General features: G+C 68.8%; 28 protein-coding genes, 1 other RNA gene and 1 pseudogene (1 of these 30 only partly in view). 21 read left to right on the top strand and 9 right to left on the bottom strand.

Annotated features, from left to right (window positions below; all coding sequences use genetic code 11):
* The first annotated feature begins 439 nt into the window (after positions 1-439).
* The 3 genes from QFZ64_RS11010 to QFZ64_RS11000 are packed head-to-tail and all read left to right on the top strand — an operon-like array spanning position 440 to position 2861.
* On the top strand, positions 440-1339 hold the full coding sequence (locus QFZ64_RS11010; RefSeq protein WP_307064699.1) for a Nif3-like dinuclear metal center hexameric protein: 900 nt from the start codon (positions 440-442) through the stop codon (positions 1337-1339).
* Complete coding sequence (locus QFZ64_RS11005) at positions 1336-2079, top strand: zinc ribbon domain-containing protein (protein ID WP_307071650.1); 744 nt, start codon at positions 1336-1338, stop codon at positions 2077-2079. The genes QFZ64_RS11010 and QFZ64_RS11005 overlap by 4 nt, the downstream gene beginning before the upstream one ends.
* Positions 2080-2129: 50 nt before the next feature.
* On the top strand, positions 2130-2861 hold the full coding sequence (locus tag QFZ64_RS11000; RefSeq protein ID WP_373430585.1) for a histidine phosphatase family protein: 732 nt from the start codon (positions 2130-2132) through the stop codon (positions 2859-2861).
* A 16-nt stretch (positions 2862-2877) separates the two neighbouring features.
* Here QFZ64_RS11000 and eda read toward each other — a convergent pair whose 3' ends face one another.
* Positions 2878-3534, bottom strand: a complete 657-nt coding sequence (gene eda / locus QFZ64_RS10995; protein ID WP_307064698.1) for a bifunctional 4-hydroxy-2-oxoglutarate aldolase/2-dehydro-3-deoxy-phosphogluconate aldolase — start codon at positions 3532-3534, stop codon at positions 2878-2880.
* A gap of 142 nt (positions 3535-3676) precedes the next feature.
* The gene (yaaA, locus tag QFZ64_RS10990; RefSeq protein ID WP_307071649.1) at positions 3677-4468 is read right to left on the bottom strand and encodes a peroxide stress protein YaaA; all 792 of its coding nucleotides are present in this window, start codon (positions 4466-4468) and stop codon (positions 3677-3679) included.
* Between the two features lie 354 nt (positions 4469-4822).
* On the opposite strand from yaaA, the gene QFZ64_RS10985 reads away from it, so the two are divergent.
* The gene (locus tag QFZ64_RS10985; RefSeq protein ID WP_307064697.1) at positions 4823-5677 is read left to right on the top strand and encodes an AraC family transcriptional regulator; all 855 of its coding nucleotides are present in this window, start codon (positions 4823-4825) and stop codon (positions 5675-5677) included.
* Positions 5678-5682: 5 nt separating this feature from the next.
* Positions 5683-6630, top strand: coding sequence for a DMT family transporter (locus QFZ64_RS10980; protein WP_307064696.1), 948 nt, complete (start codon positions 5683-5685; stop codon positions 6628-6630).
* On the opposite strand, the gene QFZ64_RS10975 is transcribed toward QFZ64_RS10980, so the two are convergent.
* The 4 genes from QFZ64_RS10975 to QFZ64_RS10960 form a co-directional block, all read right to left on the bottom strand.
* Positions 6627-7055, bottom strand: a complete 429-nt coding sequence (locus QFZ64_RS10975) for an XdhC family protein (RefSeq protein ID WP_307064695.1) — start codon at positions 7053-7055, stop codon at positions 6627-6629. The genes QFZ64_RS10980 and QFZ64_RS10975 overlap by 4 nt on opposite strands.
* An 85-nt stretch (positions 7056-7140) precedes the next feature.
* The gene (locus QFZ64_RS10970) at positions 7141-9321 is read right to left on the bottom strand and encodes a xanthine dehydrogenase family protein molybdopterin-binding subunit (RefSeq protein WP_307064694.1); all 2181 of its coding nucleotides are present in this window, start codon (positions 9319-9321) and stop codon (positions 7141-7143) included.
* 38 nt (positions 9322-9359) lie between these two features.
* Positions 9360-10349, bottom strand: coding sequence for a xanthine dehydrogenase family protein subunit M (locus tag QFZ64_RS10965; RefSeq protein ID WP_307064693.1), 990 nt, complete (start codon positions 10347-10349; stop codon positions 9360-9362).
* Complete coding sequence (locus QFZ64_RS10960; protein WP_307064692.1) at positions 10346-10888, bottom strand: (2Fe-2S)-binding protein; 543 nt, start codon at positions 10886-10888, stop codon at positions 10346-10348. The genes QFZ64_RS10965 and QFZ64_RS10960 overlap by 4 nt, the downstream gene beginning before the upstream one ends.
* Positions 10889-11084: 196 nt before the next feature.
* On the opposite strand from QFZ64_RS10960, the gene QFZ64_RS10955 reads away from it, so the two are divergent.
* From QFZ64_RS10955 to QFZ64_RS10920, 7 genes and pseudogenes are all read left to right on the top strand, one after another.
* Positions 11085-11981, top strand: a complete 897-nt coding sequence (locus tag QFZ64_RS10955; RefSeq protein ID WP_307064691.1) for an AraC family transcriptional regulator — start codon at positions 11085-11087, stop codon at positions 11979-11981.
* Between the two features lie 435 nt (positions 11982-12416).
* Positions 12417-12708 (top strand): annotated as a pseudogene (locus tag QFZ64_RS10950) (hypothetical protein).
* On the top strand, positions 12705-14027 hold the full coding sequence (locus tag QFZ64_RS10945; RefSeq protein ID WP_307064690.1) for a metallophosphoesterase: 1323 nt from the start codon (positions 12705-12707) through the stop codon (positions 14025-14027). Before QFZ64_RS10950 ends, QFZ64_RS10945 begins: the two are co-directional and overlap by 4 nt.
* Positions 14028-14134: 107 nt before the next feature.
* Complete coding sequence (locus tag QFZ64_RS10940; protein ID WP_307064689.1) at positions 14135-14497, top strand: hypothetical protein; 363 nt, start codon at positions 14135-14137, stop codon at positions 14495-14497.
* 830 nt (positions 14498-15327) lie between these two features.
* An RNA gene (gene rnpB / locus QFZ64_RS10930) (RNase P RNA component class A) lies at positions 15328-15731 on the top strand.
* A 997-nt stretch (positions 15732-16728) separates the two neighbouring features.
* Positions 16729-19731, top strand: coding sequence for a BTAD domain-containing putative transcriptional regulator (locus QFZ64_RS10925; RefSeq protein WP_307064688.1), 3003 nt, complete (start codon positions 16729-16731; stop codon positions 19729-19731).
* Positions 19732-20117: 386 nt separating this feature from the next.
* Positions 20118-20636: a sigma-70 family RNA polymerase sigma factor gene (locus QFZ64_RS10920; RefSeq protein WP_307064687.1), complete on the top strand. Its 519-nt coding sequence runs from the start codon at positions 20118-20120 to the stop codon at positions 20634-20636.
* A 334-nt stretch (positions 20637-20970) separates the two neighbouring features.
* Here the strand turns inward: QFZ64_RS10920 and QFZ64_RS10915 are convergent, their stop codons facing one another.
* Positions 20971-21174, bottom strand: coding sequence for a transposase (locus QFZ64_RS10915; protein WP_307064686.1), 204 nt, complete (start codon positions 21172-21174; stop codon positions 20971-20973).
* A 546-nt stretch (positions 21175-21720) separates the two neighbouring features.
* Here QFZ64_RS10915 and QFZ64_RS10910 point away from each other — a divergent pair.
* The gene (locus QFZ64_RS10910) at positions 21721-22842 is read left to right on the top strand and encodes an acyl-CoA dehydrogenase family protein (RefSeq protein WP_307064685.1); all 1122 of its coding nucleotides are present in this window, start codon (positions 21721-21723) and stop codon (positions 22840-22842) included.
* Between the two features lie 107 nt (positions 22843-22949).
* On the opposite strand, the gene QFZ64_RS10905 is transcribed toward QFZ64_RS10910, so the two are convergent.
* On the bottom strand, positions 22950-23699 hold the full coding sequence (locus QFZ64_RS10905; protein ID WP_307064684.1) for an SDR family oxidoreductase: 750 nt from the start codon (positions 23697-23699) through the stop codon (positions 22950-22952).
* Positions 23700-24698: 999 nt separating this feature from the next.
* On the opposite strand from QFZ64_RS10905, the gene QFZ64_RS10900 reads away from it, so the two are divergent.
* The 4 genes from QFZ64_RS10900 (at position 24699) to QFZ64_RS10885 (ending at position 29566) form a co-directional block, all read left to right on the top strand.
* Complete coding sequence (locus QFZ64_RS10900; protein WP_307064683.1) at positions 24699-25055, top strand: WXG100 family type VII secretion target; 357 nt, start codon at positions 24699-24701, stop codon at positions 25053-25055.
* Positions 25056-25159: 104 nt separating this feature from the next.
* On the top strand, positions 25160-25450 hold the full coding sequence (locus QFZ64_RS10895) for a WXG100 family type VII secretion target (protein WP_307064682.1): 291 nt from the start codon (positions 25160-25162) through the stop codon (positions 25448-25450).
* Between the two features lie 40 nt (positions 25451-25490).
* Positions 25491-26843, top strand: coding sequence for a type VII secretion integral membrane protein EccD (gene eccD, locus QFZ64_RS10890; RefSeq protein ID WP_307064681.1), 1353 nt, complete (start codon positions 25491-25493; stop codon positions 26841-26843).
* Positions 26844-26992: 149 nt separating this feature from the next.
* The gene (locus QFZ64_RS10885) at positions 26993-29566 is read left to right on the top strand and encodes a right-handed parallel beta-helix repeat-containing protein (RefSeq protein WP_307064680.1); all 2574 of its coding nucleotides are present in this window, start codon (positions 26993-26995) and stop codon (positions 29564-29566) included.
* Positions 29567-29628: 62 nt separating this feature from the next.
* Here QFZ64_RS10885 and QFZ64_RS10880 read toward each other — a convergent pair whose 3' ends face one another.
* The gene (locus QFZ64_RS10880; protein ID WP_307064679.1) at positions 29629-30327 is read right to left on the bottom strand and encodes a hypothetical protein; all 699 of its coding nucleotides are present in this window, start codon (positions 30325-30327) and stop codon (positions 29629-29631) included.
* A 260-nt stretch (positions 30328-30587) separates the two neighbouring features.
* On the opposite strand from QFZ64_RS10880, the gene QFZ64_RS10875 reads away from it, so the two are divergent.
* The 4 genes from QFZ64_RS10875 to QFZ64_RS10860 form a co-directional block, all read left to right on the top strand.
* Positions 30588-30890, top strand: a complete 303-nt coding sequence (locus QFZ64_RS10875; RefSeq protein WP_307064678.1) for a WXG100 family type VII secretion target — start codon at positions 30588-30590, stop codon at positions 30888-30890.
* A gap of 71 nt (positions 30891-30961) precedes the next feature.
* Positions 30962-31393, top strand: a complete 432-nt coding sequence (locus QFZ64_RS10870) for a WXG100 family type VII secretion target (RefSeq protein ID WP_307064677.1) — start codon at positions 30962-30964, stop codon at positions 31391-31393.
* Positions 31394-31451: 58 nt separating this feature from the next.
* Positions 31452-35540 carry a type VII secretion protein EccCa gene (eccCa, locus tag QFZ64_RS10865; RefSeq protein ID WP_307064676.1) on the top strand — a complete coding sequence of 1363 codons (4089 nt, stop codon included), beginning with the start codon at positions 31452-31454 and terminating at the stop codon, positions 35538-35540.
* 480 nt (positions 35541-36020) lie between these two features.
* Positions 36021-57671, top strand: partial view of a hypothetical protein gene (locus tag QFZ64_RS10860; RefSeq protein ID WP_307064675.1) — the 5' portion only. Its footprint extends 132 nt past the window's final position; the window shows 21651 of its 21783 coding nt (coding positions 1-21651); the start codon lies at positions 36021-36023; the stop codon falls past the right edge of the window.

The raw sequence follows: 57671 nt of genomic DNA, 5'->3' as shown, positions 1-57671 counted from the left end.
GGTCACCTCCGGCGACGACGCTAGTTTTCCCATCCACCCCGAGCACCCGACGAACCTCCGCTTTCACACATACGGGTACTGAAGAACGGTTTCTCCAGGTAACGGCTCCCCAATGTGCTGAGACCAACCCCCACCCCCCCAGGGGCGCGGGGAACTGCGCAACGCGAGCCACGGCCACCCCGCACGGCCCGGCTAGGGGGACCCTCGGCCTACTTCAGGGGCGCGGGGAACTGCGCAACGCCAGCTACGGCCACCCCGCACGGCCCGGCCAGGGGGCAGCCCCACCCTCCCCAGGGGCGCGGGGAACTGCGCGACGTGCACTGCGGCCACCCCGCACCGTCCCCCGGGGGCAACCACCGCCGGCCCAGGGGCGCAGCCCCACCCCGGGCGACCCCGATCCCCACCAGCCCCAGCGGCAGCGCCCAGGTAGCCTTGCCCCGTGCCCCGTCTCTCACAAGTCATCGAAGCGCTGGAAGCGCTCTGGCCCGCCACCCGCGCGGAGTCCTGGGACGCGGTCGGCACGGTCGTGGGCGACCCGGACCGCGAGGTCACCCGCGTCCTGTTCGCCGTGGACCCGGTCCAGGAGATCGCCGACGAGGCCGTCCGCCTCGGCGCGGACCTCCTCGTCACCCACCACCCCCTCTACCTGCGCGGCACGACCACCGTCGCGGCGTCCACCTTCAAGGGCCGCGTCGTGCACACCCTCATCAAGAACGACGTCGCCCTGCACGTCGCCCACACCAACGCCGACACCGCCGACCCCGGCGTGAGCGACGCCCTCGCCGGCGCGCTCGACCTCCGCGTCGTACGCCCCCTCGTGCCGGACCCGTCCGACCCCGGCGGCCGCCGCGGACTGGGCCGCGTCTGCGCGCTCGACCACCCGCTCACCCTCCGCGAGTTCGCCGCCCACGCCGCCGCGAGGCTGCCCGCGACCGCGCAGGGCATCCGCGTGGCCGGCGACCCGGACGCGACCCTCCGTACGGTCGCCGTCAGCGGCGGTTCGGGCGACAGCCTGTTCGACGCCGTACGGGCGGCCGACGTCGACGCGTTCCTCACCGCGGACCTGCGCCACCACCCGGTGAGCGAGGCCCGCGCCCACAGTCCCCTCGCGCTGCTCGACGCGGCGCACTGGGCCACCGAGTGGCCCTGGTGCGAGCTGGCCGCCGGCCAGCTCGACGAGGTCTCCGACCGGCACGGCTGGGACCTCCGCGTCCACGTGTCCAAGACGGTCACCGACCCCTGGACCGCCCACGCGGCATCCACGCCGTCGAACACCTCGAACACCCCAAGCACCCCGAACACTCCGAACACTCCGACCATCGCAGGAGCCCCCAACTGAACGCCGCGCCCGCCGACCAGATCCGCCTCCTCGACGTCCAGGGCCTGGACGTCCGTCTCCAGCAACTGGCGCACCGGCGGAAGTCGCTGCCCGAACACGCCGAGATCGAGACGCTGACGAAGGACCTCGCCCAGCTCCGCGACCTGCTCGTCGCCGCGCAGACCGAGGAGAGCGACTGCGCCCGCGAGCAGACCAAGGCCGAGCAGGACGTGGACCAGGTGCGCACCCGCGCCACCCGCGACCAGCAGCGCCTGGACTCCGGCGCCGTCACCTCGCCCAAGGACCTGGAGAACCTCCAGCGCGAGATCACCTCCCTCGCCAAGCGCCAGGGCGACCTGGAGGACGTCGTCCTGGAGGTCATGGAGCGCCGCGAGTCCGCGCAGGAGCGGGTCGGCGAGCTGACCGGGCGGGTCACCTCCGTCCAGTCGAAGATCGACGACGCGACCGCGCGCCGTGACGCCGCGTTCGAGGAGATCGACGCCGAGGCCGCCTCGGTGACCAAGGAGCGCGAGGTCGTCGCGGGCGCGGTCCCGGCCGACCTGCTCAAGCTGTACGACAAGCTGCGCGCACAGCAGGGCGGCATCGGCGCGGCCAAGCTGTACCAGCGCTCCTGCCAGGGCTGCCGGCAGGAGCTGGCGATCACCGAGCTGAGCGAGATCCGCTCGGCGGCGCCGGACACGGTCGTACGCTGCGAGAACTGCCGCCGCATCCTGGTGCGCACGGCGGAGTCGGGCCTGTAGGGACGACGGGGGTGGGGGGAACCACGGCGGCAGCGGACGCGGACACAGCCGTGAACGCGGACGCGACCGCGGACGACGCACCGCGCAGCGGCAGCGACCGCACCCCCTCACTCCCGCCCCCCGACCTCGGCGCCCCCTGCACCCTCCTCCTGCTCCGGCACGGGGAGACGCCGCTCACCCCGCTCAAACGGTTCTCCGGCAGCGGCGGGGACGACCCCGCGCTCTCCGCGGCGGGCCGCCGCCAGGCCGAACGGACCGCCGCCGCACTGGCCGCCGGCCCTGACGCGGTGCGGACCGCCGGTCACGCCGCCGCACCGGAGGCCGTGGTCTCCTCCCCGCTGGCCCGCTGCCGTGAGACCGCCGGTGCCGTGGCCGCGCGGCTCGGTGTGGACGTCGCCGTCGAACCCGGCCTGCGCGAGACCGACTTCGGTGCCTGGGAGGGGCTGACGTTCGGCGAGGTGCGCGCGCGGTACCCCGAGGACATGGCGGCCTGGCTCGCCGACCCCGGGGCCCGGCCCTCCGGCGGCGGCGAGAGCTTCGCGGAGGTCGCCCGCCGGGTGGACGCGGCCCGGCACCGGCTCGTCACCGCGTACGCGGGCCGCAGGGTGCTGCTGGTCAGTCACGTCACGCCGATCAAGACCCTCGTACGGCTGGCCCTGGGCGCCCCGCCCGAGGCGTTGTTCCGCATGGAACTGTCGGCGGCCTCGCTGTCGGAGGTGGCGTACTACGCGGACGGCAACGCGAGCGTCCGCGTCCTGAACGACACCTCGCACCTGCGCTGAGTGCCGTCGGCCGGGATCACGGGCGCAGGGCCGCCGCCTCCCGGGCCAGCCGCTCGACGCGGGCCCAGTCGCCCGCCGCCACCGCGTCCGCCGGAATCATCCAACTGCCGCCCACACAACCGACGTTGGGCAGCGCGAGATACTCGGGCGCGGTGCCGGGACCGATGCCACCGGTGGGGCAGAACCGGGCCCCGGAGAGCGGCCCGGCGAGCGACTTGAGGTAGGCGGTGCCGCCCGCGGCCTCGGCGGGGAAGAACTTCATCTCCCTCACCCCCCGCTCCAGCAGTGCCACGACCTCCGAGGCGGTCGACACCCCCGGCAGGAACGGCACCCCGGCGGCGGACATGGCCGCCAGCAGGGTCTCCGTCCAGCCCGGGCTGACCAGGAACCGCGCCCCGGCCTCGACGCAGGCCGTCACCTGCGCGGGGGTCAGCACGGTGCCGGCGCCGACCACCGCGTCCGGTACCGCGTCGGCCACCGCGCGGATCGCCTCGAGCGCGGCCGGGGTCCGCAGGGTCACCTCGATCGCGGGCAGCCCCCCGGCGACGAGCGCCCGCGCGAGCGGTACGGCGTCGGCGGCGTCGTCGACGACGACCACGGGCAGCACGGGCGCGAGGTCGAGAACGGAGGCGGGCAGGGCGGCGGCGGGCGACGGGGGCACGGCGGAGGACATGCCCTCATCCTGCCGAGCGAACGCACCCTGCGCAAAGCCCGTTGCGCGGAATGCAACGCGCACACTGCGCGCACCGTGCGCATCCGCCGCACCCGCACACCCCACCCCGTCCCGCACACCCCACCCCGTCCCGCACGCCCCCTCAGTGCACCTGCTCCACCAGCACGTCCAACGACCAGCCCCGCCCCTTCCCGCCCGGCGCCTCCGCCTCGACCACGTACCCCAGGTCCCGCAGCGCCGTGACCAGCTCGGCGGGGTCCTTCGGCGCGGCCCCGTCGGCCAGCAGACTCCGTACGATGCGGCCCTTGGTCGCCTTGTTGAAGTGGCTGACCACCTTCCGGGTCGGCGCGTGCAGCACCCGCACGGACGCCGTCCGCTCCGCGACCGCACCCGTCGGCTTCCACGCCGCCGCGTACGCCGACGACCGAAGGTCGAGCACCAGCCCGTCCCCGGCCGCTTCGGGCAGCACCGAGGCCATCGCGGCCCGCCAGTGCGCGCCCAGCGCCCCGACCCCCGGCAGCCGTACGCCCATGGAGCAGCGGTAGGACGGAATCCGGTCGGTCACCCGCACCGCGCCCCACAACCCCGAGAAGACCAGCAGCGACCGGCCCGCGCGCCGCCTGGCCGCCGGGTCGAGGGAGCCGAGGCCGAGGGCGTCGTAGAGCACGCCCGTGTAGATGTCCCCGGCGGGCCGCGCTCCCGCCGTGCGCAGCCCGGCGTTCCTGGCGACCTCGCCCCGCAGCCCCTCGCTCAGCCCGAGCACCTCGCGCGCCTTTTCTCCGTCCCCGGCGGCCCCGGCGCACAGCTCGACCAACGCGTCGAGCACGGCAGCCCGCGCCTCGGCGAGCCCCGGCAGTGACAGCGACTCCGGCTTCAACGGAGCGCCACGCCCCGAATCGGCCTTGCCCTCGGAGGGCGGCAACAGGACGAGCACGGCTTCTTTCTCCTTCACACGAGCATTGGGGCTCCGCGCCAGCGTACGGGGGCCGCGCCGCCGTGCCACGCTCGAGGGAACGGTTCCCGATCCCGTGGACAGGTGATCTTCCGATGCCCGAGCCCGACGAGCGGCAGAAGGAGGGGCGCGACATGGCGAACACGCGGCCGACCGGGCCCCGCCACGACCGCCCGCCGTCCCGCCGCCGACAGTGACAACCCGCACGACGGATCTCGTGGCACGCGCCCGGGCCGGCGAGACCGAAGCCTTCGAGTGCCCGCCCCACCCCCGGGATGAACACCGCCCGGTCCCGCGTTGCATGCTGATGGACGACGAGAACGGGGCACGGGGGCGATGGCCGCACGGGAACAGGCACTGTGGACGCGGGCGCGGCTCGGACGCGACGGTCCCGTGCTCGATCTGCTGACGGCCCGGTTCGACCGGCACGTCTACGCCCCGCACGCGCACGCCGAGTTCACCATCGGCGTCAGCATCGGTGGCTCGGAGAGCATCGACTACCGCGGCGGCCGCCTCCGCACCGGCCCCGGTTCTGTCATCGTCCTCGCCCCCGGTGAGATGCACACCGGCGGCCCCTCCGCCCCGACCGGCGGCTTCGCCTACCGCGCCGTGTACGCCACGCCCGACCTCCTCGCCGACGGCAGCGCGGGCGCCGGCCCGCCGCACTTCCGCGAGGGACTGCTCGACGACCCCGAGCTCGCCGAGGCGCTGCGCACCGCGCACGCCGAGCTGAGCGCCTGCCCCGACCCGCTGGAGGTAGAGTCCCGGCTGCCCTGGCTGCTCACCGCCCTGGCCCGCCGCCACTCCACGGCCCGCCCGGCCGCCGACGCCCTCCCCGGCACCGGCGCCGAGCGGATCGCCCGCGCCGTACGGGACCGGCTCGCCGACGAGCTCACCGCCCCGCCCACCCTGGCCGGTCTCGCCGCCGAACTGGACCTCTCCCGTTACCAGTTGCTGCGCGCCTTCCGCACCGCCACCGGCATCCCGCCCTACGCCTGGCTCGCCCAGTACCGGGTGACCCGGGCGCGGGGCCTGCTGGAGGCCGGGCTGCGCCCCGCCGAGGTGGCCCCGCTGGTGGGCTTCGCCGACCAGGCGCACCTCACCCGCTGGTTCCGCCGGGTGCTCGGGGTGACCCCGGCGGTGTACCGCAACAGCGTTCAAGACGAGGGGCGCGGGGCCGGGCCACAGTAGGCCGCATGACTGCACGTGGCTGGTTCCTGTTCTCCCTGATGGGAGTGGTCTGGGGCATCCCCTACCTGATGATCAAGGTGGCGGTGGATGCCCTGTCCCCGTCCTTCGTGGTGTGCGCGCGGTGTGCGCTCGGCGCGGCGCTCCTGCTCCCGTTCGCGATACGCGGGGGCGGCCTGCCCCGGGTCGTCCGCACCCACTGGCGTCCGATGCTCGCCTTCGCGTGCATCGAGATCATCGGCCCCTGGTGGACCCTGACCGACGCCGAGCGCCACCTCACCAGCTCCACCGCCGGGCTGCTGATCGCGGGCGTGCCGATCGTCGGCATCGCCCTGGCCAGGTTCTTCGGCAGCGCGGAGCACCTCGGCCCGCGGCGGCTGGCGGGACTGCTGCTGGGCCTGGCGGGTGTCACCGTCCTCACGCTCCCGCACCTGACCGGCGGTGACGCCCGCTCGCTGGCCGAGGTGCTGGTGACGGTCGTCGGCTATGCGACGGCTCCGCTGATCGTCTCCCGCCACCTCAAGGACGTGCCGACGCTGCAGCTCACCGCCCCCTGCCTGGCGCTGGCCGCCCTGGTGTACGCCCCGGCGGCGGTGGCCGGCCGGCCCGACGCGATGCCGTCCGCCCAGGTCCTGACCGCCCTCGCCGGGCTCGGCGCGATCTGCACGGCGCTGGCGTTCGTCGTCTTCCTGGAGCTGATCAAGGAGGCCGGCCCCACCCGCTCCACGGTCTTCACCTACGTCAACCCGGCGGTCGCGGTCGCCGCGGGCGCCCTCTTCCTGGACGAACACCTGACGGCCGGCGTCGTGGCCGCGTTCGCCCTGATCCTCACGGGCTCGGTCCTGGCGACAGCGGGCCCGAGAGTGGCCCCGCCGACGACGCCCGAATCGCTGCCGGCGCCGGTATTCGCACCGGGGGAGGAACGCGGTCCGCGCCGGTGTTCTGAGGCGTCCTAAGTGGTGGCCCGTACAGGCAGATCACCGTCGCGCAGGCGCCGCCCCTCCCGGCCGTTGTCCACTGCGACGAGTTCGGCGAGGATCGACAGGGCGCTCTCGGCGAGCGAAGCTCCGCCGAGGTCAAGACCGGCCGGGCCGGTCAGCTGGTCCAGTTCGGAGGCGTCGGCCAGGCGCCGCAGACGTTGTGCGTGGGTGGCCCGGCCGCCGAGCGCGGCGACGTAGCCGACGGGGCCCGCCAGAGCGGCGCGAAGAGCGCGGTCGTCGATACGCGGGTCATGGCTGAGTGTGACGACGGCGTCGCGTGCACCGAGCGGATGGTGCGCGATCCACTCGTCGGGCCAGGCACGGACGACGCCGGCGGCGCCGGGGAAGCCCCCGCGCTCGACGGTGGGCGTCGGCGAAGGGCCACACTTCGCGCAGCACACGTGCCTCTCCTCTGTCAGGTCCAGGACCAGCGTGGCAACGGCATCGGTCCGAGAGCCCCTTCGCCTGGTCGGCTCATCGCTCGGATCATTCCTCCAGCACTCGGTCCGGACGGATGGGCAGGATCCGCTGGCGGCGGCCAGTGGCGTGCCAGACGGCGTTCGCGACCGCGGCGGCCGTGCCGACGGTTCCGATCTCACCGACGCCCTTGATCCCCGAGGGGTCCCCAGGTTCGTAGTCGGGCACGAAGTCGGCCTCGATCTCGGGTACGTCGGCGTGTGCGGCGATGTGGTAGCCGGCGAAGTCCCCGTTGACGTGACGGCCGGTGGCCGGGTCACGGACGCCTTCTTCGTGCAGGGCCATCGACAGTCCCATGATCATGCCCCCGACGAGCTGACTGCGCGCGAGCAACGGGTTGACCACACGACCCACGGCGAACATCCCCAGAAGCCGCCGCACACGTACCTCGCCGGTCATCGGATCCACGGTCACTTCGCAGAAGACGGCACTGTAGGAGTGTCGTTCCATGAGGGACAGCTCAGCGAGCGACTCGGTGGTGTCGAACGAGACGGTCAGTGGCAGCGTGGCGCTGCCCAGCTGGGAGCGCAGCTTCGCCGCGGCCTCAGTGATCGCCCAGGACCAGGACGTCGTCCCCCGGGATCCACCAGCGCTCCACGCGGGACCGAGGTCGCTGTCCGCGATCAGCAGCCGGATTCTTCGAGGATCGGCGCGCAGTGCCTCGGCCGCCACTGCGGTCAAGGCGGTGCGCGCGCCGGTGCCGATGTCGCTGGCGCCGACGGCCACGGTGAAGTCCCCGTCGGCCTCGGCGGTGATCGACGCCGTCGAGGGCAACGCCCCCACGCCGAAGGAGGTGGCCGCCATCCCGGTGCCGACGAGTAGACGTCCCTCCCTCCGTGTGCGTGGGTGGTGGTCGCGTGTGGCCCAGCCGAACCGGCGAGCACCCTCCCTCAGACAGGCGACGAGGTTACGGCGGCTGAAGGGCAGGCCGGACACGGGGCCGACGGAGGGCTCGTTGCGCAGCCGGAGCTCGAGGGGGTCCATGTGCAACCGTTCCGCCACCTCGTCCATGGCGGACTCCAGCGCGAACGAACCGGGGGTCGCGCCGGGACCGCGCACCGAGTAGGGCGGCAGGATGTCGATCGGGACCGCAGTGCGCCGTGTGCGGATCGCCAGTGCGGCATAGAGCGTGTGGGAGAGTTCGGTGCAGTTCTCGAGGTAATCCGCGAGCCGGGAAACCTCGAAGGCCGCTGTGTGGTCGATGGCTCGCAACCGGCCGTCGGCATCTGCCCCGATCCGTATTCGCTGGTCGGTCGCCGGCCGCATCGAGACCGTCTGGAAGACCTGACTCCGGGTCAGGGTGACTCGTATGGGATGCTCGAACATCGTCGTGGCCATCACCGCCAGGACCAGGTGGGGGCCGCAGCCTCCTGATTTGGACCCGAAGCCGCCACCGACGTGCGGAGACTGGACGCGCACCTGTTCGGGGCCGAGGTGGAACAGTGAGGCCACGGTCATGGCGACCAGGAACGGGCCCTGGTTGGAGTCGATGATTTGCAGGCGCCCGCCTTCCCACCAGGCGGTCGCGGAGTGAGGTTCCATGGCGGCGCCGTGCACCTCGGGGGTGACGTAGTGCTCGTCGACCACCACCGCGCTCGCCGCCAGATCCATGTCTACGTCACCTACGGTTGCGTCCTCTCCGAAGAACGACGTCGCCGGACGGGCGGCCGGGTGGTCGAGTGAGAAGGTCACGTCGTGCGGTTCCTCGTCGTAAGTCACCCGCAGCGCCATGGCCGCCGACCGGGCCTGCTCCATCGTCGTCGCCACCACCAGCGCAATCGGCCGACCGGAGTGGGGGACTTCATCGCTCTGCAGCAGGTGCATGCCACCGTCCGGCCCGAAGAACGATCCTGCGTCCAGGTTCAGCCGGGGCGCGTTGCGGTGATCGATCACACCCAGCACACCGGGCATGGCCAGTGCGACGGAGGTGTCGATCTCACGGATGCGTCCGCGGGTCACCGTGGAGGTGACGACCCAGCCGTGCCACAGGTCACCCCTCGGCTCGTCCGCGGCGTAGCGCACCGCCCCGGTGACCTTGGCCGGCCCCTCGATACGGGGCCGCGCTGTGCCGACGGTTCCCAGTGGCGGTTCTCCCGTGCCGGCCGATGGGACGGAGATTCCGGCGGCACCCGGCCCGATGGTCGGGTGTCCGGCTGGTGCCGAAGACGGAGTGGTCGAGGACGCGTTCATGTACTGGTCTCCTCAGGGCGTATGACGGGGCCGGTTCGTCACACGGCCGGGTGGGCAAGCTCGGTCAGGACGGCCTCGATGAGATTGCTGGCGAGCGTGACCTTGTACGCGTTGTCGCGCAGTGGCCGCGCGGCGCGCAGTTCCGCTTCCGCGGCGGCCCGGAAGCGGTCGGCCGTGGCTGGGGCGTCTCGCAGGGCGGCCTCAGCGACGTGGGCGCGCCAGGGCCGTGAGGCCAGACCGCCGAGCGCGATCCGGACCCCCTGGACGATGCCCTCGTGGACGTCCATCGCGGCAGCGACGGACACGGTGGCGAAGGCGTAGGACGCGCGCTCGCGGACCTTGCGGTAGCGCGACTGCGGGTTCGCCGCGGCGGCCGGCAGGGTGACCGCGGTGATCAGGGCCTCCGGGGGCAGCGCCGTTTCCCGCTGCGGACTTTCCCCGACCGGCAGGTAGAACTCGGACAGCGGGATTTCGTGAGTCCCGTCCAGGGTCTCGTAGTGCACGACCGCGTCGAACGCGGCCAGGGCCACGCTCATGTCCGAGGGATGGGTTGCCACGCAGTGGTCGGACCAGCCGAGGATCGCGTGGTTGTGGTGCTCTCCGGCGATCGCGGAACAGCCGCTGCCCGGGCTGCGCTTGTTGCATGGCTGGGAGAGGTCTGTGAAGTAGCCACACCGGGTCCGCTGCAGCAGGTTGCCGCCCACCGTGGCCATATTGCGCAGTTGTCCCGACGCGCCCGCCAGCACGGCCTGACTGAGCGCCGCGTACCGGCGGCGCACCTCGGGATGGGCCGCCAGATCGCTGTTGGTCGTCGTCGCGCCGACGACGAGTCCTCCCCCGGGCGCCTCGAGGACACCGTCCAGTGGCAATCGACGCACGTCCACCAGACGGGTGGGCGTCTCGATTCCGTCCTTCATCAGGTCGACGAGATTCGTTCCGCCGCCGAGGAATCGGGCGCCGTCGTTCCCGGCGACCGCGGCAAGGGCCTCACGGACCTGCCTCGGCCGCTGGTAGCTGAACTCCTTCATCCCTTCGCCTCCTCACGGGACGCCGTCTCCAGCACGGCGCGGACGATTGACGGATACGCGCCGCACCGGCACAGGTTGCCGCTCAGACGCTCGCGCACCTCTGCGGCGTCCAACTCCGGAACCGGTCCCTCGGGGGAGATGTCGGCGGTGACCGCGCTGGGCCAGCCCGCCGCGTGCTCGGCCAGCATCCCGACCGCGGAGCAGAGCTGTCCGGGCGTGCAGTAGCCGCACTGGAAACCGTCGAGCTGTACGAAGGCCTGCTGCAACGGCCCCAGTTCACCGTCGTGCGCAAGGCCCTCGACCGTCGTGACGTTCGAGCCGTCGGCGGCCACCGCCAGTGTGAGACAGGAAACCACGCGCCGTCCGTCCAGAAGCACCGTGCAAGCTCCGCACTGCCCGCGGTCGCAACCCTTTTTCGGCCCTGTGTGACCTGTGTCCTCACGGAGCGCATCGAGCAATGTCCTTCGGTGGTCAACGGTCAGACGGTGTGTCTGATCGTTGACGCGAATATGTATCTCGCTGTGGGTCCCGCCCGTCATATCGCTTGTCCTTCCTCAGTGCAGCGAATCTCCGAACGGCACAGTCTCAGAGACTCCAGTCATTCAACCAGTTCACCGGAGAGTTGCTTTGCCTGAAAGTGGCGGAGTCTTGCATGATCCTCTCTTAGTTTTTTTGTGTGATTCGACGAAAATTTTCCACTGGCCCGCTCTTCGCCTGTGGTGATTCAATCGGCGTATGTCGCTGGACGAACTCCGAACTCTGCTGGCCCGTCATGCCCGAGCCGACGGAACGACCGCCATTGAGGACGTGCTGATCGGCCGCGAGGAGTCGCAGGCACCTCATGCGTCCATGACGGGTACGGTCATGGCGCTGATCGCTCAGGGCGCCAAACGCCTCGCACTGGGCGAGCGCGTGTACGAGTACAGCGCCGGCCAGTACCTGGTGGCCTCCGTCGACCTGCCTGTCACCGGCCACTTCGTCGGGGCCACACCGGAGCGGCCGGCACTAGGTCTCGGCTTGCTCCTGCAAGCCTCGGACATCGCCGAGATGATGCTGCAGACCGCTCACTCCTTCGCGCAGAACGGCACCGCGCCACCCGCTCTCGCCGTCAGCGACGCCCCCGACGAGTTCCTCGACGCCGCCGTCCGACTGCTACGCCTGCTCGACCAGCCCCGAGACAGGGACATGCTCGCCCCCCTCATCAAGCGGGAGATCCTGTGGCGTCTGATCACCGGCGAGCAGGGCGCGACGGTTCGGCAGATCGGCCTCGCGGACAGCAATCTCTCCCATATCGCCCGAGCCGTGCAATGGATTCGGGACAATTACAAAGAGCCGTTCCGGGTGGACGACGTGGCGGCTTCGGTCGGAATGAGCACTTCCGTGTTCTATCGGAATTTTCAGGCCGTCACCGGAATGAGTCCCATCCAGTTCCAGAAGAAGATGAGGCTTCATGGGGCCCGGCTTCTTCTGGCTGCGCATCCCAAAGACATCGCATACATCGGGTACCATGTGGGGTACGACAGCCCGTCCCAGTTCAGCCGAGAGTACCGGCGCCTTTTCGGCGTTCCTCCCAGTCGGGACGCGATCAAATTCACGGTGCGCATCACCGGCGAAGAGAACCACGATGTGTAGGCCTCGGGCCATCGACAATCCTTCTCTGGATCGAGTCACGAGGAGATCGCGCATGCCTCATTCCCCGAGCCCGGGTGGCGGCTCGGAGTTCTCCCGGCCGCGTTCCGCCGGCGGCGCACCCACAGTGTCTGCGGCTCGGCCGGTCTGCTCGTGGGGGCGGTCGCGCCTTGTTGCCGGAGCCTGGTTCGAAGCTGATACCGGGCCGGCCTCGGATGCCGGACCGGCATACGCTGCGCGGGATCCCATTCGCGCATTACGTGTTGCTGAGCCGTGACCAGCAGGAAGTGCCTGGCGGCCTCTTTTGCGCGGGCACAACCGAGAAGGCGCATGCCATGGGAGTTACGCTTCCGCCCCCGCCGGGAACGCCGGACACTTCAGTCGGGGAACCGGACGCGCCGGTCCGGGAGGCGGGCACGCGCCGGTGATATCGCACGCATGAGGCTCAACCCTCCCGCCTCCTGGCCCCTACCAGCTGTTCGGGGTGTTGTGCCGGGTCATTCGGATCGCTCTCGTCAAGAGCCTGATTGAGGACAGCAGCGGCCTGGCGTTCGGCAACGGTCACCCGACGCTGTATTTCCGGGTGCACCTGCTGCTTGCCGTCATCTCCTTAGCAAGGAGGACGGTCATCGGTTTGCGCGGGGTGCGTGCAATGTGCGTCGCGCGTCATAGAAACTCAGCCGGCCCGGGACATCGGCTCGGCCGCAACGAATGTGGGAGGACCGAGTGATCGTCGTCTTCGTGCTGGTCGCACTGCTCGGGTTGTCCGCTCTAGTGGCGGCCAACTGGCTGGTGTGGCGTCGGCTGTTCCGCGACACAACCCGAGGTCCTGGGATCGTGCGCCGCGCGGGCGTGGTGGTGATCTGCGGTGGCTGGGCACTGACGGTCGGCACCTTCGTCAGTGTGTGGACGGATGCTCCCTTCCGGCTCCTACAGGTCCTGGCCTGGCCGGGCTACCTGTGGCTCGTGCTGTCGATATACCTGCTGCTGTGGGTGCTGGCGGGTGAAGCCGTGCGCCCGTTGCTGCTGCGGCGGTCCGAACAGCGGGCGGTTCCCAAGGACGCTGTATCAGCGCGGGAACCGGTACCGACGGAAGCGACTCCGGCCGCGTCACCGGCCACTACGTCGGACCGCGTGACGTCCACGTCCCCTGCGTCCGTGATCGACCCGGAGCCGGGGGCCCGCACCGCGGGGCCCGTCGAGCCGTCCGGCCGCCTCTCCGTTCCCACCCGTCGTCTGTTCGTCTCCCGGGTGATCGCCGGTGCCGCTGCCACAGCCGCCGTGGGAACCGTCGGTTACGGCACATACGGCGTTCTGCGTGGCCCGAAGGTGAAGCGGGTCACCGTCCCGGTGGCCAAGCTCCCGCGTGCGGCGGACGGTTACCGGATCGCGGTCGTCAGTGACATCCACCTGGGCCCCGTTCTGGGGCGCGGCTTCGCCCAGAAGGTCGTCGACACGATCAACGGCACGCAGCCCGACCTCATCGCCGTGGTCGGAGACCTGGTGGACGGCAGTGTGCCGGACCTCGGCCCCGCGGTGGCACCGCTCGCCGGGCTCCGTGCCCGGCATGGGGCGTTCTTCGTCACCGGCAACCACGAGTACTACTCGGGAGCCGAGCAGTGGGTGGAAGAGGTACGCCGCCTGGGCCTGCGCCCCTTGGAGAACGCCCGCACCGAACTGCCACAGTTCGACCTCGCCGGTGTCAACGACATCGAGGGCGAAAGCACGGGCCAGGGCCCCGACTTCGCCCGGGCACTCGGTGACCGGGACAGAGCACGCGCGTGCGTGCTCCTCGCCCACCAGCCGGTAATGATCCACGATGCCGTCGAACACGGCGTCGACCTCCAACTCTCCGGCCACACTCACGGCGGCCAGCTCTGGCCCGCCAACATCCTCGCGAACCTGACGAGCCCGACCGTGGCCGGCCTGGAGCGCTACGGCGACACCCAGCTCTATGTCAGCCGGGGAGCGGGCGCCGCTGGTCCGCCGACACGCGTCGGCGCCCCCTCGGACATCACAGTGATCGAGCTGGCGTCCCTCCGGGCGTGAGCAGGCTCCACCGGCGCGACCGGGGACAGCGTCAGGTGGACGGCCGGCGACGGTATAGCAGCCTCAGGGCAGCAGGGGCGCCGCCGGCCTCCGCTGCGGCGGCGCGCGTGCGGGGACGTGGGTGGCAGCGTGGCCAGGCCGACCGGCTCGCCGCGGGAGCCGACCGTGCCGGACGCCACGATCGGGCTCGGTCCGCGTACGTCGGTGACGCCCGACGTCTGCTGGATCTCGTCGTACATGGGGGCGATGGTGACCTGGGCGTCCTCGACGTCGGCGGCGTTGGAGACGACGCGATCTCGGCGCCGTCGCCGGCCTGTTCGCTGCCGTGCTTCTCGCACAGCCCGGTCGCGACCTGGGAGTCGGGCCCCGGCAGGGTGAAGTCGTTCTCGCAGGCGGAGCCGGCGGCCCCGGAATCCGGGGTGGTCGCGGCGGGCACAGTCACCCAGAGCACGCTGGTGGCCCAGCGGTGACGCTGTGCCCAGCCAGCCAGAGTGCCGAACCGGCCGATACGCGCACTGTCGGCCGGCCATGGCAGGGGTGCGGAGCGAGGAGCGCGGCTGAGCCGCAGAGAGAAGACGCGTTGCCGCCTCCAGTCTGAGCGAGTGGGACCGGGACGTCACTGTCGCGCCCACCAGGCGCCGACCCGCGCCGGCGCAGTGACGGCCAGGGAGGTGAACAGAGCTGCAAACCGGACGATCACGCCCCCGGCCCATCCCGAGGCGCACTGGTCACCAAGATCCACTCAGCTTGCGACAGCAGGGCCGTCCGGTCACGAACGGGGATCAACGTAACGGATCGGCGGCATGTCCTGCGCCAACGGGATCAATGTCTGGCTGTCGTGCGGGGTCGCCCTCGGGATGCCGACGGACAGGGGCTGACCGGTTCGCTCGGTGATCCTCACTCACACCCCTGGCCCTCGATCACTCCGTGAACCGCCGGTGAGCTGTCGCTCCCGACGGCCCGAACGAAACCGAAGGCAGCTGCTGCCACGCGCAGCCCGGTGTCGCGACGAACGATCGCCACGAGCACCACTTCCCAGCACTACTTCCCGATCATTCCTGTGCCGGCGTCGGCCGCCACTCTGCGGGCGAGTCGGCTCCTCCGGCACCACCCGCTGGAACGACACCCACAACGCGTCCGGCGCCGGCCGGGGATTGCGGGACAGCCTTAGCCTTCACAGCCATCGCCTGCAGCCTGATCTGCTACCGCAGACTCACCGCATGAGACAACGTCTAGGGACGGAGCCGTTCGGCATGGACGAGGCTCCCGAATCGCCCGGTACCATGGTCCACACGGCAGACGAGCCGGGTGGGCGGCCGCGTGAAGACCCTTCGGGGGCTTCCCGAGGAACGTCCGGGCTCCACAGGGCAGGGTGATGGCCAACAGCCACCCGGGGTGACCCGCGGGACAGTGCCACAGAAAACAGACCGCCCGGCACTTCGGTGCCGGGTAAGGGTGAAACGGTGGTGTAAGAGACCACCAGTGCCTAGGGTGACCTGGGCAGCTAGGTAAACCCCACCCGGAGCAAGGTCAAAAGGAGCGCCGTGAAAGGTGCTCTGCGCGGACGTTCGAGGGCTGCCCGCCCGAGTCCGCGGGTGGACCGCACGAGGCCGGCGGCAACGCCGGTCCTAGATGGATGGCCGTCGCCGGCGGACCCGCGAGGATCCGCCGGAACAGAACCCGGCGTACAGCCCGACTCGTCTGCCGCTGCTCGCTTTCGCAGGTCAGAAACCATCTTCAGCTCCCGCACGTACCCTTCGGGTCGAACTCGGGTCCGGATCCACACCTCGCGTAGCGTCAGACGAGTTCAACCTGCGCAAGCGCATGTGGGTCATTTCGGGCGCACTGTGAGTGGGGCGGGGTTCGGAAGGTGGCGGACGGCGGGACGGGGAGTGTCGGGCCGCATGGGCGATATTGTCTGGCGTGTCCCTGTCGGGGCGCGTAGGTGGCATGGTCGCATGCGAGGCGCCGCTGTTCTGGTGGAAACGTTTCAGACGTCTCGTGGCGAGGAGTGCGTGGGCGAATCCGCGGCAGACGGCTGAAGCGGGACAGAGATCACAGTAACGCAACACTCGCCGTATTTCGTTCCTTCTCGGAGATGGAACCTGCTCGCCTTCCGGTTGCCTGGGCGGATAACCGTAACCATAGTGCCCTCCATCGGTCTTCTTTTATGCAGACCGGTGATCCCGCGCAGGGGCGACCGCCATTGACGGGCTGTTGCTCGATCCCCCGGCGGTTTCGGTGTTGCCGCAGTAACTGGGGGTGGCAATGTCGGAGCGGATCCCTGAATGCGGAGATCGCACATGACGGGCGACGGAGAGCCCAGGGTCGAAGAGAGGTCTCGACATTTGGCCGGTGCCCATGGTGACAATTGGACGCTCGGTCGGCCTGTCCTTCCTCCGGCGGCTGTTTGCGGTATCCCGCAGTGGACGATCGCGGGTGAGAGTGTGGGACCAGTGGTTCCGGAAGTCCGCTGAATGTGCTGAGATATGGTGCGTAATATGCGAATTCACCCCACTGTGGACCTGACTTCAGGGAGCCTCACTGTTCGATTCTCGGTCGAGCACTGCCGTTCGTCCACCGGATTTCGGGCAGGGGTGCAGAGGGCTCGTCGGCACCGTATGCTCGTCTTTCCCCCGGCCAAGCCCGGGTGGGACGCATATACGCGTAGTAGTGGGTTCTTGCAATGCGGTGGTGTTCGATGCGATTGAAGTTCGCTGTGCTTGGCCCAGTCAGGGCGTGGCGCGATGACGCGGAGCTGACACTCGGATCACCCAAGCAGCGGGCTCTTCTCGCGCTGCTTCTCACCCAAGCCAATCAACCAGTCCCCGTTCACGAGATAGTGGACGTGCTGTGGGGGCAGGGCCCACCGGACAGCGCGGTGAATGTGGTGCAGCGTCACATCGGTCAGCTCCGACGGCTGCTGGAACCCGATCTCCCGGTCAGGGGAACGTCCCGGTGGCTGGTGCGCGGATCGGGTGGCTATCGCCTGGAGGCCGATACGGCTGATCTTGATCTGCTGCGTTTTCGTGCTCTGCGACAGCGAGCAAGGCAGGCGGCAAACGAAGGAGAACCGGCCGAGGCGGCCGAGCTGTTGATCGAGGCCCTGCAACTATGGCGGGGCCCCACCGCCTCCGGAGTCACTCCCGAGATCCGATCCCACCCCAACTTCGCCGCAGTGGACGGCGAGCATCTGGCCGCGGTCAAGGAAGCCGCCCAACGCACACTGGAGGCCGGTCCGGACGTGGGCGTACGAGTCCTGACGACGCTCAGACAGGCGGCTGCGAATCACCCACTGGACGAGGTCCTGCAAGCCAGACTGATTCAGGTACTCGCCGCCACCGGACACCAGGCGGAGGCCCTGGACGTCTACCAGACTGTACGCGCCCGTCTCGTGGACGACCTGGGTCTGGACGCGGGACCCGAACTGCTGTCGGCGCAGCAGCAGGTCCTCCAGCAGACCGTGACGACAACTGCGTCGATCGCTGCCCCGAAAGTCACCGTGTCAGGCACCAATGACACAGGCTTTCGTAGCAGCACCGCAAGCTCTGGCCACGCCACCACAGCCTTCGGCGTGAACACCGGTGACTCCGGCGGCAATGCTCTGGAACCCGTCGAGAAGTCGTCCGCGAGGCGGTCGGCAACGGCTGAAACGGTGCGTCCTGCCCAACTTCCCGCAGACCTACCGACGTTCACAGGGCGTTTCGGTGAACTGGCGTCCCTCAGCGACCCCCGGACGGCCGAAGACGAACGAGCGCCGACCTCACTCATCCGGGTGATCGGTGGCATGGCGGGAGTGGGGAAGACGGCGCTGGCCGTGCACTGGGCCCACCGAGTCGCCGAGCAGTTCCCCGACGGACAGCTGTTCATCGATCTGCGAGGCTTCCACCCCTCCGGTTCGATCATGAAACCCAGCGAAGCGATCCGGTCTTTCCTCGACGCTCTGGGTGTACCCGCGGACCGTATCCCCGCCGGACTGGACGCGCAATCGGCGCTCTACCGTAGTCTGCTGGCCGACCGCCGGATCCTCATTGTCCTTGACAACGCACGCGATACGGAACACGTCCGACCACTGCTGCCGGGGGCGGCCGGCTGCCTGGCCATTGTCACTAGCCGGAACCATCTGTATGGACTGGTGGCGGGCGACGGCGCGTACTCCATCACCCTGGACGCGCTCAACGACGCGGACTCGCTCCAGCTGCTGTCTCGACGGCTCGGCAGAGACCGAGTTGTCGAAGAGGCCGAGGCCGCTGCGGATATCGTCGAGGCATGCGGGCACCTGCCGCTGGCGCTCGCCATCGTCAGTGCCCGTGCCGCGATGAACCCGACGTTCACCCTCACGTCCATCGCGGGCGAACTGCTGGAGGACCGGGGCAGCCTCGACGCGTTCTCAGGCGAGGCCCCCGTCGCCGACGCCCGCAGCGCGTTCTTCTGGTCGTACAGCCTCGTCACGCCGGAGGCGGCACGGGTGTTCCGCCTGCTGGGGTTGCATCCGGGTGCTGACTGCTCGCTCGCAGCCGTGGCGAGCCTCGCCGGGCAGGAACCGCGCCAGATCCGGTCTGCGCTGACCGAACTGGTTCGGGCGAGTTTGGTGTTCGAGAGCATGCCCGGCCGTTTCTCCTGCCACGAACTGCTGCGTACGTACGGCGCGGAACTCGCCCACGCGCAGGGCACGGCGGATGAGGCGCGTGCGGCCCGACACCGGATGTTCGATCACTACCTTCACACCGCACACGCGGCGGACAGCATCCTGGCCCCCAAGTGGGAACGCATCAGCCTGCGGCCCGTCGCGGCGGATGTGACCGTATCGCAGCTCTCCGACCAAGTCGGGGCGGTGGACTGGTTGCAGACCAACCGTCCCGCTCTGTTCGCGGTGATCGAGGAGGATGCCAGGCGTGGGCACGGGCGCTACGCCTGGCAGTTGGCGACCCTCATGGAGCGGTACCTGGATCGCAACGGGCGCTGGGAGGAACAACTCCTCGTGCAGTCGACGGCGGCGACAGCCGCCCAGCGATTGGGCAACGTGCGGGGCCAGGCGCATGCGCACCGGGCACTCGGATTTGTCCACGGCCGGATGGAGCGCTGGGAAGAGGCGGACGCGCACCTGGCGAGGGCCCTGCGGCTCTACCAGGAAGTGGCGGATTTCTCGGGCCAGGGGCGTGTGCACCGGTACCTCGCCTTCTTGGCGAATCATCGCAAACGGTACGACGTTGCTCTGGAACACTACCGGCAGGCGGGCATGCTCTACCGGGTCGCTCACCGACCGAGTGGCGAAGCGAGTGTCCTCAACGAGCTCGGCTGGACGTACATCCTCATGGACAGGTACGGCGACGCTCTGGAGCAGTGCCACCGGGCCGTTGCGCTGCACCGGGAGATTGGTGACCGCAACGGCGAGGCCGCGGCCTTGGACAGCGTCGGCTATGCCTATTACCACTTGCACAAATACTCGGAGGCACTCGCATCCTACGAGCACGCGTTGCGGTTGTACCGGGAGATCAGCGACCTGTACCTGGAGGCCGACACACTGGTACACATCGGCGACACCCACCAGGCGGCCGGCCGTCACGCGAGGGCGGTGTTCGTCTGGCATCAGGCACTCGGCATTCTGGATGCGATCGGTCATCCGGACGCTGCGGGTGTCCGCGAGAGGGTGGACAGCTACGGTGCCGACCGGGACGCCGGAGCGGAGCCCCTGGACGCCTGAGGCCGCCGTGCGTGGGCCCCTGCGTCGTCCGACGCGGGGGCCCTTCGGTGTTCGGGACCCGTAGCGGTGGCCGTGATCAGCTCTTGACGCCGGGCAACAGCCGACCGGGGTCCTTGCCATCTCTTCTCGGTCCCGGGCGTTGATGTCAGAGCGAGAACTCTGTTGTCGGATCGGGCGTCAGACTTCCGTCAGTTTTTCGTAAGTACACGCGACTTACGCTCGCCGTGCGTGCCGTTCCCCGAGTGGGCTGCGGTCGGCGCCAGTTCCCGGCGCGTCAACCTCACCGGCGATTCACATCGTAAGCGGTCGACTGCTCACTGTCTTCGTGAGCTTGCGAAGTCAGTCTGGCCGACGCGCATATCGCCTTCCTCTTCAGGGAGTGGATTGTGAACACGACCACCTTCGCGGACGTCTCGACCGTGCGGCAGGACGAACTCCTGCGCACGATGGTGGCCGACCATGCGACGGCGTTGTTGACCTACACCGAGAGATTGCTGAACGACCGGCACGGGGCAGAGGACATTGTCCAGGAGACGTTCATCCGCGCGTGGTCCCGTCTGGAGAGGCTCCACCGTACTGAGGGTTCGATGCGGGGTTGGCTCATGACCGTGGCTCGGAACCTGGTAGTCGACCGAAAGCGGAGCGCCATCACCCGCCGAGAGCACCTCGGTACGCACGACCGGGACACCACTTTGCCCGATCACGCGGACGCGGTGGTGGCCTCGATGCAGGCCACCGGCCTGCTGCGGCAGCTGTCGCACGAACACCGTGAGGTGCTCGCGCACACCTATCTCTGCGACAGAACCGTCAATGAGACAGCGCAAATCCTCGGCATACCCGCCGGAACCGTGAAGTCCCGGCGGTACTACGCCCTCGACAGTCTGCGTGCGAACGCGACGACGTAGGGGAGTGTCGGCCGGGACGGCCTACGGGCCGTCGGTCATCGCCGCAGCAGCCTCCGCCGGACGAGACACCCGTCATGGTGCACCCGATTCGACATGTGGCGGGCTGAGTGCGTCGTGGCAAAGGGAGTCCCTGTTTGACGGTCAGGGTGTGGCGCTTGCGCCGGTCGCGTGACTTGCCGCCGTCGTATCCGCGGCTGTCCTCGCCGACGGTTTCGGAGGCATCCATCGACTGACTGTCGATGATCCCGCTGCTGGGCTCGGCATTGCGGCCGGCGCGCTCCCTCGCCGAACGGCGCGGGCGTTCGTACAGTTCACACACATAGTCGTAGGACCGTCAGCGGCGGAAGAAGTCGTAGACCGCCCGCCAGTACGGGAAGTCGACCGGCAGGGCCATCCACTTCACGCCGTTGTCGACAAGGTAGCGCACCGCGTCGAGCATCTCGCGGTGGCAAAACTCCTCCGGACGCCCGCCCCGCCTGAGGAGCCACGCCGGCACCGGCATCGCGGCGCGGACCTCGGCCCACTCCGCATCCGTCATGTCGCTGGGACAGCAGCCTGCCCGCCGTCCCGGCGCGAGCGAACCGAACCGGTGCACGTAGCGGTCGTGGGCGCAGGTGTGGAGATACTGCTCAACCGATCAGGCAACGGGCTTCCTCGGTCGTGCTGGTGTCGTAACCGTGTCACTGCCAAGGGGCCCGTTCTCGTATGCCCGAGGCCACACCCGAACCTCCGTCCAGATGATCACCCTTCGTCAGCGCCTGACGCATGTGAGGTGCTGGAAGGCAGCCGCCGCAAGCGCGGGCAGAGGGCTCTTCCGATCGGGGGCTTCCGTAGCTCGCCGTGTCCGTGTCGTGAACCGAATGGGCACCGTGAGCCGTTTTATGTACGGCGGGTCATGTACGACGAGCGCCGCGGCGGCGCCATGAGTCGAAGATGACAGCAGTCCGGGATCCGATCACAGAGCAGCATTGTGAGGCCTGGTGACTGTCGCCGAGACCACAGCCGTGTCGTTTACCAGGGACAGAGAGGCCATAGAATGTCCTCGATTTCACATATTGACATATCTCAGTCGAACTTGCTGCAGATGGCCGAACGAATCCGTCTGCAGGCGCGGGACGCTGCCGTCGACAACGAGGCTGCCCGGAGGCTGGTGCCGGAACTGACCGACGCGCTCCGGGACTCGGGGCTGATGCGGTGCGGGGTTCCAGCGACTCTCGGCGGTGCGCAGGCGCCGCCTGCTGTATCCCTTGCAGCCGCTGAAAACATAGCCCGCGGCGATGCGGCCACCGGCTGGTGCGTCATGATCGCGTTCACGAGCAGTCTGCTTGCGGCTCACCTGCCGCCGGCGGGAGCTACTGAACTGCTGAGTGATCCACGATCGGTGACGGCGGGGGTCTGGGCCCCGCGTGCGGTGGCCCACCCGGTCGATGGAGGGCTCGTCATCTCCGGCCGCTGGTCGTTTGCCAGCGGGATCACGCATGCTGACTCCTTCTTCGGAGGGTGCCTCCTCGAGGGTGCTCAGGAAGGTGGCGAGCCGGAGATGCGTCTTGTGGGGATGCCCACCACGCAGTTGCAGATGCTGGATACTTGGCACACCGTCGGCCTTCGTGGAACAGGAAGCCAAGATGTCGTGGCGGAAGAAATCTTTGTTCCGTCACGCCGGGTGATTTCTCTCACCGAGAGCCCCGTGGTCGACGCCCCGCTCTACAGGTTCCCGATATTTGGGTATTTTGCGCTGGCCGTCGCCGCAGTGGCGTTGGGTAACGCCCGGGGAGCGATCGAGGACCTGCTTGATCTCGCGAGCCGTAAGACCGTCGTCGGATCACGGCGCACTCTGGCGGGGAGGCCTGCCACACAGATCGCTGTTGCACAGGCGGAGGCCGAACTGCGTGCGGCACGTGCCCTGTTCTACTCGGCGATCGACGAAGCGTGGCGCGCGACGAAGTCCGGCGGCATCGTCTCCGCGGACCTGCGCGTCGGACTACGACTGGCGGCGACGCATGCCGCTCGCACGTCTGCAGAAGTCGTGAGGATCATGCACGACCTGGGAGGGGGCACAGCAATATATGACGACTCGCCACTGCAGCGACGGTCACGGGATGCGACCACTATCACTGCTCACGCCCAGGTCTCTCCCACGTTGTGGGAGACGACTGGCCGAATGCTGCTCGGCGTGCCGACGGATGTCGAGCGTCATCGCTTGTGACGAGGTCGCTGACTGGTAGCGCTGCGACGCTCCGTGTGAGGTTCCACAGCTGTGCGGGAGTGGTCACCGACGGATGAGCGCTGTCCTGTTCCCCTCCTGTTGGTTGATCAGTTGACGCGGGCGAGCCAGACGGCATCGGGGCCGGCTGGGAAATGGAGTCGGCCGGTGGTGTCGTGCACGGCCTCCCATATTGTCTCGGCGACATCGCTCTCCGTGGTGAAGACGACTTGACCCGCGGCGTTCTCCAGAATTTCGCCGGCGTACTCCGCGTACGGCGCCGGCACACGTGCGTAGGGCCAAGCGCCGCGCATCGCCCTGGTCGTGAAGTTCGCTGTGGGACAGGTGCCCGGGGCGACTGTTTTCGCCCGCACGCCGAAGGGGGCGAGCTCAAGGGCGAGTGAGGAGGTGAAACCCTCGATGGCCATCTTGCTGGCCTTGTAGACGGCTGAGAGGGGCATGTCTCCCAGGACCACACTGGACGTCACATTGACTACGACCCCGGATCCCCGTTCCCGAAAGTGGGGGAGGGCTGCTTGGGTTGTCGCCATCACGCCGAAGGTGTTGGTTTCGAACACCTCACGCACGTGATCCATGGAGGTGCCCTCGAACACGCCGATCGAAGAGACGCCCGCAGCGTTGACCAGGACGTCGATGGCTCCGCTTGCCTCGAAGGTGGCGGTGATGCTGTCCGGCTCGGTGACGTCGAGTTCGATGACGCGGAGCCGGTCTGCCTGAGGAAAGACCCCGGGACGCGGGGCACGCATGGTGGCGATCACGGTCCAGCCCCGCTTGTGGAAGTGGAGGGCTGTTTCGCGTCCGTACCCGGACGAGGCGCCGGTGATGAGCATGGTCGGCATGGAAGGTCCTTGCGATGTGGTGGGGCCGGGGCGGGCCCGTCAGCCGCTTTTCCGATCTGAAAAAGATCGGTGAACCCATTGAATCGCTCCGGCCTGCCGGAAAAGTAGAACTATTATGGCTTCTACTTGTGTGATCCTGCCTGTTCAACCCACGAGAGCGAGCTTTCAAGGGGCACGTGTGCTCCGTGGCCTGGCGGCGTTCCGGCTCGAGGCTGCACCGAGCCGGCGGCGGCACTCCCTGCTGAAGCGTGACGGGCTGTCGTAGTCGACACGTCGGTTGACCCGTGCAAGGTGCCCGAGCGGGAACCGGCAGTATGCGAGCCTCCTGCAGCCGTTCGGTGTCTGTGCCGGATGGGTTCATGGCAGAGCAGTGCGCAACCCCCCGCAGGGCGAGGATGTGGTCCTTGTGTGTGGCACGGGGGCTCGGCGCCGCCCACAGGGTTCCGACCCGGCGGATCACAGGACCTGACCGCCACGGTCTCGCGCTCGGTCAGCGGGGCGAGCCGAACCCGGCCGCGAGGTTCGTACGCGGGTATGGATCGGAACATCGCACCGAGCAGTCTGCTGGAAGCCGCACAGACGGCGGTCCCTGTCGCGGATCCCCGCGAGACACCATGCTGGTCGACGACTGCTCCCAACGGCTCCTGCGAGTCACCGCGCTGGGGTGCCAGCCGGGTGTACCGGTTCCTCGAGCGGCTGATTCATCGTGCAGTCCCGTCCTCCTTCGCGCCGACTCGGTAGCTGGATCGATCGGGCAAGAGAACGCGAGGATCGTTCTAGGGGTTCCACCGGGCGGCCCGGTTGAATGGGAACACCGGTTCTCCTGTGGGGCGCGGACATGCCTGCCTGCCTGTGGGCCTCGCGCACAGTGCAAGGGGCGGAAAACGAGCGAAGCGGCCCTGGCCGCCTCGCTTTCCTCGCTGGCTGGACGTTCCTCGACACGACCTGGCGGGCCGCGTATCCACTCGTTCGTTAGGCCTGTACAGGGAGGCACTCTTAGTGACTACGCCCACCGGACACGCAACCGTTGGTGGCGTCGAGTACAACGTCACACTCGTCGAACTCAACCAGGCGTCCCTGGACACTGACGCGACGTCGACCCGGCTCGAGGAACAGCTCGCGGAGCTCAAGTCCTTCGTCGTTTCGCTGGAGGGCGTCTGGAACGGCTATGCCGCCAACGAGTTCCAGGCATTGATGGCGCAGTGGGACGTGTACGCCGCGATGCTCAGGGAGGCGCTCACCGGCATCGCGAGCGGTTTGCGCGGCAACTACGAGAACTACAGCACCACCGAGTCGGTCAACCACGCCACGCTTGCGTCGATCCACGCCGGCATTCCCTCGGCCAACTTCTCCTGACTCTGCCGTACTCGGCAGGAGCGATCGGGGATCGGGTTCTCCTTCTCTCTATTCCTTTCGACAGAGGACGTACCGTGCCAGGAATTGATGACATACCGATCACAGTGACGCACGACCTTGGGCAAGCGGGGCCCTACCTGATCAACAAGGCGGACGATTGCGTCGACGACCTCAACAACCTGCGGCGCCGCCTGGCCCCGCTGGCCGAGACCTGGACCAGGAGCCAGGCCGCCGCGTACTACCAAGAACTGCAGGCCGAGTGGGATACGGCGGCGATGGGCCTGTTCGGTCCCGACGGGCTGCTGTCTCAGATCGCGCGCGCCATGAACATCAACTACGGCAATTATGAGAACGCCGAAATGTCCAACATAACCACCTGGCGCAACAGTAACTGATGAGCAGTCGGTACCGACTCTCTTCACAAGGAAGGCGGAAGTGGACGACGAAAGGTGCCGGGTCACGGTCGTCGGCAACCGACGGCGCGTTGATCTGGCGGTGCCGGCCCGAGCGGCCATTGCCGAATACGCGCCCAGACTGATTCGAATGTGCGGTCAGGAGGAGGAGAACGACGCCCTGCCTGCCGTGTGGTCCCTCGCCCTTGCCGGTGAGCGGCCGTTCTCCCCAGGCATGTCACTCGCGGAGTCAGGAGTCGCCGACGGTGCGACGCTGTATCTGCGGGACGTCTCCGCGGGGGAGGACGACGAGCCGGTCATCACCGACCTCGACGAACTGGTCCGGGAGGCAAACGAGGGCGGGGTGCGGTGGGATACCCGACACCGCGCTCTGACCCTCGCCTTCCTGGGAGTGGGCACGATGACGGTGGCGTTCGGCACCCTTGTGGTGCTCGGCCGCGCGGCGGGGAACTTCTACCCGCTGGGCGGACTCGGGGCGCTGATCACCGGTGTGGGAGCGGCCCTGCTCGCGGGTCACGCCACCCGCCGTGCGTGGCCGCTGCCACAGCCGGTGCGGCTGGGTGTGGCCTTGTCGGCCGTGCCCCTGCTGACGCTGGGCGCGGTCCTGTTCCCCTTCGCTCACAGTGCGTCGGCGGCGATACTCTGCGCGGGTGTCGGAGCAGTGATCGGCGCGCTCGCAGCCCGACTGGCCGTCAATCATGTGCTCACCCTGTCGACGCTGACACTGGCGGCCGTCGGCCTGCTGGTCACTGGCCTGTTGGCGGGTGTGGGCGTCACTCTCGTGGAGGCGGCCGCGGTGGTGGCCGTGTTGGCCATGGAGGGGTTACGTATCGCACCTGCGCTCTCGGGTCATCTGGTAGCGCTTTCCGACACACCGCGTGACGACGCCACGTCCGAGGAAACCGTCCCGGAGTTGGTCAGGCGGGGACGGCGGGTACTGGCCGGACTGAGCGTGTTGCTGTCCTCGGTGGCGATGGCGGCCTTCGCCGAGCTGGCCAGGAGCGGAAACCCCTACGCGCTCACGCTCACGGCGACCGTCGCCGGGGTGCTTCTGCTGAATGCCGGCCAGTCGCGGTTCACGGCCGCGGTACTGCCCCCGGCTGTCACCGGGGTCGCCGGTGTGGCGGCCTTGGCTCTCAGCGTGCCGGGGAATCTCGGCGCGCCGAACTGGGCCGGACCGCTCATCGGCGTGCTGGTCGGTTTGGCGATGTTCGGTACGGGCGTGGTACGTGCCCTGCCCGACGGTGAGCCGACGACCGAACGGCCGGGCTGGGTCGTCGGCCTGGCGGGCGCGCTCGCGCTGGCCTCGGTGCTGCTGGCGGTCGGCGTCTTCGGTGTGTTCGGTGACTTGATGCGCATGGGTGAGTCCCTGTGACACGCGGACTGCAACGCGTCGCCTCCCGCGGCTGGGGGGTGCACCGGACCATCGCCGCCGCTGTGCGCGCCGCTGCGGACGGCGCGGTGGTCTCGGTGCAACCCGGCTCCTACAGGGAGTCCCTGGTGTTGAACCGGGACGTCTCGATCGTGGCCGAGAAGGGGCCCGGCACGGTGACCGTGACGGCGGCGAACGGCCCGGTGGTGAACATGTCGGCGGGTCGAGTCGCACTGCGCGGCATCAACGTGTCGGGCGCGGCGGGGGACGACCCCGCGGTGCTGGCCCGGGGTGGTGAGCTGGACATGGAGGGCTGCGACATCTCCCAGGGGCGTCTTGAGCTCGCGCGGGACACCGAGGCGGTGGTGCGCGACTGTACGGTGCACGACGTACGCAGGGCCGGGGTGCATGTGACCGGCAAGGCCCATGGCACCTTCGAAGACTGCGACATCCACTCGATCGACGGTTTCGGTCTCACACTCGTCGACGCAGCCCGGGTGAAGCTGCTCCGTACCCGCATCCACCGGACCACGGACTGTGGGGTGTTGCTCAGTGGTACCAGCCTCGGCACGTTCGATGACTGCGACATCGCCCACACCGACAACGCGGGACTCCTGGTGGTCACCTCCGGACTCCCCGTACTGCGTGACTGTCGGCTGCATGACTGCAAGGCCCAGGGCGTACGCATCGAGGACGCGCCCGACACGCAGGTCCTGCCCGAGCCCGGCCCGCGACGCGCGGGTGTGCCGGAGGGCGCCAATGCCTCGGCCGGGCGGGACGAACGTCGTGTTCGTCTGGAGCGGTGCGAGATCTTCCGGATCCAGGCGGAGGGCGTCCTCATCTCGGGACGAAACGCGGTGCTGCTGCGGGACTGCGACATCCGGGAGACCCGGCGCGCCGGCGTGCTCGCCTACGGCGCTTCACAGGTTGAGCTGGAGTCCCTGCGCATCGTCGATGTGACCGGCACAGCACTCGCGGCTACCGGGGACGCGCAAGTGCGAGCACGCGATACGGAATTCTCCCGGACCGGCGCGACGAGCGTGGTGGCCGAAGGAGACGCCTCCTTGCACCTGACCGGCTGCCGGATCACCTCGGCCGCCGACTGTGGGCTGGCCCTGACCGGGAATGCCCACGCCGATCTGGCCGACTGCGTGGTCGAGGACAGCGCGCGGCATGGCATCCGCCTGCTCGGAAACGCTCACCTGCAGGCTGAGCGAACCAGTGTCACGCGCAGCGCGCTGGCGGGCGTCTCGGTCCACGAAGCCGACGCCGTGCTGCGTGACTGTGTCATCAGCGAGGCGGAGACCGGCATCCACCTGGACACCCGTCACCGGCCCATGGTGTGCGGCTGCGAGGTTACCTTGACGAGGCAGAGCGGGATCGAAGTGGCCGCCGGCACCACGGCACTGATCCACGGCGGGAGGGTGAAGGATTCCGGCTCGGCGGGCGTCCTGCTGGCACGGCAGAGCCAGGCCTGGCTGGAAGAGCTGGAGATATCCGGGGCGCGGGGCAGCGGTTTGGTCCTGTGGAGCGGAGCGGCACCCCGTGTCCGGAAGGTCACGGTCAGCGAGGCCGGCAAGAACGGTGTGTACATACATGAGGGCGGTGCGGGCCTGCTGGAGGACTGCGAGATCTCCGGCTCCGCCTTTCCCGCGCTGTATGTCGGCAGCAAGGCGGAGCCGGTCCTGCGGCGTCTTCTGGTGCGGGGCACGAAGGAGGACCTGTCGGCCGAGAAGGACGCGGCGCCGGTGTTCGAGGAGTGTGTCAGCAAGGACGTCGCGGTCAACACCATGCCGCAGGGAGAGACGGTCACGGCCGGCTCCGGGCTGGGCGCCGTCGGTAGAGGAACCCGGACCGCTCCGGGCAGGGCCGGGCCGGCCGGGAGTGACACGGCGCAGGGAGATCTGCCGCAGCTGCTCGCGGAGCTCGAGGAACTCGTGGGCCTGGAGGACGTCAAGGAGGAAGTCCATTCGTTGACCAAAGTGATGCAGCTTGTGAAGCGCCGCCAGGAAGCGGGCCTGGAACCACCACCTCTCAGCCGTCACTTGGTCTTCGCGGGCAACCCGGGAACCGGCAAGACGACCGTGGCGCGGCTGTACGGCCGGCTCCTCGCTGCGCTCGGGCTTCTCAGCCGTGGCCACCTGATCGAGACCGACCGCAGCTCTCTGGTGGGCGAGTACGTCGGGCACACCGCGCCGAAGACACAGGCGGTATTCCGACAGGCGCTGGGTGGCGTGCTGTTCATCGACGAGGCGTACGCCCTGGTTCCGCACGGGCAGCAGAACGACTTCGGGCTCGAGGTGATCTCCACGTTGGTGAAGCTGATGGAGGACCACCGTGACGAGGTCGTCGTCATCGCTGCCGGTTACCCGACGGACATGCGGCGCTTCATCGACTCCAACCCCGGACTGTCCTCCCGCTTCACCCGAACCCTCACCTTCGACGACTACTCCCCCCAGGAACTGGTGAGGATCGTGCGCTATCAGGCCGGCCGTTATCAGTACCAGCTGCCGAACGAGACTCTGACCGAGCTGCACGCATATTTCTCGAGCCTGGAACGGACGGAGCACTTCGGCAACGGTCGGACTGCCCGGCAGGTCTTCCAGCGGATCACCGAGCATCATGCGCAGCGGATGGCGGATCTGCTCGATGCCAGCAAGGACGACCTGATGGTCATTCTGCCGGAAGACCTGCCGCCCCGCGTTTCGGCGGGAGAACTTTCATGAGCGAAAGCGCGGGGCGGGTGAGCTATTTCCACTGCGGGACCATCAATTCTAATGGTCCTTCTTCACTGGGTGTTGTTCTCGCGAGGCGGTACAGCGAAACCGTAACGAATGTTGTCGAAAGGTGAGTCGCTGGTCCTCGCACCATTCCCCACAACGACTTTGCCCGTGTGATCGGTCGAGAATCGTGAGTGCCGATCCATCCTCGCGTAAGTCTGGCCTGACGTATTGATCAGGGCCACATATTCGCCGACCAGCTCCAGCGTCGTGGCGAAGAAGTGGAGCGCCTTTTCCATCGTGGGATTCATCGATGCGGCGAACTGGTGCGCGATGGGTTGAATGTCGCTGGGGGTCTCTTGTACGGCCGTGGCGTAGTAGCTGGGGTCCTTCTCCAGGTCGGTCTCCTTCTGTCCGAACACGGTGTCCTTGACCGAGAAAACGTGGTCGCGGAGGCGTTGATACTGCTCGACGGCCGTCCGTGCCGAGCTCAGCACCGCTGCCTCGGCAGCACGCATACCAGGAAGGTCTGCCCTGATGGGAGGCGTCGAAGGGATGTCCTCGGTGTCGACCGCGGAGGCGCCGTCGACTCCCGGGTTCGGGGGGTGGAGGTTGTACGAAGGCGGGGTGTCCCAGGCGACGTCCACGAGGGGAACGAGATACGAGAGATCTTTCCCTCTGTCCAGGTCCGGGGTGTCGGACCCATTCTTCCCCGGGTCCGGCCAAAAGTCGTACTGCGAGTGAATTATTCCGTCATCATCTGCCACGGGTTTCTCCTTTTGACTCCGAACGGAAGAGCTGTCGCCGGCTGCGGTTCGACGATAGTCGAGAAGCTGGCGACGCGGGCCGTGCTAGTGTAAAAGATACGTCAAGTGATTGCTTCGGCAATCGAGATGAATCATGACAGTCAATGTAACAGGATTCTCTTCGAGTATTGTCGCTGCCGTCGGATGTGGCATTATGGCCAACGTTCGCGCGGGCTCGGCGACAAGACCAGTCCTGATCTCGTCATCGAAAGGTCCAGCTCATGCCCGCCATGTCGTGGTCCGACTTCCAGGTTCATTTGCGGGAGATGCAGGCAGCCGTTGGTGTCGTCCGAGAGCGTTCCTCGGACGTGGAGGCGGCCATGGGAACCATACGGACGGTCTTCGCAGAGATCGGCAACCAGTGGCAGACCCCGTCGGCTCTCACGCTGGAGGAGATCCAGGACTGGTTCACGCGCGCTTCGGCGGACCTGTACGCCTTGCTTGAAGAGGTCGTTCGGCGCCTGCAGGTGGCCTACGACAACTACCACCGGACCGAACTTGCGAACCGCCAGAACCTGACCTGACAGAGGCGGGCGAGCGACAGCAGTCATCGCCCAAACGATCACATCACGGAGACGGCATGCCCCCCATACACATGGCTGACTACGACTCGGTGTCTCTCTACATCGACCCCACGGGCCTCGCCGGGAGCGCCAACCGGCTCCGATCACTCGCCCAGGATGTCGCGGACTCGATCACTTCGATCCAGCACACGTTGGAAGGGCTGGCACTCGGCTGGGCCGGCAAAACCCAGGAGGAGGCCCAGGCGATGAACCAGCGCTGGACGGCCGTCATGCGTGAACTGTTCGGCAGCGAGGGCGACGCCGGCAGCGGTGTCCTCAACGTCCTTGCCAGCGGCACCGCTGCTGTGGCAGCGGGAAGTGCTCACATCGAGATCGAGATCGCCGACATGTTCCGGAAGTTCTCCGAAGGTCTCGCCGCACCTGGTGACGGCAGCGGCACCCCCACCTCCCCTCCCTCGGACCGGACGGACATTACCGTCACCGCCATCACTGCGGACTGGTGAGACGGACACCCTCATGACCAGAACAGCCTTCCACCGCCCCGCTCGCACCATCCCCCCCATGGTGCAGGAGAGCAAGATTTCGCTCGCCGCCCCACCGCAGAAGCCGGTCAACAACCAGGCGTCGAACTGGCTGATGATCCTGCTGCCGCTCCTCAGCAGCGTCAGCATGGCTGCCTACATGGTCACCTTCGGCCGCCCATGGATGATCGTCCTCGGGGTGTCGTTCGTTGTCCTGTCCATCACCGTCACTCTCTGGGTGCGCTGGCAGTACTCCAACAACACTGAGCGACAGCGCGTTCGCCAGCGCGACCGCTACCTGGACTATCTTTCCGACATTCGCTCTCAGGCTCGTGCCTCCGCTGCCGCTCAGCGGTTCGCGGCCGCCTTCGTGTTCCCCAGTCCGGCCCGGCTGTGGGCGATAGCGACGCACCGCAGGCGAGTCTGGGAACGCCGACAGGACGACGTCGACTTCCTCAGACTCCGCCTCGGGCTGGGCACCGGCGCGGCCCAGCTCAAGTTGACCCAGGGCAACCGCAGCGACCCGACCACCGAAGTGGAGCCGCAGTCCCAGCGCGCGCTGGAGCGGCTGATCCGTGACTGCTCCACCGTGGGCCTGCAGCCGGCCTGGATCGATCTGTCCCGCTCGGGCGTGGTCAGCCTGCTCGGCACCCGGGAACGCACACGCGCCACAGCCACCGCGCTGCTGCTCCAACTCGCCGTACTCCACGACCCCGACAGCGTCCAGCTCCTTCTGCTCTCCGGCAACGAGAAGGCTGACGGTGCCGCGGTCGGCAACGGCACCAGCTCCCCCTGGGAGTGGGCCAAATGGCTGCCACACACCCATGACACCGACTCGTCCGCCGAGGCGGGAATCCTGCCCGGCGTCGCCAACGAGTTCGACGGCATCGCGGACCTTCTGGAACAGCGGCTGGAACGCGCCCGCACCGAGCTTGCCGAGCGGGCGACTGTGTTGTCCGCCGTGCGGTCCAGGGATCCCGGCCGACGCTGCGTCGTCGTGCTCGACGGTTACCGCCCAGACGTCACCTGGGCCGGCTCTCCGCTCATCACCGAGCTCTTCGCGTTGGCCGGCCCCGAGACGGGTATTCACGTCATCTGCCTCGTCGGCAAGGAGAACGAGGAACCCGGACGTGTCGACGTTCGCGTCCGCCTGACCGGTTCGCAGAGCCTCGCACTGCAGAGCCGCGACCCGTCACTGGCCGGCATGGTGGAGAACGCGGTGGCCGACGAGGTCGAGCCAGGGATATGTGAACAAGTGGCGCGAACCCTTGCCCCGCTGCGGCTGTCCGGAGAACGGGAGCAGGTACTGGCCCGCACTGTCTCGTTGCCGCGCATGCTGGGTGTGGACGACCTGGCCGACTTCGACGCCAGTGCGAACTGGCGTACCCCCGACGACGAGGCACTCCTGCGTACGCCGATCGGGATCACCGGCTCGGGTGAGGAACTCGTGCTCGACCTGAAGGAGTCCGCGCAGGGCGGTATCGGTCCGCACGGCCTGGTGGTGGGTGCCACCGGTTCCGGCAAGAGTGAACTGCTGCGTACCCTGGTCACCGGGCTGACCATGACCCACTCGCCCGAACACCTCAGTTTCGTCCTGGTCGACTTCAAGGGCGGGGCCACCTTCGCAGGCGTCACCGAACTCCCGCACGTCGCGGGCCTGATCACCAATCTCGCCGACGATCTGGCCCTGGTCGACCGGATGCGGGCCGCCCTCGCCGGGGAGCAGCAGCGCCGCCAGCAGATGCTGCGTGACGCGGGCAATGTGGACTCGGTCCGCGAGTACCAGATGCTGCAGGCGCAGGGCGCCACCGGCGCCGACGGCAGGCCGCTGGAGCCAATGCCCTACCTGATGATCGTGGTGGACGAGTTCGGCGAGTTGCTGTCCCAGCGCCCCGAGTTCATCGAGTTGTTCGTGCAGATCGGCCGCGTCGGCCGGTCGCTGGGCATGCACCTGCTGCTGGCCACGCAGCGCCTGGACGAGGGCCGCCTGCGGGGCCTGGAATCCCACCTGTCCTACCGCCTTTGCCTGCGTACCTTCTCGGCCGCCGAGAGCAAGGCTGTGATCGGCACCAACGACGCCTACAAACTGCCGTCACTCCCCGGCTCCGCATATCTCAAGGTCGACGAGTCGGTCTACGTGCGGTTCCGCGTCGCCCACATCTCCGCCCCGCATCTCGGAGCGGACGCGGAGCACCCTGACACGAACCCGGTGGTCGCACCGGTGCCCTTCGGGTTGCGCACCTCCGAGCACGCCTTGCGTGCCCGCTCCGAGGAATCGGATGCCGAACAAGCCTCCGTCCCGGTACCCGTAGCCGGCACGCGGACCGAGATGGAGGTCGCGGTCGAGCGCATACGTCTGCACGGACGACCTGTGCACCAGGTGTGGCTGCCGCCCCTGCCGGCTCACATCGATCTCGACTCCCTGCTGGGACCCCTCGCGCACACTTCGGAGCGGGGTCTGCAGGCTGCTGAGGAGATCATGCCGCTCGGCCGCCTCGCCTTCCCCGTCGGAGTACTCGACCTGCCCGCACAGCAGGCACAGCGCGCCCTCGTGGTGAACCTCGCCGGCTCGCACGGACACATGGCCCTCGTGGGCGCCCCGCAGACGGGAAAGAGCATGGCCCTGCGCACCATGCTCCTCAGCGCCATGACCACCCATACACCGGCCGAACTGCAGTTCACCTGTGTCGACTTCGGTGGTGGGTCACTCGGCTCGTTCGAGGACGCCCCGCACGTGTCCGGCGTCGCTTCCCGGCACAACGAGGCACGTGTCCGGCGCGCACTCGCCGTCGTCCGACAGACCGTCGTCGACCGCGAACGGATATTCGAGCAGCACGGCATCGACTCCGCCGCCGACTTCCGCCGGCTCCGAACCGAGGGGCGCCTTCCCGAGGGCCTGAACGCCGCCGACCTGGTTCTGGTCGTCGACAACTGGGCAGCCCTGCGTACTGCCGTGGAAGAGGCCGAAACCTACGTCCACGACATCGCCACCCGAGGTCTCGGTGTCGGTGTGCACCTTCTGCTGACCGCCAACCGCTGGGGCGAGATCCGCACCAATCTGCGCGACAACATCGGCGGCCGACTGGAACTGCGACTCAACGAACCAGGTGAGTCCGAGGTCAACCGCAAGGCGGCTCGTGCGCTCGCTTCCGCGGTCGCCGGGCGCGGCATCGTCTTTCCCGGTGAGCTCATGCACATCGCCCTGCCCCGGCTCGATGGAACGCAAAGCCTGATGGGTCTCGCCGAGGCGCAGCAGAAAGCCATCGCGGCATGTGCTGCCGGCCACCACGGCCCGACCGCCCCGCCCTTGCGTGTTCTGCCCGACCGCATCACGGTGGCCGACCTCCAGGCAGCGGTGGCCGCCGTGCGTACAGGAAGTGAGGAAACCGGGACGGCGGAGTCCGCCACCGCGGTCCCGATCGGTATCACGGAATCGGACCTGACCCCGGCCGTCGTCGACGTGAACTCGGGCGACCCCCATTTCCTGGTCGTGGGTGACTCCGGATCCGGCAAGACGTCCTTCCTGCGCTCCTGGATGCACGCCATGGCCGAGCGGAACTCCCCGTGGGACATCCGTTTCATGGTCGTCGACTACCGCCGATCCCTGCTGGGAGTGGTCCCGGACGAATACCTTGGCGCCCAGGCGGCCAACAGCGAGCATGCCGCCGCGTATGTGGAACAACTCGTCGGGAAGCTCAAGGAGCGGATGCCCGCACCCGACATCACTCCCCAAGAACTGCGGTCGCGCAGTTGGTGGAGCGGGCCGGAGTTGTGCCTGGTCGTGGACGACTACGACCTGGTCTCTGGAGCGCCGGGCTCCCGAGGTCCGCTGGCGCCGCTCGCCGAATACATCACGCACGCCGCGGAGATCGGCTTGCACATCGTGATCGCACGACGCACCGGCGGTATCTCGCGGGCTCTTGTCTCGGACCCGTTGATCAGCCGGCTGCACGAGTACGGGACAGGCGGCCTGATCCTCTCAGGCGACCCGAGGGAGGGCGGCATCCTCGCGGACCAACGAGCAGCCCGCCGACAGCCGGGTCGCGGCGTCCTGGTCGGCCGACGGCATGAGCCGGTCGTCATCCAGACGGTTCTCGACCCTGAACTCGTAGCCACCATCCCTTCCTGACACCCCTCGCCACGCTCAAGTCGCGGCCCCGCCGCTTCAAGAAACGGCCTCACCATGCCCATCAGTTTCGACACAGACCCGATCCGTGAGCTCGCGGCAGCCTTCATGGCTCAGGGCGACAGGATGCGCGAACTGCAACTGGAAGGATCCCGAAGCATCGGCTCCGTCCAGTGGACCGGCATGGCCGGAGACGCGGCCAGGGGCGCGTACGAGACACAGGGCGACGGAGGCGCTCCGGGCAGCGGCGTCGCGCTGAAACTGCTGGAGGCGGCGATCACCGCCTGGCGTATCAGTGAGGCGCTCCAGTCGTACGCGAACACGGTCGACGAGACCATCGAAGAGATGAACAAGGCGGAGGCACTCGCCGGCCTCGCGTCCCTGTTCGGTCTCGCACTGAGCTTCGTCCTCCCCGGAATCGGGGCCCTGCTCGCCTCGCTGTTCGGTGTCGTCGGTCAGGCACTGTCCTTCATCGTCAATGTGGTGAGCCGTGTGATCACTGCGATGGGCAGCATGTCGTGGGTCGGCAATTTTGCCGTGAACGCCGCCCTCGGCGCCGCGTTCCAACTGGGCACGGACCTGTTCGCGCAGGCTCTGGCCAGCTGGGCGACCGGCAGCGAATTCCACGTCGACTGGACCTCGGTGGGTATCAACGCCGGCCTCGGCGCCGCCACCAGTGTGTGGATGGGGCCGAACTGGCGTGGTGTCAAAGGTGTGGGTGCCGCCTCCACCCCGCGCGGCCTCGAGGCGGGCAGGACAACGCCCCCGAGCGTTCCACGGGCCTCGGTCACGCCGGAGGCAGGTACGCCGGTGGCCGGCAAGGCGACGGCCTTCAAGGGGACACCCGTCCCGTCGCCGGCGGGACGGGTGTCGACCCCCGAGGGTGTGTTCTTCACCGGAAAGACCACGGGCGGGACAGCACCCGCCCGAATCGGCAGCTCGTCCACCGGCGCACCGCAGGGCGGCACACCCCACACGGCATCCGTCACCGGCGGTCCTGCCCGCGTGGTGTCCCAGGACACCTCTCCGACACCGGCAGGCACCACCGCCGGCGGCGTGCGACCGGTCCCGAATGCGGGCGGCAGCGATATCCCCGCGCCCACTCACGCCGGTGGCGGCAGCAGCCGGAGTGGCCCTGTGCCGTCCCCGGGGCGGCCCGGGAACCCCACGCATGCCACGGCTTCCGGTGGCTCCTCCTCCGCACGGCCCACCTCGCACACCGCCGCGCCGGACAACGCCGTCCCGTCGGGCCCCGGTTCCACCAGGGCGGGGGCCGACGCCGGTGTACCGATCACGGGCCGGAACACGGGCACGCGTCCGGTGACCACCGTGGGAGGCACCGACGGCGGCAGCCCCTCGCCTCAGGGCGTGAGCGCCCGGCACACCGACGCGACGGACGGCTCCGGCGTCTCTGCCCACGCCGAGGGCCTTTCGCCGGAGCAGCGTGGGGGTAATTTTGCGCGGTTCGGGCGGGATCGTGGGATGTCTGAGGGTGAGGCGGCGCAGTGGGGTGGTCGTCTTGCGGAGGCGCATCGCAGTGGTGATGCGGGTCGGGTCGCGGCGGTCAATCGTGAGTTCGGTGAGCGTGTTGATTCGTTGGCGGTGCAGAGGGCTGTTGATCGGGGTGGGGTTGATGCCGGGACGGGTGTGAGTAGTACGGCTCGTGATGCGGCCAATGCGCGTGAGTTGGCTGTGCATCGTCGTTTGCAGGGTGATCAGGCCGCTCGGGATCTGGTGAGTGGGGTTGACAGGGGGTTGGAGCGGCTTTCGCCGGAGCAGCGTGGGGGTAATTTTGCGCGGTTCGGGCGGGATCGTGGGATGTCTGAGGGTGAGGCGGCGCAGTGGGGTGGTCGTCTTGCGGAGGCGCATCGCAGTGGTGATGCGGGTCGGGTCGCGGCGGTCAATCGTGAGTTCGGTGAGCGTGTTGATTCGTTGGCGGTGCAGAGGGCTGTTGATCGGGGTGGGGTTGATGCCGGGACGGGTGTGAGTAGTACGGCTCGTGATGCGGCCAATGCGCGTGAGTTGGCTGTGCATCGTCGTTTGCAGGGTGATCAGGCCGCTCGGGATCTGGTGAGTGGGGTTGACAGGGGGTTGGAGCGGCTTTCGCCGGAGCAGCGTGGGGGTAATTTTGCGCGGTTCGGGCGGGATCGTGGGATGTCTGAGGGTGAGGCGGCGCAGTGGGGTGGTCGTCTTGCGGAGGCGCATCGCAGTGGTGATGCGGGTCGGGTCGCGGCGGTCAATCGTGAGTTCGGTGAGCGTGTCGCCGGGATAGACGGCGCGCGACTCACGGAGAACATCCTCAACACCCCGGCCAAGGGCACCGAACGCACCGTCAGCCCGACGAGCCATGGAGAGAGCACCTCGCCTTCGGCCGGCCGCAGTGGCAGCAACGACACCACTCCCCCCAACTCGGGAGACCCCCACACGGGTGGTAGCACCTCCACCCAGCATCAGCCGTCCGGTTCGGGCAACGGCCGGACAATGACCGTCGAACTGGACCGGCCCGCCCCGTCCCAGAAGTCCGGCAGCCCACGCGGGGGTGTATCCACATCCACCACGGCATCGTCCGCGAAGGACACCGGCCGGCACGGCGCACCCGAGCCGTCACGCACCAAGGACAACCGCCCCGAAGACACCACCGGTGGAACGTATGGCACCAGTGACACGGACATTCCCACGGCCGGCTTCGGACAGGTCGGCAACCTGACTCCGGAGCAGCGCGGTGGCAACCTCGCCCGCTACGGTCGTGATCACGGTATGTCCGAGGCCGAGGCGAACGACTGGGGCGCTCGCCTCGCCGAGGCCTTCCACAGTGGTGGCGGGCAGCGGATCGCGAGCGTCAACCGCGGCTTCGCCGACCGCATCGACTCCCTGTCCCTCCAGGCCACCCTGAACCGAGGCAGCGCCGACCCCGTTACGGGGGTCAGCGGCACCGCCCGCGACGCGGCGAACGCAAGGGAAGCCCGCACCGGGCAAGCCCTACGACAGGAGAACGCTGCCGGCGACACCGCTACCGACCTCAGTGCGCTCACTCCGGAGCAGCGCGGTGGCAACCTCGCCCGCTACGGTCGTGATCACGGTATGTCCGAGGCCGAGGCGAACGACTGGGGCGCTCGCCTCGCCGACGCTTACCGCAGTGGTGGCGGGCAGCGGATCGCGAGCGTCAACCGCGGCTTCGCCGACCGCCTCACCGAGATGCGCCTCACCGAGGCGATCACGCCCGAGCGCTCGGCCGGCTCGGAGGTCCACGACGCCACGACACAGGACTCCGTGGGCGTCCGCCCCATCGACGAGGCCCGAGTGGAGGAAGGAGCGACACCGGCTCCTCTGACCACGGACCAGCAGAATCCGCCGCTGACCGCGGCTCTCCCACCGAGGAACGCCGAGGACCACGCCGAGGGCGCGTTCGCGGCCTCGCAGGTTTCCGTCTCCGCACAGGCTGCTGCCGTCTCGCTCCCGGTGCCGAACACACCGGCTTCGAGCGAGCCGGTCCCGAGCATCTCCACCCAGGACACTCCGGTGCCCGACCCGGTCATGTCTGCCCACGTGCCGGACGCGTCCGCTCCCACGCCCTGGGCCCAGACTTCCGCCACCGGGGGACCGGGGGTCGGCACGGTCGGTGGTACTCCGAATCCTCTGCCGGGCCCCGGCACCCCCGATCCCGACATGGCCACCGCTGGGGTGGGCACCGGGGCCGACTCGTCCCGTCCGGACACCGGCAAGGCCAGGGATCTCAGTACGCCCGTCGAGTCGCCACTCGACGTACCACAGCCTCTGGAAGAGGCCGACGCACTGGAGATCTACATCCAGGCCCTGCACGCCTACGGACGGGCACTGGAGAACCTGGCCGGCGCCGAGGAGACGTACGCCGCTGGCATGAGCACCTCCTCGTCCCCCGACGGCGAGGCCGTCGCCGCCGCCTGGGAACGCGTCCTGGTGACGGACGCCGGACTGGCCCGGGCCACGGAGTTGTGGCAGCAGGCCACCGGCCGGACTTCGCCGCCCCTCGTGGACGACATCGCCGATCCCCAGGACGAACGGCTGGTGGGAGGAGCCTCGGAGTGGCTGCGCCGCTTCGGCCTCGCCGGCCACCGTCACCACGAGCCGGAACCGGGCGAGATCCTGCGGGTGGATCCTCTCCCGCTGTCCGCTCCGCCGGTCGCCAACTACGCGGTCGAGCCGTCGTCGACGAACCGGGGTCCGGCGACGCAGATGATGATCCCCGGCAGCCGGGACATCGTCATCGCCCACCGGCTCGTGGCGGACGACGCGGGGGCCGCCGCGCAGGCGTTCCGCACCCACCTTGCCCAGCTCGAAGGTGAACTCCGCCGCCAGGACGCCGGCAGCCAGTACGCCCGTATCCTGCGGGAGCAGATCGAAGGGGCCCGCGAGGACCTGGTGATCTTCCAGAGAATGCGGCCCCGGGGCGTGTGGCAGACGCTGCGCCCCCCGCAGGCCGCCGCCCTCGTCATGGCCGAGCGCCGCGGCCACCGGACAGCCGCCGAGGAGCGGCAGCGGCTGATCGACCGGCTTCGCGGTGAGGAATGGATCTGGGCGAGGAACTACCCGCTCGACGACGCACATATCAACGGCCTGGTCGACCAGGTGCACGAGTACCTCCGCACCGGGATGCACCTCACCGTCAACGTTCCGCTGGACAAGGACCTGGGCGACACCGGAACCCTCCTGGACCACTTGCTGTCGTCCGGTCCCGCGGGCCCCCTCCTCGTCAACGCTTGGCAGGTCAGCCCCGACAACGCGGTCTACCTGAACAGGCGGGGCCAAGCCGAGGAACACATGGGTTACGCCGGCTCCGTCAGGCGTGGGGACAACGCTGGCGGCATATACCGGAACGAGTCGGCGCGCGGCCACGCGTTCGTGCCCACCCACGCGGGACGTGCCGACCTGCCCAAGTACGCCGGCCTCACGTCCCCCCGGCGGCCACTGGCCGCGTTCAACTACGGCTCCGCCGTCCTGTATCTCAGGCGGGAAGTGCGCGACCGGGCCACCTTCACCCCCCGCGACAGCTTCAACGCCGGCGAGGGCGGTGCCCAGCAGATCACCGGGCCCGACCAGCTGTGGCCTCTGCTGGCCCGCGGCTGGGACGAGGCCGTCCGGCTCGCTTTCGCCGAGGCCACCGACTTCGCCTACGATGCCCAGTTCCGCGTCTATCGCGATCAGGACCGCGTCCCACCGTTCCGGATCACCCACATGGAGTACTTCGAGGCGCAGATCCACGGCGACGTGACCTGGCACGACCTCGACCGCGTCGTCCTCGTCCACTCCGCCCGCAACCTGGAGCAGGTCAGAGAGCAGCAGCGTAAGCTCCAGCGGTTCGCCGCCGCGCACAATCTCGGCTTCACCGTCGACCTCATACCTGAGTACGTGTCCCCGGCGACCGGGTCCGCCTCCGCACTCGTGCCCGCACCGACCTCGACGAACGACGAGGCCGACCACGATCTCGCGGCGGAGTTCCCGCACACCGTCGTCGAGTACCCGGCCGAGGGCTGGCTCCGCGAAACGGCCGGGGACACGGCGGAGGACGGCCCCCGGGCCACACCGCTGACACACCCGGGCAAGGGCCGGAAGGCCGCGTCCGGGACGGAGTCCGCGACCGAGCACCCGGCCTACCCGGTCGAGGAGCCGGACGAGTCCGAGGCACGTGAGGCACACACCGACGCGCTGCGCGAGTACCTCCACGCACGTGAGGTGCTCGAAGCCACTGAGACGGCCTACGCCGCGGGGGAGGGCATCTCCGACGGCTCGGCCATCAGGAACGCGCACGGGCATGTGCTCACCACCGGTGTCATATTGGCCGAAGCCGAGCGGCGGTTGGCTCGCATCACCGGCCGGGAGGCCCGGCCCGCTGCGGCCACCGAACTCGTCACCCACGACGGCCCGGTGCCGGCATCCCGGCCCGAGCCCGTGTCCGGCCGGGTACTCGAGGTAGCCGCGCTGCCGCTGACGAGCTGGTACACGTCGTCGCTCGACGGCCGCGTCAGGCCCACCATGCCGGAGCCGGGGAGCCGCGACCACGCCCTTGCCGAGACGCTTCGTTCGGACGACGGCCACACGGGTCCGGCAGTTGCCCGCATCGAACACGACGCCGCCGACGAAGCCGTCCGGGCCGACGCGGACCTCCTCGACGTGCTCACTCCGCTCGGCGAGTGGGCGGAGCTGTCCCACGACCAGACGGCCGCGATCGTCGCGGCCGTGCGACACGCCCGGCAGACCACCGGGGCCACCGGCTCCGCCCTGGCCGGGCTGCTGGCCGGCGAGCCATGGGGCCTGACCGCAACGGACCCGATCACCGCCGACACCTTCGAGGTCCTCCACGAGGAGGTGAACGACGTCCTGGCCTACTCCCAGGAGATGATCCCGGCCGGACGTGACCTGCAGATCGCCCACCACCTCCTGTCGGACGACCCCTCGCGGGGGGAGCACGATCTCCAAGAGGAACTGCGCCAGACCGAGGTCGCGTTGGTGAACACCGACGAGGCCGAGGCCCAGTACCTCGTTGCCCTGTGGCGGCACACCCGCAGCGTCGCAGAGGACCTGCGGATCCTCACCGCGTTGCGCGACCGGAGCCTCGCGGGGCTGACCGCTGCCCAAGTCGCCGCGCTCGTGGTCATCGAGCGGCGGGCCGTCCAAGTGCACGAGGCGGAACGGCAGAAGCTCATCGAGACGCTTCGCGGCGGCACGTGGGCCTGGGCCCGGAACTACCCGCTCGACGACGCGCACATCGACGAGCTGCTCGCGCGGGTCCACGCCTACCTGCGTGACCAGACGCGCGTCACCGTGAACGTCAGCCTCGGCCTGTTGTCGGACCGGCTGCTCCAGGAGCCGGTGACCCTGTTCCGCAACGTCTGGGAAGTGGCGGGCCGTTCCCGGGACTACTACGACAAAAGGGGTGAGACCGAGACCCGTCTCGGCTACGAGGCGACCCTGCGGCGTACGACCGCCGGCGGTGGACACCACCCCGCGCCCGCCCACCGGGGCGACGCCGGCGACGTGACCTTCGACCCGGACCCCGCAGGCCGGGCCGAGCTGCCGAAGTACGGCGCGCTGACCTCGCCGCTGCAACCGCAGGGCGCGTATATGTGGGGGGACGTGGCCTTCCACCTGCGCCAGGAAGTCCGCGGCCGGGTCAGCCACACCCCCGGCGACTCGCTCCAGCAGCCCGGTCTCAGAGGCGGACGCGGAGTGACCGGCCCGGATCACCTCTTCCCGCTGCTCACTCATGGCCACGCGCCCCTCGTCCGTTTCGCCTTCGCCGAGGCGACCGGATTCGCCCACGACTCCGACCTGCTCGACTTCATCCTCGCCGGAACCATCGACGAGGAGCAGGCCGAGGAGTTCTTCGGGGAGGACTCGGCGACCCACTACTTCGAGACGCAGATCCACGGCGCGGTCACCTGGTCCGACGTGGAACGTATCGTGCTGGTGCGGACCGAGGGCGACGGAGCCCGGCAGGAAGAACTCCGGCGTCGCCTGGAGGCCTTCGCCGTGGAGCACGACCTCGCGTTCCAGGTGGAGCTGTACAGCCCGCCGGAGACAACGCTTTCGGCCGACGCGGCCCGAGTCCTGGTGGAGAGGGCGGAGCAGGTTCCCGGGGCCACGTACGAGGAGACAGCGCCACCGGCCCACACACCCCAGTTCACCGAGGACGTCGCCCCGGCCGGCCGGACCGGCTCCGGCCCGGAGGCCGAGGACCATGACGACGTGTGGTCCGCTCCGGCCACCTGGGCGACTCCGACGCCGCTGACGAGCTGGTACACCTCCCCGCTCGACGGCCCGGTGAGGTCGACCGCGCTCACGCCCGGGGACCGCGACAGGTTCCTGGCCCAGGTGCTGCGGTCGGCGAGGTCCGCCAGGGACGTGGACGGCGTCCTTGCGGAACTCGCCGATGAGCGGGCGGCGGCCGAGCGGCAGGAGGCACGGGGGCGGACCACCGGCGCCAGGACGACCACCGCGGACATCGAGGCCGACATCGACCTGCTCACAGTCCTGCCGCGGCTCGGCGCGTGGCACAGCCTCACCCCGGACCAGGTGGCCGAGGCAGTCGCAGCGGTGCGCCACCTTCGCCGAATGACCGGTACGACCGGTACGGGCTTGACCGACGTCTTGGCCGACGAGCCCTGGAACCTGACCTCGATCACCCCGCTCAACCCCATCAGATTCGCCTGGCTGCGCCAGGTGGCGTATGACGCCATTGTTCCCTCCCAGGAGATGGTGCCGGGCGGGCGCGACCTTCAGATCGCCCGGGAACTCATGGTGGACGGCCCTCGGGCCGGGGAAGGACTGCGCCAGGAGTACCTCCGGGCTCGCACCGGGGTGATGAACGCCGCCCGGTACGGGACGGCGGCCCCCTATGTCCAGGCGCTGCAACGGCACACCCGCAGCGTCGAGGAGGATCTGCGGATCTTCTCCGCGATGCGCGACCGCCGACCGGCAGGGCTGACACCGGCGCAGATGGCCTCGATGGTCGTGATCGAGCGGCGCGGTCAGCAGGTCGCCTCGCTGGAGATGGCTGAGCTCGTCCGTCGACTCCGCGGCGGCGCATGGGCGTGGGCGCGGAACTATCCGCTGCAGGACGTACACATCGGTCAGTTGCTCGGCCGGGTGCACGGCCACCTGCGTAACCGGATGCGCATCACGGTGAACATCGATATCGAGGCGAGGGACGGGCAGGGGGTCCGCGTCCTCGACCGCCTCCTCGAGAACGAGGTGCTGTTCCGCAACCGCTGGGAGATGGCCCCCCATCTGGGCGTCTCCTACCTGCAGCGCCGCGGCGAGACCGAGACACACCTGGGATACGCCGCGACCCTCCGGCGCACGGAAGCCGGTGGCGGGACCCATCCTGCCCCGCCGCCGATGTGGAGTCGGGAGCCTGTGCATTACGCCCCGACCGGGGAGGGACGCTCTGAGTTGCCGAGGTACGGAGCGCTGACCTCGCCGCTGCGGCCGCAGGGTGCAGACGCGTATGGCGATGCGGTCTTCTACCTGCGTCAGGACGTCCGGGGCAGAGTCACCCACACCCCGGAGGATTCCGTGGACGCGTTCGGCTTGGCCGGCGTCCGCGGAGTGACTGGCCCGGATCACCTCTTCCCGTTGCTCGTTCACGGCCGTGAGTCCTTGGTCCGGCTGGCCTTCGCCGAGGCCACCGACTTCGCCTACGACCGCGAACTCCGCCGCATCGTGATCGACGGGCGAGTGAGCGATGCGGCGGCCGAGCAATTCTTCGGTGAACCCCTGGAATACTTCGAAACCCAGATCCACGGCGCGGTGCGCTGGTCCGACGTGGAACGCGTCGTGCTGCTCGACACCCCGCACACCACCGGGCAGAACCGGCGGTACCAGCGCATTCTCGAGGACTTCGCCGCCTCGCGCGGCCTCGGGCTCCGGGTGGAGCTGTACACCGCGCCCACCCATCAGGGGACCGCGGCTCCCGCTTGGGTGGCACCCGCCGTCGCGGACGGGCCCGCGGCCGGTGTACCGACAGTGGAGGAAACCCCGGCCGAGTCGTCGGGGTCGTCGGTGGGTGTGTTCGCGGGGTTGCGGGTGCTGGCGGAGGCGGCGCGGGTTGATACGGAGTGGTTCGACGCTGCGCGGTCGGGTGTGCGTCGGGACGGCAGGCTGGCGGGGTCGCATGCGGCGATCCGGTTCGATGTGCGGCGTTTCCAGACGGCCGCGGGTGTGTGGGTGGCCGATCTGACGGTTCGGGTGCGTCTGGTGCCGGTGGGTGGTGTTGCGGACGGTGACGTGCGTGAGGTGGCTGACCGGGTGGCGGGTCTGTTCGCGCGGGAGGTGAACGGGGCGGGTTACCGGTTGCCGGGCGGGGATCTGCTGCATGTGAACGTGGAGTTCGTCGGTGACGGGGCTTCGGCTCATCACCGTGTCCGTGTGCATGCGGGCGGTGGTGCGACCACGACGCGGGACTGGTTCCTGTCCCAGGGTGATGGTGTGCCCACGAGTGTCTTCCAGCTGGGTCATGAGGTCGGCCACATGGTGGGGCTGAAGGACCAGTATCTGGATCCGGCCATGGCGCTGCGGCACCGTCCGGGGTTGTCGGCGGTGCGCGAGGGCGGGTCGGTGATGGCGGCCCATCCCCGGGGTGGCCGTTTCCTCAGCGACGAGGATCTGGCCCGTATCCACACGGTGATCACCAGCGGTCCCGTCATCCGCGATCTCCCCCACCCCCTCGCCCCCACCACCGACACCGCCGGCGACAGCGGCGGCACCCTCAGCATCACCACCACGGACGCGCCCCTTGCCGAGGAGGCCTACGCCACGGCGATCCAGTGGCTCCTTGCCCTCGACCCAGTGGACACCCAGGCGTTGTCGGACCTCCTTCGCCACCGGGCCTCCAGCCATTGGGTCCACACCCCTTCGGCGCTGCGCGATGCCTTCACGCGCGTGGCCGGCGTCCCGTTGGCCGAGGCCGTCGACGACGCGGTGGCCGCTGGACGCCTGACCGGGCGGCCGCCGCGGGACATGCTCCACGTCATGGGTTTGACCAGCGAGCCTGCCCACGCCGATGCGGAACCGGGGCAGCATGCCTCCCACATCGGCGACGGACGGTTCTCGTTCGCGCCGGGTTACCGCGACGCCCTCCGGCCAGAGACGGAGCCCGCGGAGGAAAACGGCTCCTGGACGGCCCCGGCCACCTGGACGGCATCGGTGTATCCGATGCCGTTGACGAGCCACCATTTCTCCGTCGGAAGCGGCGGGCTGGCGCCCACCGCCTTCCGCCCGGGAAACCGTGACCTGTCCCTGGCCCAGACGCTGCGCTCCGAGGACATTGAGGATGCCGTCGACGAGGCCCAGACAGAACTCGCCGTCGAGTGGGAAGACCAGTGGCGTCGAGCGGACGCCGAGGCGGACTCGGATCTGCTGGACGTGCTGCCGCGGCTGGGCGCGTGGAGGGAGCTGTCGCACCAACAGGTGAGCAGGGTCGTGGCGGTGGCGCGGTATGTCCGCCGGACCACGGGCCTGACCGGCCAGCACCTCACCAAACTGCTGGCCGGGGCTCCGTGGCGCATCACACCGAGGGAACCGATAATCCCGGCGCGACTGCCGGAGCTGACTGATCTGGTCCTTGAGACGCTGGTCCCGTCGCAGCACATGGTGCCGGGCGGCCGGGATCTCGAAGTCGCCCGGGCGCTCATGTCCAGTGACCCACAAGGCCGCGAGCTCCGGATGCGTACCGAAGTGGCGACCATTCAGCGGACGATCGAGCGACTGCCCAGGACGCAGACCACCGTCCTGTACCACCAGGCGCTGAGCCGGCATGCCCAGAGCATCGTCGAGGACTTGAACATTCTGTTGGCGATTCGGAATCGCCGGCTGAACCGGCTCACGCCCGCGCAGGTGGCCGCTCTCGTGGTTATCGAACGGCGTACACAGCAGTCGGCCGGCACGGACCGCCAGGCGCTCGTCCACAAGCTTCGGAGCGGTACCTGGCACTGGGCGCGGAACTACCCTCTGCAGGATGCGCACATCGGTCAACTGATCAGCCGGGTGCACGGCTATCTGCGCGACCGGATGCGCGTCACGGTGAACGTGAGACTCTCGGCCATACGGGCGGGACGCACCGTCCTGGCCGGGATGCTGGCCAGTCCACAGGTCGCGCTTCGCTCCATCTGGGAGATCCCGCCGGCCGACTTCGTGTTGCAGTACTACGCCTACCTCCGACAGCGCGGACAGGTCGAGGAACGCTTGGGATACGCGGCCTCTCTCCGGCGTACGACGGTCGACGGCGGGTTCCACCAACCCCCTCTGGCCCTCTGGGGCCGAGGGCCGGTGTACTTCGCACCGGAGCCTGCGGGGCAGCAGGATCTGCCGAAGTACGGAGCGCTGACCTCACCGCTGCGGCCGCAGGGTGTGGAAGGCTACGGCGAGGCGGTCTTCTACCTGCGTCAGGACGTCCGGGGCAGGGTCACCTACACCCCCTACGACTCCATGGATGAAGCCGGCTTGGCCGGCGTCCGCGGAGTGACCGGCCCGGATCACCTTTTCCCCCTGCTCGCTCACGGCCACGAGTCCCTCGTTCGGCTGGCCTTCGCCGAGGCCACCGACTTCGCCTACGACCCCGACCTGCGCAGGATCGTCGTCAACGGCGCCATCGACGAGGAGAGGGCACAGCGCCTCTTCGGTCTCAAGTTCAAGGACGCGTACTTCGAGGCCCAGATCCACGGCACCGTGGCCTGGTCCGATGTGGAACGCGTCGTCCTGATGCACGGGCGATTCGATCAGCCCGTGATCCAGCAGTACGCCAGGACGTTGCGGGAGTTCTTCGCCAGGTACGGCCACGCAGTGCAGGTCGAGACCCGTGCCAAGACGCTGGCGACCGGCTGGGATGCCGCCCCCACCTGGACGGCCGCTCCGGTGTCCGAGGACAGCTTCGGTGAGGTGTCTGCCGGAGAGGACGAGTCGTCGGGGTCGTCGGTGGGTGTGTTCGCGGGGTTGCGGGTGCTGGCGGAGGCGGCGCGGGTTGATACGGAGTGGTTCGACGCTGCGCGGTCGGGTGTGCGTCGGGACGGCAGGCTGGCGGGGTCGCATGCGGCGATCCGGTTCGATGTGCGGCGTTTCCAGACGGCCGCGGGTGTGTGGGTGGCCGATCTGACGGTTCGGGTGCGTCTGGTGCCGGTGGGTGGTGTTGCGGACGGTGACGTGCGTGAGGTGGCTGACCGGGTGGCGGGTCTGTTCGCGCGGGAGGTGAACGGGGCGGGTTACCGGTTGCCGGGCGGGGATCTGCTGCATGTGAACGTGGAGTTCGTCGGTGACGGGGCTTCGGCTCATCACCGTGTCCGTGTGCATGCGGGCGGTGGTGCGACCACGACGCGGGACTGGTTCCTGTCCCAGGGTGATGGTGTGCCCACGAGTGTCTTCCAGCTGGGTCATGAGGTCGGCCACATGGTGGGGCTGAAGGACCAGTATCTGGATCCGGCCATGGCGTTGCGGCACCGTCCGGGGTTGTCGGCGGTGCGCGAGGGCGGGTCGGTGATGGCGGCCCATCCCCGGGGTGGCCGTTTCCTCAGCGACGAGGATCTGGCCCGTATCCACACGGTGATCACCAGCGGTCCCGTCATCCGGGACCTTCCCCACCCCCTCGCCCCCACCACCGACCCCGCCGGCGACAGCCACCAGGGAGCACCGGCCACCAGCACGATGGCCGACGCGGAGCCGACCGTCCCCGGCCCCGCCCAGGCCATGGTGACCGTTCCGGCGAACACCTGGGGAGGACCGGCGCCGACGCTGCGCCTCCTCACCGGACCCGACCACGCCTCCGAGCCCGCGACGCCTCCGGCCGCTGCCACGGGCAGCCGTGCTCAACTGCCTCAGCAGGGGTCCGCACGGCATTCCGCGGTGCCGGCCGCGTTCCTCGACGAACCCCGCGGCAGCGTTTCCGGCTCGGTGTCGCAGCCGGCCGGCTCGGTGCCTGAGGTGCCTGAGGTGCCTGAGGCCCGTGAGGTGGCTCTGGCCGGGTTCCAGCGGGTGTGGGCGAAGTCGCCGGACAGTGAGGTTCCGCAGGGGCCGGTGCACCGTGCGGTGATCCGGGCTTATGACGTGACGGCTCGTTTCCAGCCGGTCGAGCCCGGTCTGTTCGCGCGGTTGGGTGAGCATGCCGAGGACTTCGCGGGGCTGTCCGGGGTGGACCAGGACATCGTCGTTCTCGCTCACCACCTGTACCGCCGTCCCGAGGCCGGCTCCCGGGAGGCCGAGGACCTCGCCCGGGACCTGGCCGGCCGCACCACCCCGCCCCGCACCACCCCGCCCCGCACCACCCGGCCCGGCGGCGCCCTCATCCGCTTCAACAGCGCCCAGCGCGCCGCCTACCACACGATCACCCCCCGTCTTGCCCCTCACCTCACGCGCGTCCCCAGGCAGGGGATTCAGGTGGACTCCCCGCTCCGGGCGTATCTCTTCCCACGAACCACCCAGGGCGAGGTGACGTCCGAAGCGATGGACTACCTCACTGAGATGATTGCCCACGAGAGTGAGGAAGACCGTCGGCGCGTCGAGAGCGCCGCGGGTGTCTCGGTCGCCGACAACCTCACCGACGCCGCTCTGCTTTCCCTGCTCGCACCCGGCATTCGCGCCGACTACCCGGAGTTGGAGTCGTACCTGGCGCGTCCCGCGGGCTCCGGCAACGCCGACCGCAACAGCGCCGGCGATCTGCTCCGCCTCCGGCAGCTCACCATCGGCACCACGCGCGTGGCCGTCGAGTACGACCCCACGGAGCCGCAGCTCCTGAGGGACCGCCGGATGCAGCAGCTGCAACGGGCCGTCCAGTTCGTTCTGATGGCGGGCTTCGACGTGCCCGACTTCAGGGCCTACCTCCCCAAGTACACCCGTCGCATCGAGGTGGGGCCGCACGGAGAGATCGTCACGGAAGACTTTCTCGGCGGCGCGATTGCACAGCACGAGTCCCCGAACTATCTCCTCCTCAGCCCCCAGCTGCTGAGCCCGGGCCCGAGACAACGCGATGACCAGGGCGTGTTCTACGGCCTGGCCATGCGGTTCGACAACTACGGGATGGGAGTCGTCGTCCACGAGCTCGGTCACTTGCTGCACCACGCGCAGAAACCGGGACTCAAGGCGGACCAGATGGACACGCGGCTCCGCACGCAGTCGGTGCCGCACGCGACGTCGCTGAGCGCCTACGCCGGCGCGGAGCCCTTGGAGTTCGTGGCCGAAGCCTTCGTCGCCCGAGTGCTGAGCATGCCGCTGACCGACGGGCAGGCCGCGCTGTACGCCGGGTTGGGCGGCCCGCTCCCCGTCCGGGCATCGATACTGTCCGCTCCCCCGAGGTCGGAGGAGGACTTCCAGCGCCTGCACGACAGGGTGGTACCGCTTCTGGCACGGCGCGGCGACCGTCGTCCTGTCCGTCTGGGAGACGTTGCCCGGGCGTACGGGAGACTGCCCCTGGACGTGCAGCTCTCCTACCTGCAACTGGTGGCTGCGGCGGTTGCGGACGTCATCCAGACGGGTCGTGTGGGCCGCATGCTGGGCGGTGCCCAGCCGCATCCGGCTGTCGCCGTGCCCGCAGAGCCCGTCGCGGGCACCTTCGCTGGTCGGCCCGGCGAGGTGGTGACCGGTGACGACACCGTCCTCCCGGCCGTCGCGGAGGCGTCCCGGCCGGGTGCCGGGTCCGAGGGCGGCGGTGTGGCGGACGGGCTGTCGTCCGGGGCGCGTGAGGTGGCTCTGGCCGGGTTCCAGCGGGTGTGGGCGAAGTCGCCGGACAGTGAGGTTCCGCAGGGGCCGGTGCACCGTGCGGTGATCCGGGCTTATGACGTGACGGCTCGTTTCCAGCCGGTCGAGCCCGGTCTGTTCGCGCGGTTGGGTGAGCATGCCGAGGACTTCGCGGGGCTGTCCGGGGTGGACCAGGACATCGTCGTTCTCGCTCACCACCTGTACCGCCGTCCCGAGGCCGGCTCCCGGGAGGCCGAGGACCTTGCCCGGGACCTGGCCGGCCGCACCACCCCGCCCCGCACCACCCGACCCGGCGGCGCACCCGTGCGGCTCAACCCGGCCCAGCTCACTGCCTACCACCAGCTGACCCGTAGCCTCGCACGTTACGTAGAACGCATTTCGAGGGAAGAGGTTCTGTCGGACTCCGTTGCTCGAATGCTGCTGTTCCCGCGGGTTCCCCGGAGCAATGCGGTGTCGGATCAGGCTCTGGATTTCTATCGCACATTCCTGAGGGGTGAGGGGATAGAGCATCTTGACAATATCGCGTCCAGGGGAGGTGTGTCCGTTGCCCACGGAATGACGGATACCGCTCTGCTCTCCCTGCTCACTCCCGAAGTCAAGAACGCATACCCGGAATTGCAGTCGTATCTGGCCCGTGTCACGCGATCGGACAACACCGACCGGAACACCGCACGTGACCGGATGATCACTCGGAATGTCGTCGTTGGTGCGACGAGTATTGCCGTCACCCTCGACCCTACGGAGCCTTCACGCCTGACCGATCAACGGATTGGGCAGCTCAGCGGAGCGGTCCAGGCGGTTGTGGCTGCGGGATTCGACGTGCCCGATTTCCAGGTTCATCTCCCCAAGTACACCCGGAACATTCAGGTGAGGGCTGACGGAAGGATTGTCGAGGAAGACCTGCTCGGGGGGGCAGTGGGGGAGTTTCGTCACCCGAACCTCCTCGTGCTTTCGCCTCAACTGTCGGGAACGCATGAAAGGGCACGCAACAGTGAAGGTGTTTTCTATGCCTTGTCCCTGCAGGTCGCGAACCCAGGGCAGGGACTCATCATCCATGAACTGGGTCACCTGTTGCACGAGGTGCAAAGTGCATCGATCAAGGCAGACCTCATGGACACGAGGTTCCTCCCTGGTTGGGAGGTGAAGGCGGCATCGCTGAGTACCTATGCGAGGGGAAGCGCCGCAGAGTTCGTGGCTGAGGCATTTCTGGCTCGTGTGATGGGCAAGAGACTGACTGAACATCAGGCGGCGTTGTATTCCGCCTTGGGTGGCCCGATCCCTGCCAGACCGTTCCTGGTATCGGCCCCTGAGCTGTCGTCGCAGCAGCTTCAGTTGCTGCTCGAAGCAGCTAACGGAATTCTCGCGAGGCGCGGTTTCCTTCGCGTCGTCAATCAGCGAGAGGTCGCCCGGATCCACCGAGGACTACCGCTCGACATCCGGCTTTCCTATCTGCAGCTCATGGCTGCGGCGGTCGCGGATGTGATCCAGACCGGTCGGGTCGGTCGGATGCTGGGTGGTGCCCAGGCCGACGAGACCCACCCGGCTGCCGCGACGCGGGGCGAAATCATGGCCAGTACCTCGGTGGCTTGGCTCGACCAGGATGCTGTCCGAACTGATCTCGCGCCTCCCACCGCGGCAGGGGAAGCCGAGGCCGTTGGCCCCTCCGAGTCCGGGGACGCCAGTGCGATCGGTGCGCTGCCCCCGGAGCGGGGCGAGGAGGCCTTGGCGGCGTTCCAGCGCGTGTGGTCGAAGTCGCCCGACTCCGATAGGCCACAGGGCCGGGTCCATCGTGCGGTGATCCGTGCGTATGACGTGACGGCTCGCTTCCAGCAGGTCGAGCCCGGGCTGTTCGCGAGGCTGGAGGAGCATGCGGAGGACTTCACGGCCCTGGATCCAGTGGATCAGGACATTGTCGTCCTTGCTCGTCATCTCCTTCGCAGCCCGGAGATCCCCATGCGGGAGGCGGAGGAGGTCGCCCGCGCCCTCGCCGCCACCGACGCCCGGCTCCGTACCACCCGATCCGGTGGCGCACCCGTAAGGCTCAACAAGGCCAAGCGCGCTGCCTACAAGCGGATCGATCCCGCGCTTGCCCCGTACGTTGCGCGGGTCCCGCGAGACGAAGACAATTCCGACGTCGGTTTCCTGTACTTGTTCCCGCGTCTTCCCGACGGCACACTGTCGCCGGCAGCATTGATGGACAACTATCAAAAAGAAGCCGAGGAGGCGCTTCAGTATCAGGAAGCGGACGACAGCCGCAACGGCGTGTATGTTGCTGTTGGCGTCCCGGACAACGCGATATGGTCTCTGAGGAACACTTCACAGTGGCGTGAATTCCCCGAACTGGCGGCGTACCTTGAGCGCCCTGCCGGTTCTGGTAATTCCGACAGGAATACACCCTTCCGTGCTCTCGTTGCCGAGGTTCGCTCGGTCGGTACCACGGTCATCACCTATCACTTCGATGCTACGGAGCCTCGATGGCTGACCGACCAGAGGATCGCGCAGGCCTCGCGAGCGGTCGCCTGGGTCCAAGCGGCTGGTTTCGACGTGCCGGCTCTCGACGTCTACCTCACCAAGTACAACCGTCGCCTCCAGGTGCAGGCGGACCTCCGTATTGAGGAGGTCGACGAGAATGACGAAGACGAGTATGCCGCGTTTGTTCCGCCCAATCGGGTGTTTCTCAGCTCCGAGCTGTTGAAGAAGGGAATGAAGAGGGCCGTCACCAGGGACGGTGTGATCGTCCAGGCCGACATGCGCTTCGAGGACCAAGGGACGGCCGTCGTCGTCCATGAACTCGGCCATTTCCTCCACTACACCCACAACTCGGCGCGCTTCGCGGACCTGGTCGATACTCAGTTCCATCCCTCCGTGTTGCCGCACGCACGGGCGGTGAGCGTATACGGTGAAGATCCTAAAGAATACCCGGCGGAGCATTTCCTCGGTCTCGTCATGGGCATGGAATTCACTGACGAGCAGCGCAACATCTATCACGCCCTCGGAGGGCCTCTTCCTCATCGCGTTGCGAACCGAGTCCTACCGGAACTCACTGCCGAAGAGTTCGAGAGCCTGCGTAGAAAAGTCAATCGAGCCTTGGCGAAGCGCCATGACGCGCATAGTGCCGGCACCGGGGATGTCGTCAGGGCGTATCGGATGCTGCCGCAGGATCTGAGGCTGGCGTGGTCGGGGTACAAGGCCGAGGCGATCGCGGACATCCTGCAGACCGGCCGCGTCGGCAGACGGCACGGTCTGCCGGTCGTTGAGTGGGCCGCAGTCCCGGAGCAGCCCGTCGCGGGTGGCTCGGGGAGTCGGCGCGGCAACGCGGAGAGTCGGCCCCCGATGCTCACAGGGCCGTTCCTGACGAGCAGCGGCCGACAGGATGCGCAGGGTTGGCAGCGTTCGGTGAGCGCTGCACCGGCGGGTCCGGCGCGACCCCAGCCGTTCCCCATCCTCCGTGAACTGCGGAACGCCCAGGGGGTTCTGTTCGGCTATGCCTCCTACCACGATGCGGAGTGGACGCATGGGGCCGCCGTCGGCGCAGACAATTCGATGCGGGCTCTGCTGCCCCAGCTGCAGACGATGACCCAGGCCGTGGACGGCTGGTTCGTTACCGTGGGCAACGGCCGTACCTGGCATGAGAGGGATTCCTTCCCGCTTCCCTGGCGGGCCCCGGGAGAGCCGCTGCCCGTCTTCTTCGCCGCGCACGGGTCGCCGACCTGGATACAGGTCGCGATGCCGAACGACCTGAGAATGCCGCTGGACCAGCAAAGAACCGCCCAATTCGTCTCCCGGGTACTGCCCACGCTTCCCGCGGAGACACCGGTGGTGCTGTGGTCGTGCCGTACCGGAGCCGTCCCACCGGGTGAGGACGAACTCCAGTCCCCGCCACTGGCCCAGTACGTGGCCAACCTGAACCGGCGACTGGTGTGGGCGCCGGTGACCATGACGGGTGCCACCCACAGCGGCCGGGGCGCGCTCAACCAGCCGGTTGTCGCGCTCGTTCGGGACGAGGAAGGTGTTCCGGGCCGGGTGCTGCCCTTCTGGCCCGAGCCAGGCGAGGAGGAACTCCGCTCCCTGACCAGTGCGGTCCTGGGAAACGCTGAGGGAGAGCAGTCCGCGTATGTCCTTCGACTGCTCCGGCTGCTGCGCGTCACTGTGGGGAGAACCTTCCAGAATGCCTCGCGATACCTGGCCCAGGAGGCCAACGGCGGGCTCCTCCGGGACATCCGGGCGCTTCGTGCGATCGACACTCTCCGTCGGCAGTCGCCCGAGTTCCAGGGCGGCCCCTTCACCGCGGACGTATTCCGGCGTCTGGTGACCCGGATCATGATCCTGCTGCCCACGCAGCCCTTGTCCCACGGCCATTACCGACGGGTCCTGGACGCCGTCTCGAGCAGAATCCCGTTGGCGCGGAACACCGCCCTGACGGACGTCTGGCCTGAGCTGACCCGCCCGTCGCTCCTGCTCCACCCGCTCCGCGACGCCCGGCGGAACCTGGTGGGCTACGCCTCGTTCGGCCGGACCCGGTGGACGTCACCGGCTCACCCGGGCAGCTACGCCTCCCGGCACGACCTGCACCAAGCCCTCGCGGAAATCTCCTGGGCGTCGGACGGACAGTTCGTCGGCCGACAGTGGCGTGAACTCACCCGCTACGCGCTCCCCTGGCGGGCCTCGGGAGAACCGGCGCCGATCTTTTTCGCCGCCCCGTCCAACGCTGTGTCGGGAGTCGAACTCGCGACCACGGGTGGCGATCCGCTCCAGTTCGACGAGCGCGAGGCAGCGACCCTCCTGGGCAACCTGCTCGGGCGGTACTCCGGCGGCATCCCGCAAGCGGCGGAGACGCTCCCGGACAACGCACCCCTGGTGCTCCTCCTCGACGGCGCGGCGTCCGCACCGGACGACTGGGACGAACGCCGGCCGCCGATCCCCCAGTTGGTGGCCAACGGGACCGGGCGCCTGGTCTGGGCCGTGACCACCGAACTCGACGTCGTCTCGGGCGAATGGTCGTCGGTGGGCCGTGCCGCGATGTCCGTCACACGGGAGGCCCAGGGGAATGCAGGACAGCTGGTGCCGTTCTGGCCGGACCTGCCGGCCGCGGAACTCGCCGACCACGCACTCGTCGTCCTGCCCAGCTCGCCCCTCCCGCCCGCTATGCGGTCCGCGTACATCCAGGCACTGGTCCGCGTGCTGCGCCAAACCCTGGGAAGGACTTGGCAGAACGCCTCGCAGTATCCGGGCTTCGAGGCCGGCTCGAGCTTCCGGTCGGCTGTGCAGGCACTGGTCAGAGTCGACCACCTCCGCCGGCAACTTCCGGGGTACGGCGGGCCCCTCCTGACCGCCCGGATGCTCCGCGACCTGGTGTCCCGGGCCCTGGCGCTGCCGGCCGCCCAGCCGTTGACAAGGGACCATTACCTGCGGGTGCTGCGCACCGTCCAGGGCGCCCCGCAGCGTGGCCCCGGGAGCACCCTCGCCGAGATGTTCCCCGCGGGTTCGTTCAACGGACACCTGCCCCCGGCGTACGGCGGACACATCCAGTCGGACGTTCCCATGAGTGGTTTCCCCTCCGGCCGGCCGACCCCGGAGGGTGGGCCGACCGCGCGTACGCCTATCGTCCGGCACGACATCCGTGACGGGCTGGGTCAACTGATCGGATACGCCTTCCACACCGATGCCGACATGACGTCGGATCCCCATGGGGGCGGTCAGTTCTCCCGTGAGTCCAGGTTCCGTCGGCTGGGCGACACGCGCTGGGGCATGAGGCTTGACCGGAAAGGACGGATGACGGAGAAGTTCCTGTTGCCGTGGCGGCGGGTCACCGGTGCGCCGAGCCCGTACTTCATCGCTGCCCATGGCCACCCGACCTCTCGCGGGTTCATGGTCCCGTTCGATACCGGAACGACCGTCGAACTCTCTGCCGAGCAGAGCACCACGTTGGTTGCCGGACTGGTGCGGAATCTTCCGGACGACGCGCCTCTGGTGCTCCTCATCTGCTTCGCAGGGTTCAATCCCCATGGCCCCGAGGACCTCGACGAGACTTCGCTGGGCCAGCGTGTGGCGAACGCGACGCGACGCATCGTGTGGGCCACCACGGCGGTCACCTGGATCGGTCCGACACCGGACACATTCGAGGACTCCGTCTCGCTGCAGTGGCACGAGAGCGGCAACGAACTGGCGATGTTCGCGCCGGAGCCGACCCCTGAGCGGATCGCCGTCCTCACGAACGAGATGACCGGCACGGTGGACGAGGAGGCCCAGTCCGGTGTTCTTCGGCTCGTTCGCCTGCTGCGGCGCGTCTTCGGTGCCGGATTCGAGCAACATCCCGACTACCCGGCCTATCTGGCCGCCTTGCACCGGACCGACCGACTCCGCAGGACCCACCGTGACTTCGCCGACGGTCGGATCAACCGGCTCCTGCTGTGGGACTTCGTGGCCCGCGCCATGGCGGTGGCCCCGGACCGAGTGACCGCGGATGTCGTGGCCTCAGCTTTGAGGAAGGTCAGCCGGGCCCTCCCGGATGCCGCCGTCGGGGAGATCTTCCCCGCTCTGGCTCCGGCCGGCCGCCGAGCCACGGTGCTCCAGCCCGCGCAGGCGGGCCCCGAGGCGCTGAGCGGCGGCGGACCGAGGAACGTCCTCCGTGGCGGTTACGGTCACCCGTCCGCGTCGGCCGACCGTGGCGCCCACCGACTCGGTCACGCCTCTACCCCGGGACACATCCGCTACGGCCATCCTCAGGGCCTCGAGAGTCCCGCCGCCGAGGCCGACACCGGAGGTCGGTCCGGCATGTCGGACGGTGCGTCCGGTGAAGGGGCGCCCAGAGAGCGCCACACCGACGACGGCCGGCCGGAGCACCCGATGGTGGCCATGATCCGAGCCGAATACGAGGAGGCACGGGTCGCGCTCGAGAGCGCCAGGACTAACCTGCGC

Origin of the sequence: Streptomyces sp. B3I8, assembly GCF_030816915.1 — a bacterium.
In the GTDB taxonomy this organism is placed as follows: Bacteria; Actinomycetota; Actinomycetes; order Streptomycetales; family Streptomycetaceae; genus Streptomyces.
This window is presented reverse-complemented; position numbering and strand designations above follow the sequence as displayed.

Excerpts from the sequence above, each read along its gene's own strand:
- QFZ64_RS10915 (WP_307064686.1), bottom strand. The coding sequence starts at position 21,174 with ATGACGGATGCGGAGTGGGCCGAGGTCCGCGCCGCGATGCCGGTGCCG.
- eda (WP_307064698.1), bottom strand. The coding sequence starts at position 3,534 with ATGTCCTCCGCCGTGCCCCCGTCGCCCGCCGCCGCCCTGCCCGCCTCC.
- QFZ64_RS10955 (WP_307064691.1), top strand. The coding sequence starts at position 11,085 with ATGTCGCTGGACGAACTCCGAACTCTGCTGGCCCGTCATGCCCGAGCC.
- QFZ64_RS10985 (WP_307064697.1), top strand. The coding sequence starts at position 4,823 with ATGGCCGCACGGGAACAGGCACTGTGGACGCGGGCGCGGCTCGGACGC.
- QFZ64_RS10960 (WP_307064692.1), bottom strand. The coding sequence starts at position 10,888 with ATGACGGGCGGGACCCACAGCGAGATACATATTCGCGTCAACGATCAG.
- eccCa (WP_307064676.1), top strand. The coding sequence starts at position 31,452 with ATGGTGCAGGAGAGCAAGATTTCGCTCGCCGCCCCACCGCAGAAGCCG.
- QFZ64_RS10980 (WP_307064696.1), top strand. The coding sequence starts at position 5,683 with ATGACTGCACGTGGCTGGTTCCTGTTCTCCCTGATGGGAGTGGTCTGG.
- QFZ64_RS10970 (WP_307064694.1), bottom strand. The coding sequence starts at position 9,321 with ATGAACGCGTCCTCGACCACTCCGTCTTCGGCACCAGCCGGACACCCG.
- QFZ64_RS10925 (WP_307064688.1), top strand. The coding sequence starts at position 16,729 with ATGCGATTGAAGTTCGCTGTGCTTGGCCCAGTCAGGGCGTGGCGCGAT.
- QFZ64_RS10965 (WP_307064693.1), bottom strand. The coding sequence starts at position 10,349 with ATGAAGGAGTTCAGCTACCAGCGGCCGAGGCAGGTCCGTGAGGCCCTT.
- QFZ64_RS10875 (WP_307064678.1), top strand. The coding sequence starts at position 30,588 with ATGCCCGCCATGTCGTGGTCCGACTTCCAGGTTCATTTGCGGGAGATG.
- QFZ64_RS10905 (WP_307064684.1), bottom strand. The coding sequence starts at position 23,699 with ATGCCGACCATGCTCATCACCGGCGCCTCGTCCGGGTACGGACGCGAA.
- QFZ64_RS10870 (WP_307064677.1), top strand. The coding sequence starts at position 30,962 with ATGGCTGACTACGACTCGGTGTCTCTCTACATCGACCCCACGGGCCTC.
- QFZ64_RS10910 (WP_307064685.1), top strand. The coding sequence starts at position 21,721 with ATGGCCGAACGAATCCGTCTGCAGGCGCGGGACGCTGCCGTCGACAAC.